Annotated in this window: 42 protein-coding genes and 1 pseudogene (1 of these 43 running past the window's edge); 10 read left to right on the top strand and 33 right to left on the bottom strand. The window is 68.7% G+C overall.

Annotated elements, in window-relative coordinates; all coding sequences use genetic code 11:
• Window positions 1-218 carry the 3' portion of a D-2-hydroxyacid dehydrogenase family protein gene (locus ARC20_RS16920; RefSeq protein WP_057649243.1) on the top strand. 763 nt of this gene lie to the left of the window's left edge, so only the last 218 of its 981 coding nucleotides appear in the window; its start codon lies beyond the left edge, outside the window; the stop codon is at window positions 216-218.
• 9 nt (window positions 219-227) lie between these two features.
• On the opposite strand, the gene ARC20_RS16915 is transcribed toward ARC20_RS16920, so the two are convergent.
• Both ARC20_RS16915 and ARC20_RS16910 read right to left on the bottom strand, forming a co-directional pair.
• Window positions 228-1,697, bottom strand: coding sequence for a S41 family peptidase (locus ARC20_RS16915; protein WP_057649241.1), 1,470 nt, complete (start codon window positions 1,695-1,697; stop codon window positions 228-230).
• Between the two features lie 105 nt (window positions 1,698-1,802).
• Complete coding sequence (locus ARC20_RS16910) at window positions 1,803-3,008, bottom strand: murein hydrolase activator EnvC family protein (protein WP_057649239.1); 1,206 nt, start codon at window positions 3,006-3,008, stop codon at window positions 1,803-1,805.
• A gap of 164 nt (window positions 3,009-3,172) precedes the next feature.
• On the opposite strand from ARC20_RS16910, the gene ARC20_RS16905 reads away from it, so the two are divergent.
• Both ARC20_RS16905 and ARC20_RS16900 read left to right on the top strand, forming a co-directional pair.
• Window positions 3,173-3,844, top strand: a complete 672-nt coding sequence (locus ARC20_RS16905) for a DUF4097 family beta strand repeat-containing protein (RefSeq protein WP_057649238.1) — start codon at window positions 3,173-3,175, stop codon at window positions 3,842-3,844.
• A gap of 81 nt (window positions 3,845-3,925) precedes the next feature.
• Window positions 3,926-5,686, top strand: coding sequence for a M28 family metallopeptidase (locus ARC20_RS16900; protein ID WP_057649236.1), 1,761 nt, complete (start codon window positions 3,926-3,928; stop codon window positions 5,684-5,686).
• An 81-nt stretch (window positions 5,687-5,767) separates the two neighbouring features.
• Here the strand turns inward: ARC20_RS16900 and ARC20_RS16895 are convergent, their stop codons facing one another.
• From ARC20_RS16895 to ARC20_RS16875, 5 genes are all read right to left on the bottom strand, one after another.
• On the bottom strand, window positions 5,768-6,226 hold the full coding sequence (locus ARC20_RS16895) for a PepSY domain-containing protein (protein WP_057649232.1): 459 nt from the start codon (window positions 6,224-6,226) through the stop codon (window positions 5,768-5,770).
• A gap of 118 nt (window positions 6,227-6,344) precedes the next feature.
• Window positions 6,345-6,767: a hypothetical protein gene (locus tag ARC20_RS16890; protein ID WP_146165786.1), complete on the bottom strand. Its 423-nt coding sequence runs from the start codon at window positions 6,765-6,767 to the stop codon at window positions 6,345-6,347.
• 63 nt (window positions 6,768-6,830) lie between these two features.
• The gene (locus tag ARC20_RS16885; RefSeq protein WP_237642621.1) at window positions 6,831-8,069 is read right to left on the bottom strand and encodes a substrate-binding domain-containing protein; all 1,239 of its coding nucleotides are present in this window, start codon (window positions 8,067-8,069) and stop codon (window positions 6,831-6,833) included.
• Window positions 8,070-8,234: 165 nt separating this feature from the next.
• Window positions 8,235-9,116, bottom strand: coding sequence for a methylglyoxal synthase (locus ARC20_RS16880; protein ID WP_057649227.1), 882 nt, complete (start codon window positions 9,114-9,116; stop codon window positions 8,235-8,237).
• A 72-nt stretch (window positions 9,117-9,188) separates the two neighbouring features.
• The gene (locus ARC20_RS16875) at window positions 9,189-10,226 is read right to left on the bottom strand and encodes a glycoside hydrolase family 5 protein (RefSeq protein ID WP_057649225.1); all 1,038 of its coding nucleotides are present in this window, start codon (window positions 10,224-10,226) and stop codon (window positions 9,189-9,191) included.
• Between the two features lie 290 nt (window positions 10,227-10,516).
• Here ARC20_RS16875 and arsC point away from each other — a divergent pair, with 290 nt between their 5' ends.
• Complete coding sequence (gene arsC, locus ARC20_RS16870; RefSeq protein ID WP_057649223.1) at window positions 10,517-10,948, top strand: arsenate reductase (glutaredoxin); 432 nt, start codon at window positions 10,517-10,519, stop codon at window positions 10,946-10,948.
• A gap of 16 nt (window positions 10,949-10,964) precedes the next feature.
• On the opposite strand, the gene ARC20_RS16865 is transcribed toward arsC, so the two are convergent.
• The 3 genes from ARC20_RS16865 to ARC20_RS16855 all read right to left on the bottom strand — a co-directional run bounded on the left by ARC20_RS16865 (window position 10,965) and on the right by ARC20_RS16855 (window position 17,543).
• Window positions 10,965-12,437 carry an FAD-dependent oxidoreductase gene (locus ARC20_RS16865; protein ID WP_057649221.1) on the bottom strand — a complete coding sequence of 491 codons (1,473 nt, stop codon included), beginning with the start codon at window positions 12,435-12,437 and terminating at the stop codon, window positions 10,965-10,967.
• Window positions 12,438-12,489: 52 nt separating this feature from the next.
• Window positions 12,490-16,959: a glutamate synthase large subunit gene (gene gltB, locus ARC20_RS16860; RefSeq protein WP_057649219.1), complete on the bottom strand. Its 4,470-nt coding sequence runs from the start codon at window positions 16,957-16,959 to the stop codon at window positions 12,490-12,492.
• A gap of 203 nt (window positions 16,960-17,162) precedes the next feature.
• Window positions 17,163-17,543: an I78 family peptidase inhibitor gene (locus ARC20_RS16855; RefSeq protein ID WP_057649218.1), complete on the bottom strand. Its 381-nt coding sequence runs from the start codon at window positions 17,541-17,543 to the stop codon at window positions 17,163-17,165.
• Between the two features lie 119 nt (window positions 17,544-17,662).
• On the opposite strand from ARC20_RS16855, the gene ARC20_RS16850 reads away from it, so the two are divergent.
• A complete protein-coding gene (locus tag ARC20_RS16850) occupies window positions 17,663-18,727 on the top strand; it encodes a DNA topoisomerase IB (RefSeq protein WP_057649215.1) in 1,065 nt (354 codons plus the stop codon).
• Window positions 18,728-18,761: 34 nt separating this feature from the next.
• Here ARC20_RS16850 and ARC20_RS16845 read toward each other — a convergent pair whose 3' ends face one another.
• The gene (locus ARC20_RS16845; protein WP_057649268.1) at window positions 18,762-19,103 is read right to left on the bottom strand and encodes a hypothetical protein; all 342 of its coding nucleotides are present in this window, start codon (window positions 19,101-19,103) and stop codon (window positions 18,762-18,764) included.
• Window positions 19,104-19,252: 149 nt separating this feature from the next.
• On the opposite strand from ARC20_RS16845, the gene ARC20_RS16840 reads away from it, so the two are divergent.
• Together ARC20_RS16840 and ARC20_RS16835 are read left to right on the top strand one after the other, a co-directional pair.
• Entirely contained in the window at window positions 19,253-19,486 is a 234-nt protein-coding gene (locus ARC20_RS16840; RefSeq protein WP_057649213.1) for a hypothetical protein, read from the top strand.
• 21 nt (window positions 19,487-19,507) lie between these two features.
• Window positions 19,508-20,563 (top strand): SDR family oxidoreductase, encoded by a 1,056-nt coding sequence (locus tag ARC20_RS16835; protein ID WP_057649212.1) that lies wholly within the window; start codon window positions 19,508-19,510, stop codon window positions 20,561-20,563.
• Between the two features lie 319 nt (window positions 20,564-20,882).
• Here ARC20_RS16835 and ARC20_RS18085 read toward each other — a convergent pair whose 3' ends face one another.
• From ARC20_RS18085 to ARC20_RS16800, 9 genes and pseudogenes are all read right to left on the bottom strand, one after another.
• Entirely contained in the window at window positions 20,883-21,740 is an 858-nt protein-coding gene (locus tag ARC20_RS18085; RefSeq protein ID WP_237642620.1) for a hypothetical protein, read from the bottom strand.
• 177 nt (window positions 21,741-21,917) lie between these two features.
• A complete protein-coding gene (locus ARC20_RS16825) occupies window positions 21,918-22,301 on the bottom strand; it encodes a DUF637 domain-containing protein (protein ID WP_237642619.1) in 384 nt (127 codons plus the stop codon).
• A 153-nt stretch (window positions 22,302-22,454) separates the two neighbouring features.
• Entirely contained in the window at window positions 22,455-22,661 is a 207-nt protein-coding gene (locus ARC20_RS18430; protein WP_146165787.1) for a hypothetical protein, read from the bottom strand.
• A gap of 8 nt (window positions 22,662-22,669) precedes the next feature.
• A complete protein-coding gene (locus ARC20_RS16820) occupies window positions 22,670-25,522 on the bottom strand; it encodes a hemagglutinin repeat-containing protein (RefSeq protein WP_057649205.1) in 2,853 nt (950 codons plus the stop codon).
• A 112-nt stretch (window positions 25,523-25,634) separates the two neighbouring features.
• Window positions 25,635-26,117, bottom strand: coding sequence for a contact-dependent growth inhibition system immunity protein (locus tag ARC20_RS18080; protein ID WP_081418251.1), 483 nt, complete (start codon window positions 26,115-26,117; stop codon window positions 25,635-25,637).
• Window positions 26,118-26,143: 26 nt separating this feature from the next.
• Entirely contained in the window at window positions 26,144-35,461 is a 9,318-nt protein-coding gene (locus tag ARC20_RS16815) for an endonuclease toxin domain-containing protein (protein ID WP_057649203.1), read from the bottom strand.
• Between the two features lie 27 nt (window positions 35,462-35,488).
• Complete coding sequence (locus ARC20_RS16810; RefSeq protein ID WP_237642618.1) at window positions 35,489-37,240, bottom strand: ShlB/FhaC/HecB family hemolysin secretion/activation protein; 1,752 nt, start codon at window positions 37,238-37,240, stop codon at window positions 35,489-35,491.
• Between the two features lie 124 nt (window positions 37,241-37,364).
• A pseudogene (locus ARC20_RS16805) lies at window positions 37,365-38,396 on the bottom strand (ribonuclease H-like domain-containing protein); the annotation flags it as partial.
• The gene (locus ARC20_RS16800; protein WP_057649198.1) at window positions 38,372-40,870 is read right to left on the bottom strand and encodes a DEAD/DEAH box helicase; all 2,499 of its coding nucleotides are present in this window, start codon (window positions 40,868-40,870) and stop codon (window positions 38,372-38,374) included. The gene ARC20_RS16800 and the pseudogene ARC20_RS16805, both read right to left, overlap by 25 nt.
• 156 nt (window positions 40,871-41,026) lie before the next feature.
• Here ARC20_RS16800 and ARC20_RS16795 point away from each other — a divergent pair, with 156 nt between their 5' ends.
• Window positions 41,027-41,419, top strand: coding sequence for a host attachment family protein (locus ARC20_RS16795; protein WP_057649197.1), 393 nt, complete (start codon window positions 41,027-41,029; stop codon window positions 41,417-41,419).
• A gap of 13 nt (window positions 41,420-41,432) precedes the next feature.
• The gene (locus ARC20_RS16790) at window positions 41,433-41,792 is read left to right on the top strand and encodes a thioredoxin family protein (protein WP_057649196.1); all 360 of its coding nucleotides are present in this window, start codon (window positions 41,433-41,435) and stop codon (window positions 41,790-41,792) included.
• On the opposite strand, the gene ARC20_RS16785 is transcribed toward ARC20_RS16790, so the two are convergent.
• Both ARC20_RS16785 and ARC20_RS16780 read right to left on the bottom strand, forming a co-directional pair.
• The gene (locus ARC20_RS16785) at window positions 41,768-42,208 is read right to left on the bottom strand and encodes an SRPBCC family protein (protein ID WP_057649194.1); all 441 of its coding nucleotides are present in this window, start codon (window positions 42,206-42,208) and stop codon (window positions 41,768-41,770) included. The genes ARC20_RS16790 and ARC20_RS16785 overlap by 25 nt on opposite strands.
• Before the next feature lie 129 nt (window positions 42,209-42,337).
• Entirely contained in the window at window positions 42,338-42,805 is a 468-nt protein-coding gene (locus ARC20_RS16780) for an MgtC/SapB family protein (RefSeq protein ID WP_057649266.1), read from the bottom strand.
• An 83-nt stretch (window positions 42,806-42,888) separates the two neighbouring features.
• Here ARC20_RS16780 and ARC20_RS16775 point away from each other — a divergent pair, with 83 nt between their 5' ends.
• The gene (locus tag ARC20_RS16775) at window positions 42,889-43,515 is read left to right on the top strand and encodes a DUF938 domain-containing protein (RefSeq protein WP_057649192.1); all 627 of its coding nucleotides are present in this window, start codon (window positions 42,889-42,891) and stop codon (window positions 43,513-43,515) included.
• Here the strand turns inward: ARC20_RS16775 and ARC20_RS16770 are convergent.
• The 11 genes from ARC20_RS16770 to ARC20_RS16720 form a co-directional block, all read right to left on the bottom strand.
• A complete protein-coding gene (locus tag ARC20_RS16770) occupies window positions 43,512-45,209 on the bottom strand; it encodes a hypothetical protein (protein ID WP_057649190.1) in 1,698 nt (565 codons plus the stop codon). The two genes, ARC20_RS16775 and ARC20_RS16770, sit on opposite strands and share 4 nt — an antisense overlap.
• The gene (locus ARC20_RS16765) at window positions 45,206-47,416 is read right to left on the bottom strand and encodes a hypothetical protein (RefSeq protein ID WP_057649188.1); all 2,211 of its coding nucleotides are present in this window, start codon (window positions 47,414-47,416) and stop codon (window positions 45,206-45,208) included. Before ARC20_RS16765 ends, ARC20_RS16770 begins: the two co-directional genes overlap by 4 nt.
• A complete protein-coding gene (locus ARC20_RS16760; protein WP_057649186.1) occupies window positions 47,413-48,567 on the bottom strand; it encodes a BatA domain-containing protein in 1,155 nt (384 codons plus the stop codon). Before ARC20_RS16760 ends, ARC20_RS16765 begins: the two co-directional genes overlap by 4 nt.
• Entirely contained in the window at window positions 48,558-49,457 is a 900-nt protein-coding gene (locus ARC20_RS16755) for a DUF58 domain-containing protein (RefSeq protein WP_057649184.1), read from the bottom strand. Before ARC20_RS16755 ends, ARC20_RS16760 begins: the two co-directional genes overlap by 10 nt.
• A gap of 8 nt (window positions 49,458-49,465) precedes the next feature.
• Complete coding sequence (locus tag ARC20_RS16750; RefSeq protein ID WP_057649183.1) at window positions 49,466-50,458, bottom strand: AAA family ATPase; 993 nt, start codon at window positions 50,456-50,458, stop codon at window positions 49,466-49,468.
• Between the two features lie 25 nt (window positions 50,459-50,483).
• Complete coding sequence (locus tag ARC20_RS16745; protein ID WP_057649181.1) at window positions 50,484-51,155, bottom strand: DUF4159 domain-containing protein; 672 nt, start codon at window positions 51,153-51,155, stop codon at window positions 50,484-50,486.
• A gap of 186 nt (window positions 51,156-51,341) precedes the next feature.
• Window positions 51,342-52,676 (bottom strand): TldD/PmbA family protein, encoded by a 1,335-nt coding sequence (locus tag ARC20_RS16740; protein WP_057649179.1) that lies wholly within the window; start codon window positions 52,674-52,676, stop codon window positions 51,342-51,344.
• Window positions 52,677-52,692: 16 nt separating this feature from the next.
• Window positions 52,693-54,327: a TldD/PmbA family protein gene (locus ARC20_RS16735; RefSeq protein WP_057649178.1), complete on the bottom strand. Its 1,635-nt coding sequence runs from the start codon at window positions 54,325-54,327 to the stop codon at window positions 52,693-52,695.
• A gap of 165 nt (window positions 54,328-54,492) precedes the next feature.
• Window positions 54,493-56,121, bottom strand: coding sequence for a TldD/PmbA family protein (locus ARC20_RS16730; RefSeq protein ID WP_057649175.1), 1,629 nt, complete (start codon window positions 56,119-56,121; stop codon window positions 54,493-54,495).
• A 145-nt stretch (window positions 56,122-56,266) separates the two neighbouring features.
• A complete protein-coding gene (locus tag ARC20_RS16725; RefSeq protein ID WP_057649173.1) occupies window positions 56,267-57,415 on the bottom strand; it encodes a threonine aldolase family protein in 1,149 nt (382 codons plus the stop codon).
• Window positions 57,416-57,486: 71 nt separating this feature from the next.
• The coding region (locus ARC20_RS16720) for a helix-turn-helix domain-containing protein (protein WP_152983966.1) at window positions 57,487-57,671 on the bottom strand (185 nt) is incomplete at its 5' end.

Below are 57,671 nucleotides of genomic sequence, written 5' to 3'. Positions count from 1 at the left end.
GGCCGGGCATGGCGGCGGTGGATGTGTTCGAGCACGAGCCGCTGCTGGATGCGTTCGATCCGCTGCTCACGCATCCGCGCGTGCTGGCCACGCCGCACCTCGGTTACGTCGAACGCGACAGCTACGAGCAGTACTTCAGCATCGCCTTCGACAACGTGCTCGCGTTCGCCGCGGGTGCGCCAAAGAACATCGCCAATCCGCAGGTGCTCGGGCGCTGAAGGCGGGCGTTACGGCTTGTCCGTCTTGTCCGTCGCCGGCACGTCCGCCGGCAGCACCGGCTTCGCATCCACCGGCTTCACCGGCGCTTCCGGCTTGGCCGGCGCCACGGTGGCCGCCTTCGCCGCCGGCTTCACCGCTGCCTTCGGCTTGGCCTTGGCCTGCTGCGCCTTCGCCACCGAACCCGGGTTCTTGAGCTCGGCCAACGCCGAAGCGATCGGGCCATCGCCCGGCAACACGTCGCCGGCGCTGTAGCCCTCGGCGCCTTCGTCATCGCCATGCAGGTGGCCCGGCAGCGTCGCCTCGCTGTAATCGGCCAGGCTCGCCGGCACATCCGCATCCGGGTCGTGCTCCGGCCGCAGCACCACGTCCGGCACGATGCCGCTGGCCTGGATCGAACGCCCGCTCGGCGTGTAGTAACGCGCGGTGGTGAGCTTCACCGAATCGCCATTGTCCAGCGGCAGCACGGTTTGCACCGAACCCTTGCCGAACGTGCGGCTGCCGATCACCCGCACGCGGTTGTTGTCGCGCAGTGCGCCGGCCAGCACTTCCGAAGCACTCGCCGAACCGGCATCCACCAACACCACCACCGGCGTGCCGCCCAGCACGTCACCCGGCGTGGCCTCGAACTTCGCGTCGCTGATGGCGATGCGCCCGCGCGTGCTGACGATGACGCCCTTGTCGAGCAGGTCGTCGGCCACCTGCACCGCCGCGGTCAGCAGGCCGCCGGGGTTGCTGCGCAGGTCCAGCACCAGGCCGCGCAGCTTGCCGCCGGCCTTGGCCTTCAGCGCTTCGACCTGCTTGTGGAAATCGTTGCCGGTATCGGCCTGGAACGTGGCGATGCGCACGTAGCCGTAACCCGGCTCGAGCATGCGCGAACGCACGCTGGCCACGCGGATGGTCTCGCGGGTGACGGTGACATCGAACGGTTTGTCGCGGCCCTCGCGCACGAGGGTGAGCGTCACCTTCGTGCCCGGCTTGCCGCGCAGCGGTTCCATCGCCTCGATGGTGGCGATCGGCTTGCCGTCGATGGCGATGATGGTGTCGCCGGCGCGGATGCCCGCGCGCGCGGCGGGGGTTTCGTCGATCGGCGAGATGACCTTGAGCGTGTTGTCCTTCTGCTGCAGCAGCTCCACGCCGATGCCGTCATAGGCGCCGGTGGCCTGTTCGTCGAAGGCCTCGGCGTCTTCCTTGTCGAAGTAGGTGCTGTGCGGATCCAGGTCCAGCAGCAGGCCGCGGATGGCCGACTGCATCAATTGCTTGTCGTCCACCGGGTCGACGTAGGCCTGCTTGACCGCGTTGTACACCGCCACGTAGCGGCGGATCTCCTCCAGCGGCACCTTGGAACTGGCCGACTCGTCCGCGTCGGGGTTGTCCGCTTCGGCGGCGGGCGCATCGGCGGGCGGGGTGGCGGCCTGCTGGGACCAGGCGGTGGCCGGCGCGAGCGCCAGGAGCAGGGCGGCGGACAGGACTACGCGCATGAAGCACTCCGGAACGGGGACGGACCGCCGGTGACGACGGCTGCACCGATTATGCGCGAAGCGTTGTGGAATTCCCGTACCCGCCACCGGCGCACACGCGGGGGTTCAGCGCCTTTGCAGCCACGACCCCGGATCGACCGGCTGTCCATTGCGGCGCAGTTCGAAATACAACGCCGGCACGCCCTGTCCACCGGAGTTGCCGACCTTGGCCACCGCCTCGCCACGCTTCACCGATGCACCGGCGTCGCGCAGCAGGGTGTCGTTGTGGGCGTACAGGCTCATGTAGCCGTTGCCGTGGTCGATGATCAGGATCATCCCGTAGCCGGTCATCCAGTCGGAGAACACCACGGTGCCATCCGCCACCGCGGTGATCGTGCTGCCGGCGGGTGCGCCGATCAGCACGCCGTTACTGGTGCGCCCGTCGGGCAGCCGGCCGCCGTAGCGGGCGAGCAGGTTGCCCGACACCGGCCAGCCCAAGCCGCCAACCTTCGGCGCCGGTGCGTTGGCGACCACCTTCGGCGGCGTCTTGGTGCCCCGGCTGCCGCCGGCCTTGGCCTGCGCGGCGGCTTCGGCGGCGGCGCGACGGGCGGCCTCCTTGCGCTCGGCCTCGGCTTTGGCGGCGGCGGCGCGCAGGTTCCTGAGCAGGTCTTCCAGCGCCTTGGTGTCCTGGCCCAACGCCTTCTCGCGCTCGGCGCGATCCTGGTACTGGTCGTCGAGGTCGGCGACCATCGCCGCGCGCTTGCGGCGCTCATCGCCCAGGCTGCGCGACTGCACCTGCTGCTGCTGGCGCGCCTGGTCCAGCGCGAGGCGGCGTTCCTCGATCTGCTTTTCCACTTCGTCCAGGCTGGCCAGGTCGCGGCTCAGGCCCTGGATCTGCTGCGCGCGCTCGCGCTGCACGTAACGGTGGTAGGCCAACAGGCGGTTGGCGTCGGCGACGCTGTCCTGCGAAAGCATCAACTTGAGCGGCGCGTTGTCGCCGATCCGGTAGGCCGCCTGCAACAGCACCGCCAGCGTGGCGCGCTGCCGCGCCAGGTTCTGCTGCAGCGCGGCGCGGCGCGCCTGCAGTTCGGCCAGCGCCTGCTGCTGTTCGCGCAGCGCCGTTTCGGTCTGGCTCAGGTTGCGGGCACTGCGGGCGACCTTCTCGTCGGCCTCACGCAGCTGCCGCGAGGCTTCGCCGCGTTGGCCTTCCAGCTTGCGGCGTTCCTGGCCGATGCTGCGCAGCTCCTGGCGCATCTGCTGCAGTTTCCGCTCGGTTTCGCGCTGGCTCTGCGCCAGCACCGGCCACGCGGCGCAGGCCACGCACAGGCCCATGGCCAGCAGCCATCCCCAGCGTGGCAGGGGATGCGGACGGGGCGACGGGTGCGACGGCACGTTGGCCAAGCAGGAAGGTCCAGTGACTTCAGACAGATGCGCGATTGTAGCCAAGCGTGGTCCTATCGCGACGAACCTGGCGCGCCCAGACACCGGAGGTACGCATGAAGCTCCATCCATTGCCCGCCCTGCTCACCCTGTCCCTGGTCCTGGCCAGTGGTGCGGCCTGGGCCCAGGAAGACATCAGCAAGGTCAACGGCCGCATCACCGCCGAGGCCGGGCGCCAGTACGGCAGCCTGGAAACCGTCAACGGCGGCATTTCCATCGAGGACAACGCCACCACCGGTGACGCGGAGACCGTCAACGGCGGCATCACCGTCGGCAACGGCGCGCGCACGGGCGGCCTGTCCACGGTCAACGGGCAGGTCAGCCTGGGCCAGAAGGTCGTGGTCAGCGGCGGCATCGAAACCGTCAATGGCAGCGTGTTCGTCGATCGCGGCGGCCAGGTCAGCGGCGGCGTGGAGACGGTCAACGGCAGCATCGGCCTGGTCGGCGCCAGCCTCGGCAAGGGCATCGAGACGGTCAACGGCGACATCACCGTGGGCGTGGGCTCGCACGTGGTCGGCGGCATCGAGGTCAAGAAGCCGAACTTCAACCTCTCGCTCAAGCCCTCGCGCAAGCCGCGGGTGATCATCGGCCCGAATGCCGTGGTCGAGGGCGCGCTGGACTTCGAGCGCGAGGTGAACCTGTACGTGCACCGCAGCGCCAAGATCGGCACCGTGACCGGCGCCACCGCGCAGATCTTCGACACCGACGTCGCCCCCGCCGACCGCTGAGGCATTCGTGCCCGGCCGCCGACCCCGGCGGCCGGCTTTGCGCACTAGAATCGGGCTCCTGCTTCCACCGAGGGTGCCTTGATGTCCCGCAAGATCCTGTTGTGCCTGGCCGCGGCCGCCGCGCTGGCGGCCTGCAAACGCGCGCCGGAACCGGCCGCGCCCGCCGAGGCGCCCGCCGCCGAAACCCCTGCCGCCGCCGCGCCTTCGACACCGGCCAGCGACCACGTCTTCGCCACCGGCATCAATGCCCCGGACTTCGGCGAGCTCGTCAAGCAGCTTTCCTCCGACGCCTTCGAAGGCCGTGGCCCCGGCACCGCCGGCGAGCAGAAGACGGTCGAATACATCCGCGACCAGATGCAGCGCATCGGCCTGCAGCCGGGCAACGGCGACAGCTGGTTCCAGGACGTGCCGATGGTGGAAACCACCGCCGACGAAAGCACCGTGCCGCGCCTGATGGCCGGCGGCCAGAGCCGCGACCTGAAGTTCGGCACCGACATCGTCGTCGGCACCCGCACCGGCCAGCCGGAAGTGAAGATCGACGGCAGCGAGCTGGTGTTCGTCGGCTATGGCGTGGATGCGCCCGAGCAGAAGTGGAACGACTACGCCGGCCAGGACTGGAAGGGCAAGACGGTCGTGATGTTCGTCAACGACCCGGGCTTCCATACGAACGACGGCAAGCTGTTCGAAGGCAAGCGCATGACGTACTACGGGCGCTGGACCTACAAGTTCGAGGAAGCCGCGCGCAAGGGCGCCGCCGCCGCGCTGATCGTGCATGACGACGCCGGCGCCAGCTACGGCTGGGACGTGGTGCGCAACTCCTGGGCCGGCCCGCAGTACGACCTGCCGGCCAAGGACGATCCGGATCCGCGCCTGCCGGTGCAGGGCTGGATCTCGGCGGCCACCGCCAAGCAGCTGTTCGCCGATGCCGGACTCGACCTGGCGCAGGCCTACAAGGACGCCAGCAAGCGCGGCTTCAAGCCGGTGCCGTTGAAGGCGACCTGGTCGGTGGACCTGAAGAGCAAGATCGAGGAGAAGCAGTCGCGCAACGTCGTCGGCGTGCTGCCGGGCAGCACCCGGCCGGACGAGGCGGTGCTGTACATGGCGCACTGGGACCACCTCGGCAAGCACGAGGGCGAGCAGGGCGACAACATCTACAACGGCGCGGTGGACAACGCGACCGGCGTGGCCGGCATCCTGGAGATCGCCGACGCCTTCACCCACCAGAACCCCGCGCCGGCGCGCTCGGTGGTGTTCGTGGCGGTGACGCTGGAGGAATCGGGCCTGCTGGGTTCCAAGTACTACGTCGCCCATCCGACCTTCCCGCTGGACAAGATCGCCGGCGTGATCAACATCGATGCCATGTCGGTGGCCGGCCGCGCCAAGGACATGACCGTGGTCGGCTACGGCAGCTCGGAGCTGGAGGACATCCTCAAGCCGATCGCCGCGATGCAGGGCCGCGTGCTGCATGCCGAAGCCACCCCGCAGAACGGCTCGTACTTCCGTTCGGATCACTTCAACTTCGCCAAGGCCGGCGTGCCGGCGCTCTACACCGATGGCGGCGAAGACCTGCGCGAAGGCGGCCTGGAAGCCGGGCGCAAGGCGGCCGAGGACTACGGCAAGAACCGCTACCACGGCCCGAAGGACGAGTACGACCCGGCGACGTGGAAGCTGGACGGCACGGTGGAAGACCTCGAAGCGGTGTACGGCGTCGGCAAGGAACTGGCGGCCGGCGACAAGTGGCCGAACTGGTACGAAGGCAATGCCTTCAAGGCCGCGCGTGACCGCATGATGCAGGGTGCGGCCAAGCCCGAGCCAGCCAAGCCCGAGGCAGCCAAGCCGTGAGGTAACGGCTGCGTCGCGTTGGAAAAAGGAAAGGCCTCCCGCATGGGAGGCCTTTCTTGTTCCAGCACGTACGCGCGGCGGTCAGTCGTTCTCGGCCGCCACGACCTTGCCATCCCGCGGGTCGACCTGGACCTTGGTGTCCTTGCCGGCATTGTTCTCGGCATGCGCCTGCCACAGGCCGTCCTTGAACTCGACGTCGCGCACCTTCGAGTAACCCGACGCCGACAGCGCCGCGCGCAATTCGTCCTCGCTCATCGGCGAGGACATCTCGTCCGGATACACGCGGCCCGTCGCCGGGTCGATCTTCAGGTCCACATGCTTGCCGTCGCCGCTCTTGGCGTCGGCCTGCCACACGCCGTCCTTGAACTCGACGTCATGCACGTCGCGATACCCCTGCGCGGTCAGCATCGCGTTGATCTCGGTGGAGGTCAGCGCCTGCTGCGGCGCCCCCTTGGCCGGCGGCTGCTTGGCGCCCGCGCCGGCGGCGGCCAACGCCAGGGCCACGGCCATCGCGGTGCGGGTGATCGGCGTAACGCTCATGGCTTTCTCCCTTGATGAGGAGGGGCCATCCTCGCCAGCGCGGGATCGCCGCGAGGTGAAATGCTGCGGCGCGTCGTCGCGATGGTTCAGGCTGTGCTCGGCCCTGATTCAGCCGGTCTCACGGGCGTCCCACGACCAGCGGCGGCAGCACCACGGTGACGAACACGATCGCGGCGAACATCAGCAATCCTGCCAGCACGAAATGCCACAGCGGCCGACGCGGCACCAGCGGGCGCTTCGGCGCGAGGTAGACGCGCAGTGCATCTCGCCGTCGCGCGAGGCGTTGCTGCTCGGCGGGTGCGAGCGTGGCATCGCGCAGTTGCGTATCGAGGTGGGCCAGTTCGTGGCGCAGGTCGCGCCGCGGCGTGCGCTGGCGGATCTGCTGTTCCAGCGCCACCAGTTGCGAGGTCAGCGGCGTCAGTTCGGCGATGACCACGCCCCCAGACGATCCGCTGGCCGCCATCTCCGCCACGCGCGCATCGATGCGCGCACGCAGCGCGACCTGCCGTGCTTTCAGCTCCGCCAACGATGGACCGAACATGCTGCTGCCCCCTGCCTGGCGCGGTGCCAGGTGCACCGCGCTCGCCTGCTCCCCTCGGGAAGCCTAAAGCATCCAGATCTCGACACGCTCGTTGCGCTCGCGCGCCTTCGCATCACCCTCGCCCACCAGCGGGCGGATGGCGCCCAGCCCGCGCGCGCGCTGCACCACGATCCCGTGCTGGGCGAGGTAGCCGGCGATGATGTCGGCGCGGTCGTTGCTGGCGATGGTCGGATAGAGCTTGTTGGCCGGGTCGGCATTGGCGAAGCCGACCACCGCCAGCGTGCGGCCGCGGTTCTGCGGCTGCTGCATGAAGGTGATCAGGCGGTCGAGATCCTGCGCCGAGCCGCCTTCGAACATGCCGCTCAGCGAACGCAGGTTGAAGCGCACGCTCAGCGGCAGGCGCTTGGCGCCGGCGACGGCTTCGCGATACGGCGGCGGGCCGGCGCTGGGCGCTTCCTCGGTGGGCGCCTTGGGCAGCGTCATCGCCACCAGGCCTTCGCCCGCGACCACGCGCTGGGCGGCAGGGGAAATCAGGTACATCGCCAGGCCACGGCCCAGCGCGGACATCATCTGCCCGCCATACACGCTGTAGCGCTGCACCAGCGGGTAGTCCTCGCTGCGCAGGTTGGTCGGCGTCGGCGCCACGGCGATGCCGCCGTCGGCGATCGCCAGCGCGCGGCCGGCCGGCGTCACCGGCGTGACCAGTTCCACCACGGCCAGCGCCTGCGGATTGTTCGCCGCCGCGCGCGAGGCCTCGGCCAGCGTCGGGAAGCGACGCGTGCAGCCCTTGATCGCCGAACCCTGCATGACGCGGCTGGCGAGGAAATCGTTGAGGCCGCCCGCTGCGGGGCCGCACATCACCTGCACTTCGCCACCGCGGCCGCCCAGCTGCGTCCAGTCGCGCACGTCGCCGGACAGCACCGCGCGCAGCTGGCCGAAGGTCAGCGTCTTCACCGGGTTGGCCTGCGCCACCACGACTTGCGCGCCGTTGAGCGCCAGCACGAACTGCTGGTCGGGCGAGGTCAGCTCGCCGAGCTGCCAGCCGGCCGACTGCTCGGCCGCCGTCGGCGTGCGCGCCAGCATCGCCAGCTCCGCGTCGCCGCGGATCAGCGCCTGCATGCCGGCCGCCGAGCCGCGCTTGCCGATCTCCACGATCAGCGGTTCGCCATCGCGCACCGCCTGCACTTCGGTGACGGCGCCGCTGACTTCCGTGCGGCGGATCTGGCCGTAGCCCATGGACTTCAGCCAGGACTCCACCAGCGCCGGCATCAATCGGTCGCCGAGGGTATTGGAACCGTGCACGCGAAGCCGTTCGGCCTCCTGCGCATGCAAAGAGGACGAAAAGCACAGGCACGCAGCCAGTGCGAAGCAAGAAAGCGCACGCAACATGGATCCCCCGGGGTACGTCAGAGCGCCGGGAGTGTTGCGGTTGCCGATGACAGGCCGGTGACGGCGGCCCGGCCCGCTTCAGCGTGCAGCCACCTGCGCGCGTCGCGCCGCCGCCTCGGCCCAGCGACGCGCAACCCCGGGCGCGGTGGTGCACACGGCGAGGTCGCTGACGGTGGTTACCGCGCGTTCGAGCAGCTGGATGTCGGCCTCGTGCTGGCGGGCGACGTGCGGATCCTCGAAGAAGATCGCGCGCTGGCAGCGACCCTCCAGCACGCGATCGGCGATCTGCGCATCGCCGCCCATCGGGCCGCTTTCATAGCGATGCACCCAGGGCTGGTCGGAAGGCCAACCCTGGCTCCAGGCCAGCTCGTTGAGCCGCTGGCCGGTGGTGCCTGTACCGACGCGGTGGGCGAAGCGCGACAGCAGCGCGAAGTGCTCGGACGCGAAGGCCAGCATCTGCGGCTTCATCGCATCGTGCGCGATCAGCGCCAGGGTGTGCTGCTCGAAGTCGTGCAGGTCGTCGGCGCCCGGGTCTGGCGCCAGCCCGGCGTGGATGCGCTCCAGCTCGACCCAGTCACGCGCCGACGCCACCGTGGACAGGAACGGCTTGCCGTGGATCACGCACTGGCGCTTGAGCGCGATGGCCTCGGGAAAGATCGAGGACGGATCCACCGGGTCGATCAGGTAGATCGCCCCATCGAGCGTGCGCGCCCCGCCTTCCATGCCGACCACTTCGGCGACGAGCTTCATCAGCCCGCCTTCGCGGCCATACGGATAACGCTTCAGGCCGGCGTGGCCGGCGAGCAGGCCGGCGCGTTCGATCGCATCGAACGTGCGGCCTACCGCATGCAGGCCCAGGTCGAGTTCGCGGATGCCGCGTTCGCTCGTCCGCAGCCAGCGGAACAGCGCCGCATCGTCACCCTCGTGGTGCAGCCGGTTGGCCGCCAGTCCCAGCCGCATGCCTGTGTCCTTGCAGGAAAGTCCCCGGGCGCAGTCTAAGCCGCCCGGGAGGCGATGGCACGAGGCGGCGCTCTACTTCACCGCCGCCGCGGCGTGCTTCACCAGCACCGGCATCTGCGGCTTCTCGCTGCCGTCCTTGCCGGGCTGCACGTTGAAGGGATAGGTCGGCTGCCACCAGCTGCCCGCGGCCCAATAGGTCCAGCCCAGCCATACATCGGCGTTCTCTTCCATGTAGGCGAGCATGCCGTCCAACGCCTGCAGGCAGGTATCGCTGGTGCCGCCGGCAAACTCGCCGAGGAAGCCGCGCTTGCCCTGTTGCCGCAGCCACGCGGTGAAACCGCGCAGCTTGTCGGCGCCGACCGTGGCGCTGACGCAATCGCCGCTGGTGCCGCTGAAGTCCTTGTCCAGGTACTGGTGCACTTCGACCGCCAGGTTGTTGGCCGGATCGTTGATCGACACCAGCGCCGTCGCGTTCGGCGTGCCGTAGCTCGTGCTGGCCCAGCTGTGCGCGCCGGTATAGGCGGTGCCGGGCACGAGGATGAGGTTGCGCGCACCGGTTGCGCGGATGGCATCGATGGACGACTGCGCAATCGAAGTCCACGCGGCCGCATCGATGGCATTGGGCTCGTTCATCAGCCCGAAGATCACCGCGTCATCGTCCTTGAACGCGGTGGCGAGCCGCTTCCAGAGATCGGCCAGCAGTGCACCGGGCGTCCCTTCGGTGCCGAGGCGCACGCCCTGGTACTTGGCATAGTTGTGCACATCGAGGATGACGTGCAGGTTCTGCGCCTTGGCTTGTGCGACGGCCTTCTGGATCAACTGCAGCTGCGCCGCGTCCAGCTCGCCATTGGCCTGCGGCTGCAGCCGCTCCCACAGGAACGGCAGGCGCACGATGTTCATGCCCTTGCCGGCGAAGTAGGCGTAATCGCTGGCCGCCGGATACGTGTAGTCCTTGAACAGCGTGCCGGGCCGCTTGGAAGAATTGAACTCCGCACCGGCGAGATTGACGCCGGCATAGCGCAACACGCGCTGCTGCGCGGCACCGGGCAGCGAGGATGACAACAGGGCAATGCCGAGCAGCCACGGCAGGCAACGGGAGAACGGGGACATGGCAGGGGCTCCGGGGTGGGGGGACGCCGGGGCGCGGTGTCCATTCCGCGCTACGAAGGCCAACTTAAAGCCCCAGGTGTTAGCACTGCATGGACGTCGAAGAACAAACCCGCGGAGTTGTGCACAGGGTCGCACTTCGTCCCGACGCAATGGCCTTTGAGCCGTTCGCAGGAAACCGTCGGGACTTCGGGGCGGGCAGGTAATCCATGCGAGCCGACAACGCACAGCCAACCACCGCAGCCCTGTACTACGCTACGCAACAATCAAGGAAAGCGCCCAGACACAGAACCATGACCCACCCTCAAGGCTCCGCACCAAAGCCCGCGCAACCGGCCGTCATCTGGCACAACCCGCGCTGCGGCACCTCCCGCAACGTACTCGCGCTGCTGCGCCACGCGGGCATCGAGCCGCAGGTCGTGGAATACCTGCGTGACCCGCCGGATCGCGCGTTGCTGCGCGAAACCATCGCCGCCGCCGGCCTGACCGTGCGCGACGCGATGCGGACGAAGGAAGCCGCCTACCGCGAACGCGGCCTGGAGGATCCCGCACTGGACGACGAAGCGCTGCTGGACGCGATGCTGGCCGAGCCGGTGCTGATCAACCGGCCGTTCGTGCGCACGCCGCTGGGCACGCGCCTGTGCCGTCCCTCGGAAGTCACGCTGGAGATCCTGCCGCCGCTGGCGACACCGTTCTTCAAGGAGGATGGCGAGCGGATCGGCTAGGCCGACCCGCGACGCCTCACGCCGCCGCGATCTGCCGCGGCGCCGCTTCCACGCCGAGCCACTGCACGATGCTGGCCGCCGCGTCGCGGCCTTCGGCTACCGCGGTCACCACCAGGTCCGCGCCACGCACCGCATCGCCACCGGCGAACACCTTCGTGTTCGCGGTCTGGTACGGCAGGCGTGCGCCGCCGACGAGGATGCGCCCGTTGTCGCTGGACTGCACGCCCTGGCTCGACAGCCACTCCGGCAGCTCCGGCGAGAAGCCGAACGCGATGATCACCACGTCGGCCTCGAGCAGCGACTCGCTGCCTTCCACCGGTACCGCGTTGCGACGGCCCCGCGCATCCGGCTCGCCGAGCATGGTCTCCACCACGGTCACGCCGATCACCTCGTCATCGGCGCCCGCTTCGATCGACAGCGGCTGGCGGTTGAACAGGAAGCGCACGCCTTCCTCGCGCGCGTTGGCCACTTCGCGCGCCGAGCCGGGCATGTTGGCCTCGTCGCGGCGATACGCGCACGTCACCTTGGCCGCGCCCAGGCGCACCGCGCTGCGCACGCAGTCCATGCCGGTGTCGCCACCACCGAGCACCACCACGCGCTTGCCGGACAGATCGGGCAGCGCCAGCGTGTCTTCCCAGCCCGCGATCGGCCGGCCCCACGGATCGTTGCCGCCGACGATGCGGCTGTTCTGCACCAGGAACGGCAGCGCCGGCAGCACGCCCTTCAGGTCCTGGCCCGGCAGGCCGCCGTCGGTATAGCGGTACGCACCGGTACCGAGGAACACCGCATCGAACTCGCCAAGCAGCTGCGCGGCCTCGACGTCGCGGCCGATCTCCACGCCCAGGCGGAATTCCACGCCCATGCCTTCGAGCACCTCGCGGCGCTTGGCGATCACCGCCTTGTCCAGCTTGAAGCTGGGGATGCCGAACTGCAGCAGCCCGCCGATCTGCTCGTAACGGTCGAACACCACCGCGTGCACGCCGGCGCGCGCCAGGCGGTCGGCACACGCCAGGCCGGCCGGGCCGGCGCCGACGATGGCCACGCGCTTGCCGGTGGGCTGCACGTCATGCAGGTCCGGGCGCCAGCCGGCGGCCAGTGCGGTATCGACGATGTACTTCTCCACCGCGCCGATGGTGACCGCGCCGAATTCCTCCAGCGTGCAGCTGCCCTCGCACAGGCGGTCCTGCGGGCACACGCGGCCGCAGACTTCCGGCAGCGGGTTGGTCGAATGGCACAGCGCGGCGGCTTCCTCGATGCGGTTTTCCTGCACCAGCTGCAGCCACTGCGGGATGGCGTTGTGCACCGGGCACTTCCAGCTGCAGTACGGGTTGCCGCAATCCAGGCAACGGCCGGCCTGGTACTGCGCATCGGCCTTGTCGAATTTGCCGTACAGCTCGCCCCAGTCGCCGGACGTGCGCAGTTCCACCGGAATGCGCTGCGGCATGGTGCGGGGCAGGTCGAGGAACTGGAAGACTTGCTTGCGGCTCATGTGGATATCCGTGGCTTGCTTCGGTCCTACGCCCGTGGGCGCAGGTGGGTCATCAGGCTGCGCGGCGCAGCGATTCGGTGAGCGATTCGATGCTGGCGGCCTTGGGTTTGACCAGCCAGAACTTGCCCACGTAATCGCGGAACTCGTCGAGGATCTGCTGCGCCCAGATGCTGCCGGTCAGCTCGCGGTGGCGGCTGATCAGCTTGTGCAGGTGCTGGCGATGGTTCTCGAAGCCTTCGGCCGAGATGCGGTGGATGTCGATCAGCTCGTGGTTGTAGCGGTCCACGAAGTCGCGCTCGATATCCAGCACGTAGGCCAGCCCGCCGGTGAAGCCGGCGCCGAAGTTCAGGCCGACCTTGCCCAGCACCAGCACCACGCCGTCGGTCATGTATTCGCAGCAGTGGTCACCGGCGCCCTCGATGACCGCCAGCGCGCCAGAGTTGCGCACGCCGAAGCGCTCGCCGGCGCGGCCCGCGGCAAACAGCTCGCCGCCGGTGGCGCCATACAGGCAGGTGTTGCCGAGGATCGGCGTGCTGCGGGCCTCGAAGCGCGCGCCACGCGGCGGGCGGATCACCACGCGGCCGCCGGCCATGCCCTTGCCCACGTAGTCGTTGGCCTCGCCTTCCAGCTCCAGGTTCAGGCCACCGGCGTTGAATGCGCCGAAGCTCTGGCCAGCGGTGCCGCGGAAGCGCAGGTTCAACGGCGCGTCTTCCATGCCGTGGTTGCCATGCACGCGGGCGATGGCGCCGGACAGGCGCGCGCCGATCGAGCGGTCGGTGTTGTGGATCAGGAAGCGGTGGTCGCCGCCGGTCTTCTCGGCGATGGCCTTGGCCAGCAGGCCGTCCATCTGCGTGGCCAGTGAATCGGGCGATTCGTACAGGCGCTGCGCCGCGCAGTGGCTGCCCTCGAAGTGGGCCGGCTTGAGCAGGCGCGAGAGATCCACGCGCACGCCTTCGCGCGGCGAAACCTCCAGCTGCTGCAGCAGGTCGGTGCGGCCCACGATCTCGTCCAGCGAACGCACGCCCAGGTAGGACAACCACTGCCGCACTTCCTCGGCGAGCAGGCGGAAGAAATTCTCGACGCGCTCCGGCAGGCCGGTGAAGTAGTTCGCGCGCAGGCGTTCGTCCTGCGTGGCCACGCCGGTGGCGCAGTTGTTGAGGTGGCAGATGCGCAGGTACTTGCAGCCCAGCACGATCATCGGCGCGGTGCCGAAGCCGAAGCTGTCCGCGCCCAGCAGCGCGGCCTTCACCACGTCCAGGCCGGTCTTCAGGCCGCCGTCGGTCTGCAGCAGGGTGCGCGCGCGCAGGTCGTTGCCGACCAGCGCCTGGTGCGATTCGGCCACGCCCAGTTCCCACGGCACGCCGGCGTAGCGGATCGAGCTCACCGGCGAAGCGCCGGTGCCGCCATCGTGGCCGGACACGGTGATGAGGTCGGCGCCGGCCTTCACCACGCCGGCGGCAATCGTGCCCACGCCCGCGTGCGAGACCAGCTTCACCGACACCAGCGCTTCCGGATTGACCTGCTTGAGGTCGTAGATCAGCTGGGCCAGGTCTTCGATCGAATAGATGTCGTGGTGCGGCGGCGGCGAGATCAGGCCGATGCCCGGCTTGGCGTAGCGCAGCCGCGCGATCAGCTCGTTGACCTTGTGGCCGGGCAGCTGGCCGCCTTCGCCGGGCTTGGCGCCCTGCGCGACCTTGATCTGCAGCACCTCGGCATTGACCAGGTATTCCGGCGTCACGCCGAAGCGGCCGGAAGCGACCTGCTTGATCTTCGAGCGCTTCTCGGTGCCGTAGCGCGCCGGGTCTTCGCCGCCTTCGCCGGAGTTGCTGCGCCCGCCGAGGCGGTTCATCGCGATGGCCAGCGCTTCATGCGCTTCGGGCGACAACGCGCCCAGGCTGATCGCGGCGGTATCGAAGCGGCGCAGCACGTCTTCGGCCGGGGCGACTTCGTCCAGCGGAGTCGGCGCGTCGGCGCGCTTGAGCTGCAACAGGTCGCGCAGCGCGGACGGCGGGCGCGAATGCACCGCGTCCATGTAGCGCTGCCAGTCGGCGGCGTCGCCGGTACGGGTGGCGCGCTGGAGGGTCAGCACCACGTCCGGGTTGTACATGTGGTACTCGCCGCCGTGCACATACTTCAGCAGCCCGCCGACTTCCGGCTTGAGCAGGTCGTTCCAGGCGCGCGCGGTGAGGTCGCGCGCCTCGTGGTCGAGCCGGGCCAGGTCGACGCCGCCGATGCGCGAAGCGGTTTCGGGGAAGCACAGTTCCACCACTTCCGGATCCAGGCCGACGATCTCGAACAGCTGCGCGCCGCGGTAGCTGGCGATGGTGCAGATGCCCATCTTGGAGATGATCTTCGACAGGCCCTTGTAGACGCCCTTGCGGTAGCTGCGGCCGATCTGCGACTGCTCGCCACCCTTCTTCAGTTCCAGGATGCCGCGGCGGCCCAGGTCGAACAGCGTCTGGTAGGCCAGGTACGGATACACCGCGGTGGCGCCGAAGCCGAGCAGGCAGGCCATGTGGTGCGGGTCGCGCGCGGTGCCGGTCTCGATGATGAGGTTGACGTCGCAACGCAGGCCCAGCGCGGAGAGATGGTGATGCACCGCGCCGGTGGCCATCAGCGCGTGCACCATCGGCCGGTCGGCGACCGGGTAGCGGTCGCTGAGCAGCAGCATGACCACGCCTTCGCGGGCGGCCTGCTCGGTTTCGCGGCAGATGCGCTCGATGCCGGCCTTCAACCCTTCCTCGACCGAGTACGAGAGGTCGATCAGCCGGTTGCGCTCCACGTACTGCGGCATCTTCAGCAGCTGGCGCAGCTTGCGCTGGCTCAACACCGGTGAATTGAGGATGACGTGGTTCACCGTCTCCGGCCCGGCATGGAAGACGTTGGTCTCCTTGCCGAGCTGGGTGGTCAGCGACATCACGCAGCTTTCGCGCAGCGGGTCGATCGGCGGGTTGGTGACCTGCGCGAACGCCTGGCGGAAATAGTCGTACAGCGGCCGGGTGTGCTGGCTGAGCACGGCCATGGGGGTGTCGTCGCCCATCGAGCCGGTGGCTTCCTGCTCGGTCTCGGCGAGCGGGCGCAGCACCTGCTCCACCTCCTCGGTGCTGAGCTGGAACAGCTTGTGGTAGCTGCGCAGGGTCTGCTCGGAGAACGGCTCCTCGACCAGCGAGGGGTCGATCAGCTCGGTCTGCAGGTAGGTCACGCCCTGGTGCAGCCACTGCTTGTACGGGGCGCGGGCGCGGTTGATGCGGTCGATGGCGTCCGAATCGAGCAGGTCGCCGCGCTTGAGGTCGATGGCCATCATCTCGCCTGGACCGAGCTTGCCCTTGCGGGTGATGCGCTCGGCCGGCAGTTCCCACACGCCGGCTTCGGAGGCGACGAGGAAGTGGCGGTCGGACGTGAGCATCCAGCGGGCGGGGCGCAGGCCGTTGCGGTCGAGCATGGCGGCGGCATAGCGGCCGTCGCAGGCCACGATGCCGGCCGGGCCGTCCCACGGTTCGGTGTTCAGGCCATGGAATTCGTAGAAGGCGGCCAGGTCGGCGTCCTTGAACTCCAGCGATTGCGTGGCCGGCGGCACCAGGATGCGCAGCGCCTGCAACAGGTCCATGCCGCCGGCGATCAGCAGCTCCAGCATGTTGTCCAGGCTCTGCGAGTCAGAGCCCTTCATCGAGATCACCGGGTTGAACTCGGCGATATCGAAGCGCGGGGTCTTCCACACCTTGCTGCGCGCCTGCGCCCAGCGGCGGTTGCCCTCGATGGTGTTGATCTCGCCGTTGTGGGCGAGCATGCGGAACGGGTGCGCCAGCGGCCAGCGCGGCAACGTGTTGGTGGAGAAACGCTGGTGGAAGACGATCGCCGAGGACGACAGGTCGCTGCGCTGCAGGTCCGGGTAGAACGTGGACAGCTTGTCCGGCAGCACCATGCCCTTGTAGCTGATCGCGTTCGGGGTGAGCGTGGTGACGTAGAAGTCGGCCACCTCGCGCAGCGACTGCTCGGCGCGGCGACGCGCCAGGAACAGCGCCAACGCGAAGGCGTCATCGTCCTGGCCGGCGGCGGCGTCGACGAACACCTGTTCGATGCGCGGCAGGGTATCGCGGGCCAGCTGGCCGCAGACGCTGTCGTCGGTGGGCACCAGGCGCCAGCCGCGCGGCAGGGTGCCGGCGCGCTGGAGTTCGGCTTCCAGCGCCTGGCGACAGCGCGCCGCCTCGGCGTCGTCGTGCGGCAGGAACACCACGCCGGCGGCATAGCGCGCGCCGATGGCGATGCCGGCATCGCGCGCCAATGCGCGCAGGAACGGATCGGGTTTGCGGATCAGCAGGCCGCAGCCATCGCCGGTGAGGCCGTCGGCGGCGACGCCGCCGCGGTGGGTCATGCGCGAAAGCGCGGCAATGGCGGTATCGACCAGCGCGCGCGAGGGCTGGTCATCCAGCTGCGCGATCATGCCGAAGCCACACGCGTCGCGTTCGTCGCGCGCGTCGTACAGACCAGGTTGTTCGAGCCCTTGGCGAGTGCGGGGGGCCATGTGTGCCTCGTTGCGATCCGGGAAAGCGGCGACGACCGTCCCCGCTCTGTCCCAGCAGCGCATTCGAGGTCACCGGACGATCGAATAGATCACACTTGTTGCGGTGCCGCAACTCACCGTTACAGATGCAACGAGGAGTCGCGAAAACCCTTGTTTTCCAAGGGTGGCGGCGACGCGCGCAGGCGCCGCCGCAAGCGCTTCGATCAGCCGCAGCGCACGCCGGTGATGACCTGCTTCTCGTCCACTTCCAGGTTGAGCCGGTCGCCGTTGAATTCCATGGTGACCATCTCGCCGGGCTTGAGCACGCGCACCTCTCCGGCCTTGGCGTCTTCCTTTGCCTGGGCGGACAGCGCATCGGTCAAGGGTTGTCCGACCAGCGACTGCAGCTGGCTGGCGTCGCAGGTGCCGATCGGCGGCGCCTCGGGCGCGGTGTCCTGGGCGGGCGTGGCGGCGTTGGCGGCATCGCGCTGGGCCTGTGCGCCTGCCGATTCCTGTTCGTCGGGCTGCGGCGACTGGCAGGCGGCCAGCGACAGCGCGAGCACGGATGCGGCGACGATCATCCGCAGCGAAGCGAGGTGATGCATCGGGAAACCTCCGGGTCTGAATGGGCATCCAAGGATAAGCACAAGGCGGCGTGGCGTGCACGGGTCATCACGGCGCCGCGATCCGGCGTTGACGTGTTCTCGCCCGTGAGGCCACCACCATGACCGGCATGTCCGTTCCCTCTCCCGCGCTTCGCGCCATCGCCCGCCAGGCCGGGCTCGTCCATGTCAGTGATGCGTCCCCCGGCATCCAGCGCCGCCGGGCCGGCCAGGGCTTCGCTTACCGCGACAGCGAGGGTCGCGCGATACGGGACAAGGAGACGCTGCAGCGCATCCGGTCCCTGGCGATCCCCCCGGCCTACACGGAGGTGTGGATCTGCCCGTTGCCCCATGGCCACCTGCAGGCCACCGGCCGCGACGCCCGGCGCCGCAAGCAGTACCGCTACCACCCGGACTGGGCGCAGGTGCGCGGCAATGGCAAGTACGAACACCTGATCGCGTTCGGGCGCGCGCTGCCCGGGTTGCGCCGCCGCCTGCGCGCCGACCTGCGCAGGCCGGGCTTCCCGCGCGAGAAGGTGCTGGCGATCGTGGTGGCGCTGATGGCCGACACGCTGGTGCGGGTCGGCAACGAGGAATACGCGCGGACCAACCGCTCCTACGGCCTGACCACCCTGCGCAACCAGCACGTGGCGTTTGTCAGCGGGGGCCGGGCGCGGCTGAAGTTCCGCGGCAAGAGTGGGCTGGAGCATGACATCGCCATCGACGACCGGCGGCTGGCCAAGCTGGTGCGGGCGATCCGCCAGCTGCCCGGGCAGGCCCTGTTCCAGTACCGCGACGACGACGGGCAGCTGCAGCCGGTGGGCTCGGGCGAGGTCAACGATTACCTTCGCGCGGCGATGGGCGGGGAGTTCACCGCCAAGGATTTCCGCACCTGGGGCGGCACGCTGGCGGCCCTGCAACAGCTGGCGCGGGTGCCGCTACCCGAGCGGCGCAGCGAGCGCGCGCTGGCGCAGTTGCAGAATGAGGTGCTGAAGGCGGTGGCGCGGACGCTGGGCAATACGCCGGCGGTGTGCCGCAAGGCCTATATCGACCCGAGCGTGTTCGCCGCCTGGCGCGAGGACCGGCTGCGGGTGCCGGAGAACGTGCGCGGGCCGCGGCAGTGGGAGCAGTTCGCGCTGCGGTTCCTGCGCCGGGCGCATGGGGGTGCTGGCAAGCGGGGCGCATGAGCCCCCGCTGCCCCCTCCCGCTGCGGGAGAAGCCTCAGCCGCAGTAGATCGCGGTGATGTTGTTGGTCGGCCCGTGTTCGATGGTCAGCTGGTCGCCGCCGCTCTGGCCCGCGCCCTGCGCCGGGTCGGCCTGGCCGCTGCTGGTGGCGCCGCTCTGGACGCGATCACCGCGCACCACGCGCACCTTCAGGCTGTCGCTGTCCACGCGCGCGCGCTCCACCGTCTGGCCCGATGCCGCCAGGCCCACCGCGCCGCGGACCATGTCGGTGTGGCACTGGCCCGAGATCACCCCATCGATGGGCTGCACCGCCATCACCTGGTTGGGCGCACAGGCGGACAGCGCGAGCGCGGCGACGGGCACGAGGGCCAGGATCAGACGGTTCATTGCGGAGCTCCTTGAAGGTCGATGGGCGCAGCGTGAGCGCTGCGGCGTATGCGCCACATGAAGGGGCCGCGTCGATTCGTCACCTTGCCTGAGCCCGCGCGCCTGCATGGTCGGGCATCCACGTTTCCGGGAGCTTTGCCATGCCGACCTGCGACGTTTGCGGCAATACGTACGACAAGACCTTCACCCTGGAGCAGGCGGGTCGCCGGGGCACGTTCGATTCCTTCGAGTGCGCCATCCAGGCTTTCGCGCCGACGTGCGCGCACTGCCAGTGCCGGATCATCGGGCACGGCATCGAAGGGGAAGGAAAAATCTACTGCTGTGCGCACTGCGCTCGCCACGCCGGGCTGAAGGGCGTGGCCGACCGCGCCTGATCCCTTGCCACGAGGAACCCCATGGCCACACGCAAGAAAGCCGAAACCCGCAAGACCCCCGCCGCCCGGAAGCCGTCACCGCGCGCGGCGTCCAAGGCGGCCCGCCCCGAAGCGGCCGCGGCCACCGCGAAACGGCAGCGTGCGCTGCAGGCCGAGGTGGATCGCCAGGAGAAGGCCAAGCCGGCCAGGAAGCCCGCCAAGCAGCCGGTGCAGGCCGGCACCCGCCGCCAGCCGGAGAACCCGCTACCGCCGCAACACCTGCGCAAGCCCGGCAAGGAACATGCCTTGGCCGAAGCGCCTCGCTATATGGCACCGGACTACCTGGGCAGCGAAAAGCTCAAGGGCATGAGCGCGATCATCACGGGTGGCGATTCGGGCATCGGCCGCGCGGTGGCCGTGCTGTTCGCCCGCGAAGGGGCCGATGTCGCGGTGCTCTATCTCGACGAACACGAAGATGCGCAAGCCACCTGCGACGCCGTGGAAGCAGAGGGGCGTCGCTGCCTGCTGATCAGTGGCGACGTGCGTGACAGCGCCTTCTGTGACGCGGCCGTGGCCGAAGTGGTGGCCGCGTTCGGCGGATTGGACATCCTCGTCAACAACGCCGCCTTCCAGTTGCACACCGAGGCGATCGAGGACCTGACCGACGAGCACCTCGACGAGACCCTGCGCACCAACATCGGCGGCTATTTCCACATGGCCCGTGCCGCCGTGCCGCACCTGGGGCGTGGTGCGTGCATCATCAATACCGGTTCGGAGACCGGCCTGTTCGGCAGCAAGGCGCTGCTGGACTATTCGGCGACCAAGGGCGCGATCCATGCCTTCACGATGGCGCTGGCCAGCCAGCTGCAACCGCGCGGCATCCGGGTCAACGCCGTGGCGCCGGGGCCGGTGTGGACGCCGCTCAATCCGGCCGACAAACAGGCCAAGGACGTTGCCGATTTCGGCAAGGACAGCGCGATGGGACGGCCGGCGCAGCCTGAAGAGCTGTCGCCCGCGTATGTGTTCCTGGCTTCGCCGGTCACCGCCAGCTACATCACGGGGGCGATCCTGCCGGTGATGGGGGGGGCGCACGGGTGAGCGCTTGACGAGATCACCGCCCACCTGGCCGATCAGCCGCTCGTCGATGATCTGCACGCCCTTGCCGATGGTGTCGCCACTGCTGAAGAAGGTGGTGGTGCCGCGCTTTCCTCCGATGATCGTTTCGTCGTCGCTGAGGCGCCCGAGCTCTTGCCCCTGGCGGTCGCGGCACTGGCATAGATGCCGAAGCCGGCTTTCGAATCGATCGTGATGACGATCTCGCCGCTGCTGGCCTGACGCTGATGTGCAGGCCGCTGCTGGAGGTCTTCCGCGTATCGCGGAAGGCCATGCTGTCTTCCGCCTCCTCGATGGCGGCTGCTCATCCTCTGTAAGGTTCACTCCAAGACGAGAAGTCGAACTCTCCGGGTAAATTCCTCAACGTGTGGGCACTGTAGCGGTCGATGGCGTCGACGGGATCATGCAGGACGCGCAGATTGGCGAAATCGCCCTCATGGACGTGGTACACAACCTGATCGCGCCTGGTGGAAATGACGAAGAACTGATCGCCGGTGGGTGCGAAGACATTGGCAGGGCGAGTGTCCAAGAAGCAGCGGAACATGTAGTGATTCTTGTCGTACTCTGACTTCGCTGGGACTAAGCAATCCGGGAACATCTCTACGAGCTTCGGCAGGAATTTCCTTCTCCATCCCTTACCAAGCGAATCCAAGAATCTGTCGGCATGCAGCCATCCAAAGCTAGGATGAGTCACCAGCCTTCGGTTGACGAATAGTCCACCATAAGGTTCGCCCGGGATCCGCCATCCCTCCGTGCGCCAAAGCCACGACTTGGCCAGACCATCAGGAAGAGCCAGGAGAGTTCCGAAGCAATCATTGCCACGCTCGTAACTATCCCCGCGAAAACATGGCCGCACTTCCACCATGCGACCATTAGAATCGAATGCCAGCGTTTCAAGCCCAGCTGGTTGGTCGTCCGGAAAGTGCTGAGGGACATAACTCATGCCGAGCAACAATGGACTCTCGCAGTCAAGCAGGGCTTCGTAAGAGTGAGGTTGCAGTAGGGCTAGAGGCTCCATCGCCCAATCGCGCCCCCGGTCCAGAAGACCGAGAGTGTCTTCCTTGTTGTCGAGTAGAATCTCGAGAAGACTCTTAGGAATGTCAGAGGATCGTTCATATACGCCTGCGTCGAAGTAGGAGAAGAACTCCGTCAAAGAGACCATGGCACCGTTTCCAGTCATTCCCCTGTGCTCCTATAGCGATCAATCCTATCTGTGACGATTTTACGGAACGCGCTCTGTTGTATTTCCAAACGCTTCTTGTAGTTCGGATGCACCAGGCGTCCATTCCACATGACCCATCCGCCAGTCGGTCCTTCGATTTTGCAACCCTTCGAGCAGTTAGCTGACTTCACCATGGGTTGATAGTTTCGCGGATCCTCCATAAGTTCCTTTTGGATGTTCTTCGGGAGGTTCGCGAAACCATGGCACCGGTACCAGTGACTGGTTCAGGCCAGCACCGGCCGCGCCGCCCAGCACATTGCCACCGCCCAGCGTCGCTACCGCAGCGCCGACTGCCGCATGCAGCGCCATCTTCTCCTTGCTGCCCTCGGCCCAGCCGTACTTCTCGGCCAGCGTCCCCGCCGCCTGGAAGCCCAGCTCACCGGCCACCTGCTGGAGCTGCAGCTGCTCGCTGACCTTGCGCGCATCGAAGATCTCCTTCAGCCCGTCCTTCTGCAGCTCGGTCACGCCACGCTGGATTCCCGTTCCGCTGCCGTCGTCCACGATCAGCGTGCCGTCGGCGATACCGGCGTGGGGGTGCTGGTCCCCGAGTCGCGCTTCTGCCGGAAGCTTCCGCTCACACCTCCGCCGCTGGAGCCGCCGCTGGCGCTGAAACTCGCACTCTTCAACTCACGTGGGCGGTGGTGCGGCGCGCTCTCAAGGATCGATGCCTGCTTCGGCGATCAAGGCCATCAGTTCTTGCGCCATCGCGGAGACGACAGCGGACGATGCACCAAGTCTCGTGTCGAATGACGCTGTGTCCAAGGTGGCAAAGGTTTCGCGCATACAGGAAAACATTACTAGAATCTGCTCCTCAGATAGATGCAGAGAAAATTCATCATTGCCTTCCTTAAACAATTTCATTTTTCACCTCAATCAAATGGATGATTTCTTGAAGGCAGCTTGGAGATATAGTCATCCCAATCCTTTGGTCTGAAGGCAGTTCCCTCAGCACCATTTGGATTTCGAACTACGACAGACCCAGTGCTATCTTGAAGGTAGACAGTTCTCCCATCCTTGTAATAGCGCACCGAAGACGGGTTGGAAATAACTTTTTCGATGTGGGAAGCGAACTGCTCACGGGTTCGAACTCCAAACTCCAAAAATTCCCCCTGATCAAGAACGTGCTTCTGAAAGGCATGGCCACTGGCAATCTCTTGAGCTGTCAGCTGTCTACTGAGCTTTATCCCGTTAATGGCGTTGGCAGCATCCGCCACCTCATCCGCACTTCGAAGCACCCCAGCGCCCTTCACTGGAGTCACCCCCACTGCTGCCATCGCGATGGCAGCGGGATCATTATCCCGGATGCCGACGATGGCTTGGCCCAGCGGTCCTCCGACCAGGCCGCTACGTGCCAATGGATACAAAGTCACCAGGCTGGCATAAGTCTGGATGTCGCCATTCGTCCATTCGGTGCCCGGCTTGCGCAGCAAGGCTTCGATCGTTCCTTGGTCCCTCAGTTCGTCCGCTGCGTATCGGTATCCGGCCATGTCAACGCGGGAACCGTGCACGGCCATGTCGTCGTCCTCGCCACCGACCAGGGAATTGAGCACGCCTCCGAATCTGTCAGCCAGGGTTTCCGACTTGGCGTGGTACGCCTTGTCGTAGTAGTTGCCGTAGAGCGTCGGGTTGGCACGTTGGTCCGGTGTCGCGCTGAAGTAGCCATTGCTCGAAGCCCAGGCCGGTGTGTTGCTGGCCAACCATTGCTTCGCCCTGCCGTCTTCCGGCCCGAGCTTCTGCGCCCATTGGTCATCGACCTGGCGCAACACCTGCTTCAGCAGGAGGTTCTCGGCATCACGCTCGCTGATGCCTGCTTCCTTTGCGTACTTGGGAGCGAGGTCACCCAGGATCAGCTTCATCTCTTCCGGATGTAGCTGTCGGTTGTACACATCGCCGGCCAGCGCCGTGCTGACGCCCGAGGCACCCCCGAGCGCACCGCCCAGTGCCGCACTGCCCAACGCCATCAGGGCTTCGTAGGCTGCGCTGCCCCGCGCCACGTCATTGGCGATCAGGTGCTCGGTCATTGCCCCCTTTGCCTGCTCGCCACCGGCCGCGCCCAGTGCGCCGCCGGCCACATTGCCACCGCCCAGGGCGGCCGCCGTAGCCCCGGCCATGCCGTGCAGAAGCACCTTGTTGCGACCGCCATCGCTCCAGCCGTCCAAGCGCGATAGCGCGTCAGCCTCACCGACCGCATCGCCCCGCTCTCGGGCGGCTACCAGATCGTTCGCAGCCTTCTTCTGCTGGGATTCGGCGAAGTCACCCACTGCGGTGAATGCCAGCTCCCCCGCCACCTGCTGGAGCTGCAGCTGCTCGCTGACCTTGCGCGCATCGAAGATCTCCTTCAGCCCGTCCTGCTGCAGCTGTGTGACACCGCGCTGGATGCCCTCACCGCTGCCGTCGTCCACGATCAGCGTGCCGTTGGCGATACCGGCCTTCGTGGTGCTCGTGGCCGAGTCGCTCTTCTGCTGGAAGCTGCCAGTCCCGCCACCCCCGCCGGTGCCACCCCCGCCACTCACGCTGGCACTTTGCGCCTTGAACTTCGCCTCATTGACGATGTCCTTCCATTCCAGGCTGCCGGTGCGGAAGTAGTTGCTGCTTGGACCAGCCATGCTGGCAATCGCCGCGCCATCAAGCGTGGTCTTGCCGGCCACGTTGATCTGATAGCCACCTTCCCCACCCTGGATGCCGGTCTGCTCGATCACGCTCTTGTAGGTGCTGTCGACCTTGGAGGCGCTGACATAGCCGCTGGCTGAGCCGCCGCCGGTGCCGATGGCCGCGTCGAATCCCGCCGCCACGTCCTTGCGGTGGTACTCGTTTGTATCCTGCTCGCTTTGCAGGAACAGGTCGCCGCCGACCTGGCCGATCACCTGGTTGCCGATGATCTGCGCGCCGATGCCGATCGTGTCGCCACCGCTGATGAAGGTGGTGGTGCCGCGGTCGCTGCCGACGATCGTCTCGTCGTGGCTGGCGCCGTTACCCTTGCTCTTACCCTTGGCAGCGGCAGCGCTGACGTAGATGCCGAAGCCGGCCTCCGAGCCGATCGTGACGCCGATCTCGCCGCTGCTGGCCTTGTTCTGCTCGCGCAGCTCGCGCGCTTCCGTGCCGCTGAGCAGGATTAGCTGGTTGCCTGCGGCGAGCGTGGTGTTGACGCCGTCGACCTGGCTGCCGGCCACGAGCAGGTTGCCCTCGCGCGCCACCAAGGAGACATCGCCGTTGGCGCTGTAGACATTGCTGGCCTGGGAAGTGGTGGTGCTGCCATTGGCCTCGCTGCTGCTTGAGCTGCCGCCGATGCCGATGCGCAGGCTCATGCCGTTGCCGTTGGCCATTCTGTCGCCATTGATCACGTCCCTGGCATTGCCGAGCTGATTGCCGATGGCTCCGGGTGTGACCTTCGACAGCTCGTTGGCCGACTTGAGCGCGTATAGCGCCTTGAGCCGGCCATCCTGGGCCTGGCCGGCGGCCCGGGCACCCTGGTACGCAGTCGCCGTCTGGTCGGCGGCGCCGCCCTTGATGCTGATGTGCAGGCCGCCGCTGGAGGTCTTCCGCGTCTCGCGGAAGGCCATGCTGTCTTCCGCCTCCTCGATCGCCACGGTCACGCCACTGATCGTCAAGCCATCGCCACCGAGCACGTCCGAGCCGGTCTGCTGGTAATGGCCACCCGCATGGATCGCGGTCTTGCCAGCCACGCTGCCCAGCACCGAGCCGGTGTGGGTGGTGTCGAGCATCCGGCCGGTGGTGGCCAGCTTCTGCGAGTCAATGCTGAAGCGGACTTCGCCGTTGCTGAAGCCACCGTCATGGATTTCGCAGAATCGTGACTATCGACGGCCGGGCTTAATCTCACATGCACCGCGAGAAGGCCACGCGAAGTGCCGCACCAACTTCGGCCGGAGAACTATCCGCTGGCACAACCACATCTTCGATGCCGTCGCCCTCTGTTCGTATCCACGAATCCAAGCGATTGTGATGCGAAGGCGAGAGAGTCAAGAGAGTATGCTCTGGATTCAGCTCCACCGAGACATTCCTCATGTCCTTGAAAAGCGCACGTTTGGTCTTGTAGTCATATCGAAGCATCAGATCCGAAACCCATTCTTCATATTCTCTCTTCGATCTTTCGAAATCGAAAAATTCTGGTATCTCTTCCACCGATATTTGTCGGCTGCGCGAGAGAGCCTCGAAGACCGAAGCGCCGATATCGGAGTCAGGCGCACTGGTTGGAAGAAAAATTGAAGGACAAGCGGGATCTGCTTTCGTTCCTCTGTAACCCGACTGGGTTTCAATGATCATGAAATCGCAGTTGCAATACGCTGATGCTCTTGGCATGTGTGGCGGGTGCTCCAAACTTCACCTCACTTCGTCTTGGTCACCAAAACATTGACTCCACGCTCACGTCCGTAATTGATCGCAGACTGAATCTGCTTCCACTGCTCAGAATTCGTCTCCCTGGGAACTGCGACCCTTAGCTCACGTGATTTGATATCGCCAGTTCGAACTACTTCGCGTCCGAGACTGGCGCCTCGAAACTCCTTCACAGCATCAATATTACCTCTGAGGGAAGAGAGAACCTGCTTTGGATTGGCAATCTTGGAAGGCGTCGTCGTGTCCAAGGTCTTCGCACTCACGGCAAGTCCTGATTGGCGATCGAAGAAGTCAAACGTCTGGAAGTTTGGCGGCAAGCGCGAACCGGCCGGCAACTGCTTAGCAAGATAATCTTCCCAAGGCATGCCCTGCCCTTGAACTCCCTTACCCCATCGGATGCCGGGATCGACAACGCTGTCGCCAGGAATCCACTTTCCGCTTACCCACTTCCCGGTCAAGCCCGTGGCCAAGCCGATGGCGGTGCTACCCGCTTGCTGCCCTACCTGTTCGCCTGCGGGCTTCAGGTTGCCCTGCTGGGCTGCGTCGGCCATCGGGCGCACGCTCTCCTGCATGGCCTGCCCCGTACCGACCGGATCGGTGAACAGCACTGAGACGCTATCCCAGACCTTTCCTGCCGTATCCAGCGGATGCGCGATTGCGCTGATCGTGTCGGACACTGCACCTGCAATGCCACCGGCTACGCCTTCAAAGTAGCCTGCCGCTGCGCCCAAACCCAGCTTCCGTGGAGGCATGGAAGTCTGTGGATGAGTGCTGAAGATCGTGGAATCCTGACGTTGGTACCCGGCCGAGGTGCCGAACAGCGGAACACTGCTGCCCCATTGGTCATTGCCGATGGAGTAGTTGCCAACGCGATTGGCATATCCCTTCAGGTAGTTGGCCGCTTCTTGATCCCATCCGCCCTTGGCAGCGGCATTCGCATCCACCATCCGCAGAAGCTGCGCTTCGAGTGTTTGCTGGGCCTGATCCACCGTGACGCCATGGGCTTGGGCATAGGCTTCTGCCAGATCCTCGCGGATGACCTTTTTCTCGGTGAGATGCAGCTGCCGGTTGTTGACGTCAGCAGCCAGCGCAGTACTGGCACCACTGGTGCCACCCACAGAGCCCACCGCCAGGCTTGCGGCCTGCATCAATGCGTTGAAAGTAGTCGGGTTATCGCTTTCCTTGACCCCGGCGTCTTCGATCGCCTCCCGAAGTACCGGCACCAGTGACTGGTTCAGGCCAGCACCGGCCGCGCTGCCGAGCACATTGCCACCGCCCAGCGTCGCTACCGCAGCACCGACCGCAGCATGCAGCGCCACCTTCTCCTTGCTGCCCTCGGCCCAACCGTACTTCTCGGCTACCGTGCCCGCCGCCTGGAAGCCCAGCTCACCGGCCACCTGCTGGATCTGCAGCTGCTCAGCGACCTTGCGGGCATCAAAGATCTCCTTGAACCCATCCTTTTGCAGCTCGGTCACGCCACGCTGGATTCCCGTACCGCTGCCGTCGTCCACGATCAACGTGCCATCGGCGATACCGGCCTTCGTGGTGCTCGTGGCCGAGTCGCTCTTCTGCTGGAAGCTCGCGCTGCCGCCCCCGCCACTGGACCCACCTCCGCCACTCACACTCGCCTGCGTTGCCTTGAACTTCGCCTCATTGACTATGTCATTCCATGCCAGACTGCCGGTGCGGAAGTAGTTGCTGCTTGGATCAGCCATGCTGGCAATCGCCGCGCCATCCAGCGAGGTCTTGCCCTTGACGTTGATCTGATAGCCACCTTCCCCAGCCTGGATGCCGGTCTGCTCGATCACGCTCTTGTAGGTGCTGTCGACCTTGGAGGCGCTGACATAGCCGCTGGCCGAGCCGCCGCCGGTGCCAATGGCCGCGTCGAATCCCGCCGCCACGTCCTTGCGGTGGTACTCGTTTGTATCCTGCTCGCTTTGCAGGAACAGGTCGCCGCCGACCTGGCCGATCACCTGGTTGCCGATGGTCTGCGCGCCGATGCCAACGGTGTCGCCACCGCTGATGAAGGTGGTAGTGCCGCGGTCGCTGCCGATGATCGTCTCGTCGTGGCTGGCGCCGTTACCCTTGCTCTTACCCTTGGCAGCGGCAGCGCTGACGTAGATGCCGAAGCCGGCTTCCGATCCCATCGTGAAGCCAACCTCGCCGCTCTGGGATTTGTTCTTCTGGCGGAGCTCCCGCACTTCCTCGCCGCTGAGCAGGATCAGCTTGTCGGCCGCAGCGAGGGTGGTGTTGATGCCGTCGACCTTGCTACCGGCCACGAGCAGGCTGCCCTCGCGTGCCACCGCGCTCACGTCGCCGTTGGCGCTGTAGACATTGCTGGCCTGGGAAGTGGTGGTGCGACCCTGTTCGGTGCTGCTGCTGGAGCTGCCGCCAATGCCGATACGCAGGCTCATGCCGCCGTTGTTGGCCTTGCGGTCGCCTTTGACCACGTCTTTGGCATTGCCGACCTGATCGGCGATGGCGCCGCCGTTGACGTTCGAAGCCGCGCCGGCGGCCTTCACCGCGTACAAGGCCTTGAGCCGGTTGTCGTCGACTTCGCCGACAGCCTGGGCACTCTGGTACGCCGCCGCCGCCTGGTCGGCGGCGCCGCCCTTGATGCTGATGTGCAGGCCGCCGCTGGAGGTCTTCCGCGTCTCGCGGAAGGCCATGCTGTCTTCCACGTTCTCGATCGCCACCGTCGCGCCACTGATCGTCACGCCATCGCCACCGAGCACGTCCGAGCCGGTCTGCTGGTAATGGCCACCCGCATGGATCGCGGTCTTGCCAGCCACGCTGCCCAGCACCGAGCCGGTGTGGGTGGTGTCGAGCATCCGGCCGGTGGTAGCCAGCTTCTGCGAGCCGATACTGAAGCCGACGCCGCCATCGCTGAACACGCCACTCTTCTTCACCTGTCTGCGGCTTTCGGCTCCGAGCGTGTTTTCGCTGGCCAGGATCGAGACCATGTCCTTGGCCACCAGCACCGTTCCCGCATCGGAGACCACCGTGCTGCCCTGCACGGTGATGTTCTCGCCCTGCACCACCACCTTGTCGCCACCCCAGCTGCTGCCCTGCGCGGTGGTCTGGGTGACGCGGCTGTAGCTCTCGGTCGTCTTGCTGCCGAGCGCGCGCTTCTTTTTCGTGCTGGTGGCGCGCTCGTACTCGTCCGTGGCCGTGCCGTGGGTGATGGTGACGTCGCCTTTCGCCTCCGCATAAAGCGTGCCGTTGGCGCTGTTCAGCATGGAGGCAGTGGAGGTGATGTCACTGCCTGCTTTCAACACGACATCGCCCTGCCCCTCGACCAGCGAGCCGACGTCGGTGCCGTGCACCTCGCGGCTGAAGTCCTTGCCTGTGCGCGCTTCCTCGCGGCTGCCCACGCGTACCTTGCCGAGCTTGATGCTGCCGCCGGCGAGGATCGCGGTCTGGCCGCCTTCGCCTTCGTTGCGCACCTCGCCGGCTTGGGCGTTGTAGTCGCCGCCGGTCTTGACCAGCAGGGTGGCGTTGGAGCCGCTCACGGCCATCGTGGCCAGGCGGTCGAGCGTGGTGGCGCTGTAGCCGTTGCCGCTCTCGTGCCGGCCTTCGGTACGGGTAGTGCTGACCTGATTGATGTCGTTGGCCGCGACGGCGACCAGGCCGTGCTCGGCGCGGATGGCTCCGCCGAGGTTGTTGATGTCGCGCGCGGCATCGAGCTGCACGAAGCCACCGCTGATGCCGCCGCCCACGTTGTTGAGGTCGCGGGCCTTGAGGTCGACCAGCTGGCGGCCGTGGATCTTGCCGTTGTTGAGCAGGTCACCGACCAGGTTGGCCTTGACCACGTCGGCACCGAGCACCGCGCCGCTGGGCTTGAGGTCGCCTTGCCGCAGGCGCACGTACACGCGCGGCGCCAGCGCGGTGGCGGTGCTGCCGTCGGGCAAGGTGATGGTCTGCTCGACCAGCCAGACAATGTCGCTGGTGAGCGCGGCCATCTGCGCGTCGGTCAGCGCCAAGCCGGGGCGCAGGCCGAACTGGCGCGCGAAGGTGGCGCCGTGCTCGAGCAGGGCGCGGAACTGTTCCTCGTCGCTGGCGTAGCCGTCGAGGAAGCGGCGGCCGCTGAGCTGGGCGACCTGGTCGCGGACCAGGCCCTGCTCGTAGTAGCCATCGCCCAGGCGCTTGTGCAGGTCGGCCGGGTTGTAGCCCAGCGCCAGCAGCTGGTGCTCGCTGGAGAGCCAGTCGCGCGGGCCGCTGAAGCGTGGATCGGTCTGCACCAGCCAGGGACTGCCGGCGCCTGCGGAGCGGAACAGGCTGGCGGTGGGCAGGCGGCCATCGATGCTGCCGGTGCCGACCTGGTCGGCCGAGCCGTCGGCGGCGGCGACGAAGCGCGGCGCGTCGAGTGCGCCCGGGACAACGTCGCGTGGCCCGCCGGCCACAAGCAGGGCGCTGCCCTGCGCGGGGCGCAACAGGTTGCTGGTGCCCAGGTCACCGCGCAGGTTGGGGGCCTCGCGACCGTTGTCGAGGTTGCGCAGGCCGGCGCCGTCGATGTCCAACCGCTGGCCACCGCCCATCATCGCGCCGACCGCGCCAATCTCTTCGGACACGGGATTGGATTGGCCCGGTGCGGTGCTGCCGTCGTAGCGGTGGTGGGTGACGTCGAAGCGCCAGGTGCGATATAGCGTGGTGGCCTGGTTGTCGATCTGCGGCGGGCGGCCGTCGAGCCCGTCGATCTTCTGCTCACCACCGGCAAGCACGCGGCCATGCAGGTTGGTCAGCGTGCCGACCGCCAGGTGCATGTCGCCACCGCTCTGCAGCACGGCGTCCGGCCCGGCTTCGGTGACCACGTCTTCGAGCACCTGGCGTGTCGTGGTGCGGTACTTCTCGTTGCCGGAGAGCTTGTTGTTGCCCGCGCCCTTGGGATTGATCAGGTCGCGGTCCGGGTCGTAGAGATACTGCGCGCTGAGCTGCACGCAGCCGCTGCGGCAGGTGCCATAGGCGTCGGACCAGGCCGGCGCTTCATCGAGGTAGCGGAACGTCGGCGACTGCTCGCTGGGCCTGGTGCCGAACGAGGTGAGGTGGGCGAAGGGATCGCGCGGGCCCGGATCGACCTGGTCGGGATTGTCCTGGCCGTCCTGGCGGACGAGGTAGTAGATCGTGACGGTGCCCTCGGCCGAGGGAAGGCGGTCGCGCGCGCCCAGCGCCGCGTTCAGGCCGCCACGCTCGAAGAAGAAGGCACTCGTGCGCGGGGTGAGCCGGACCACGGCGCGGCCGATGCGCTGGCCATCCGGGGTGTAGTACGGCGCGTCTTCGAGGATGTCGGCCGGGTCGAGGTAGTACACCTCCCAGGCCTGGTAATTGCTGGTGGCGCGGATGTCACGGGTGCCGTTCTTGCCGTTGTGCCGCCAGGTCGGCTGGTCGAGCCGCAGCTGCGCATCCTGGCTGACCTGCGACGCGACGCGCACGTCGGGCCGCTCGTTGTGCAGCTCGCGGGCCTGCAGGTCGAGGTCGCCGGTGATGTCGATGGTCGCGCCGATGTTCTCGATCCGCGTGGCGGTGCCGGTGGCTTTGCGGTCGTCGTCGAGCGTGCCGCCGATGCCGGCGCTGCCGCCGCCATGGACCAGGGCCTGGCCGCTGTTGTGCAGCGTTGCCACGCCCAGGTCGAGCCGCTGGCGCGCGGCAAGGGTGCCCGATTGCAACCTGCCGCCGAGCGTCTCGTCGCGGTTGCGCAGCGTGGTGGCGTTGATCGCAACGTGGTCGCCATACAGGCGGCCACTGCCGAGGTTGTCGACTTCCGCCGCGTCCAGGTGGGTTGTTGCGCCATTCACCAGGCCGCGGTTGCCGATCCAGTCGCTGGCCTTGAGCCCGGTCAGTCCCTGGCTGCTGATCTCGCCGCTGGCGGTGTTGTCGATGCGCTGGGCCTGGACTGCCACCGCGCCGCCATTGAGCAGGCCGCGCTGGGTGAGCTGGCCGTCGGCGACCAGGGTGAGCTGGCCGTTGGTCGTCATTGTGCCGGCGTGGTCGAGGTCGCCGCGCACGTGAACCTTCGCATCGCCACGCGATTGGAGCCGGCCGGCGCCGGTGAGGGTGCGCACGGCCAGGTCCTGTGTGCTGCCGGCATGCAGCAGGCCTTCGCTGTTGTGCAGTGCGTCGGCGTCGAGTTCGAGCCGGTCGCCGGCCGAGACCACGCCGCCGGTGTTGTCCAGCGCGTCGGCCAGGGCGAAGCGGGCATCGGCGCTGGCGGCCGCGTCCGCTCCGGTGCCGGGGGATGCCGGGTCGTCACCTGCTACGGCCGGCACCGCACGCGCGGCGACGATCAGGCCATTGCCGTTGTCCAGCTTGTCGCCGCGCACCTGCAGCGAGCCGGCCTGCAGGCCCAGTGGCGTTTCGCCCTGGCGGGTGTCGCGGTTGTCGAGGCGTTGGGCGGCGATGTCCAGAAGGCCGCCGCGGTTGTCGAAGGCCTCGCTGTCGATCTGCAGCGCGCTGTGGGTGCTGTTGATCAGACCTTTGCGGTTGTCCACGCCACCACTGCGCAGCGCCAGCGTGCCGCCGACGACGCGGCCGCGCTGGTTGTCCACACCATCGCTGGCATCGACCCGCAGCCCCTGCAGCGATTCGATCGTTCCGTCGTGGTTGTCGAGGCGGCTGGCCTGCAGGTCCAGTGCACCGGTGGAGGACAGCGTGCCGCCGGCATTCAGCACTTCGCTGCCGATGCTGACGGCCAGCGCGGTGTCGCGTGCAGTACCGGCTTCCTGGCCGGGATCGAAGGCGGCGACCAGCCCGCCGCGGTTGTCCAGCGTACCGGCCACCACGGCCAGCGCGCCGGCGCCGAGCAGCCGGCCATCGGCATTGTCGAAGCCCGCGTCGACCTGCAGCTGGTGGCCGTCGCGCGCGAGGAACCGGATCGTGCCGCCCTGGTTGTCGAGCTGGCCGGCCTGCAGCCACAGCGTGCCGTTGCCACCCAGGGTGCCGCCGTTGTTGCGCAGCCGCTCGCGCACGCGCAGGCGGGCCTGGCCCTCGCCCAGACTGCTCAGCTGGCCGCCGCTGTGATCGAGCGTATCGGCGTCCAGGATGATCCGCTGGGCGAAGGTCTGCGCCGAGCGCAGGGCGAGCGCGCCGCCCTGCAGCTGCAACGTGCCGAGGCTGCCAAGCCTGCCATTGTCGCCGGCGAAACGGTCGGCGTTGATTGCCAGGGTGCCCTTGCCTGCGTGTTCGACCAGGCCGCCGGCGTTGTCGAAAGTCGACGCTTGCAGCGACAGGTCGCCATTGCCGCCGATCAGCCCGCCCTCGCGGTTGTCCAGGCGCTCACCCACCCGCAGCGTGCTGGTTTGGGCGCCGCTGGCCTGCAGCTTGCCGCCGCGGTTGTCGAACGCGGTGGCCTGGACGCTGAAGCGCTGGGCACCGAGCCGGGCGCCGCGGTGGTCGAGGGTGTCGGCGCGAAGGTCCACCGCGCCGTTGCCGGCGATGCGACCGTCCTGGCCGAGCAGGGCCTGCATGGCCAGTGACAGCGTGCCGTTGCCCGCATGAACGATGTCGCCGTCGCGGTTCACCAGCTGCGCAGCCAAGAGCGACAGGTTCGCCGCGTTGCTGGCCAGCCAGCCGCGGTCGTTGTCGAGCAGGCCATCGACCTGCAGCTGCGTATCGCCCTGGCCGGCATGGCCGAAGCGCCCGCCACGGTTGAGGAATTCGCCGGCGCGTAGCGTCAGCGTGGCAGCGAACATCAGCTCGCCACCGTGGTTGTCGACGCGGGATACGTCCAGGCGCGTATCGCCGGCCACGCGCAGCGTGCCGCCGGCGTTGCGCAGCTCGCCGCCGGTCAGCCGCAGCGTGTCGAGCGCCAGATGACCGCCACTGTTGTCCAGGCGGTCGCCCGCCAGGTCCAGGCCGAGGCGCGCGGCTTCGATCGTGCCGCCGTCGTTGTCGAGCAGGCCGGCTACCTCCAGCCTGCCCGCGGGCAGCGGCATCGCGGACGCGCCCGGCGCCGTTGCCGCCGGCATTGCCGGTGATGGCGGCGCTACGCTGGCACCGGCCGTGGGTGGGGCGGGCGCGGCGGGCGCATCGGCCGGTGGCATCGCGCCTTCGGGTGAGCGGGAGGGGGCCGTTCCGATCCGACCGCCGTCGCGGTTGGAGAGCTGGCCGGCGCCCAGCACGAGGATGCGTGGGCTGGTCTGGGCGATGCGCCCACCGCGGTTGCGCAGGCCGCTGGTTTCAAGATCGAGCCGGGGCGCCTCGATGCGGCCGTCGCGGTTGTCCAGCGTGCCGGGGGTGCGCAGCGTTACCGCATCGCCTGCGGCGATCATGCCGGCATTGCGCAGCGTGCCGGCGGACACCTGCACCGCGCCGCTGGCCCGCACGACGCCGGTGTTCTCGATGCGGCCGTCGAGCGTCACCGTCACTTCGCCGGCCTGTGCGCCGATGACGCCGGCATTGCGCATGCCGACGCCGTGTTCGTTGCCGACCAGGTGGATCTTGTTCGCGTACATGCCGCCCAATGCACCGACATCGAGGGCGAATTCCGGTGCCGGGCCGTCGCCTGCGATGGCCTGCGCCGATTCCCCATCGGCCGTCACGACCCCGCGGCCCAGTGACACCGCGGCGTGGTCGGCCTGCAGGGCGGCATTGAGCGCGACCGCGCGGGCAATCAGTTGCGTGTAGCCGCTGCCGAGTGCATGGAAGCCCCGTCCGGCGACCTCGACCGTGCCGCCGCTCACCCGATAGGCAGACAGGCTGCCGTCGCCACCGAACTGCGGCCGGCCGGTGGTCAGCACGACGCCGTTGGCGTTGATGAAGCCTGCGCCATCGGCCTGGATGCCGGCCGGATTGGCGATTACCACCTGCGCGCGGTCGCCGGCGACTTCGACCAGGCCACCAAGCCGGCTCGGCTCGCTGGTGTTGACCTCGTTGAGGATCACCCGCGCGGTGCCTCCGGCCAACCACGGATTGCCGGGCAGCCAGCCTCCAAGGTCGCTCTGCACGCGGATGCGCGAGTTGTGGAGGATCGCCCCGCCCCCATCGACGTCAAAGCGCGAGTACGCGTTGCGAGATACGCCGGCGGCGCTGGGCGTGGTGATGTTGATCGCCGGGGCGCCGGCAGGCGCGGCCAGCACGGTGGGGCGATGTTCGCGCGGCGCGGCGCGATCGGCTGCGATGCCGGGCGGCATCGCCACGGCAGGCAACGCGCACAGCCCCAACGCGAGGGCTGCAGCCAGCGGGCACACACTTGCGGCGCGACGGCCTGCGGCAACGCGGCTGCAGCCACCGCGCAAGACACGAGTGACCTCGGCCACCACCTGCAGCACGCCGAGCGCGCGGTTGAAGACGAGGCGATACAAGCGCTTGTTCACGGCGAGATCCTTCTCCGGAGGCGAAAATCAAAAGACGGCGCTGACGCTGACGCCGGTAGTGAGCGGTGGCGTGGGGAATCGGTCAGGCTTGCTCACCGGTGTGGCGAAGAAGCCGTCCCAGGCCAGCGCGCGCCAACGGCCACGCAGGCCGATCGCCGCACCTGCGAGGTGGTCGCCGGGTTGCCACCGCACGGCGGCCCCACCGGCGACGTGGCCGTAGTCCAGGCCGAGGTAGAACGCCTGCCCGCCGCCAAGCGCGAGTTCGGCTTCATTGCGCAGCCACCAGCCGCGGTCGCCGGTCAGCGAGATTTCGCCGTCGAAGCCGCGCACGCTGTAGCGGCCGCCGATGGCGAAGCGGTCTTGCGGCACCAGCGCCGTGTGGTTCCACTGCGCACGCCAGCTGCCGAGGTAGCGCAACGACTGCTTCCCGAGCCGGAAGGGCATGCTCAGGCGAGCGTCGGCGCTGAGCAGGCGCATGCGCGAACTGCCTTCGCCGAACGCCTCTTCAGGCGCGTGCAGGGCATGGAAGGCGCCGGTGCCGCGCCGATAGCCCATGCCCGCTTCGAGGCTGCCCTCGCCGATGAACTGCCGCCACTCCAGGCCCACGGCCCAGCCGGCGGTGGCGCGGCGTTGGACCCGCACCTCGGTGTCGTCGATGTAGTGGCGGCCAGCGCGGCGCCAGCCGTAGCCGTAAAGATTCAGGCGGCTGCGCGCATTGCGATGCAGTAGCAGGCTGGCGCGCAGCTCGGTGTTGTCGCTGCGGCCCCGATACACATAGTCCTCGAACGCACCGGCGACGGTCTGCCGGTAGTCGTAGCCACCGGCGGTGGCGCCGAACAGCCAGCGCCGCAGCGGCACGTCGTAGTGCGCGGTCCAGTTGCCGCTGCCCTTGCCGCTGCCGTTGAACACGTCGTGGCCGGCGTTGAGGTAGAACAGGTCATGCCAGCCCAGCGGGTTATCGCGCGCGAGCGTGGCGTTGGCCTGCAGCTTGCCGGTGGCCTGGCTGCCGGCGTCATCGATCGACACGCTGCCGCGCCATGGGCGCCGCTGCGACCACGCGACGACCAGGGTGCTATCACCGGGGCCGGCGGTATCGCCCTGCGCCGGTTCGATGCGGATATCGGCGGTGGCGCTGGGCACGCGCTGCAGGTTCTCCAGGCCCTGCTCGACGTCGCGCAGGTTGAGCAGCGCGCCAGCCCCGGCCGGCACGGCATTGCGCAGGCTGGCGTGGCGGGGGGCGGGCCCGGCGAAACGAACGGCACGCACGTGGCCGGGCACCACGGTGAGAACCAGGGTGCCGGTGGTCAGGTCCTGCGGCCCGGCGAGCACGCGGGTGGTGATGTAGCCGCGCGCCACCACCGCGTCCTGCACGCGCGCGATCACGACGTTGATGCCCGTCGTGCCGAGGCAGCGGCCAAGGGCCCGGTCGGCACGCGGACTGGCCGCCTTCAGTGCCCAGTTGAAGCGCGTGCTGCCCTCGCCGGCCAGGACGATGCGGGCGATGTGGAAGCACGGCGATTCCGGCATCGCCGGCAAGCGTTTGAAGCGGCGCGCGGTCCACCCATCGTCACGACGAACATCAGCGGGCACTTCGAGTTGTTCGCGAAGCTGACGTTCGCGCTCTTCCTGCTGGCGCTGCAGCTGTGCGGCCGGTTCGGCCGGCTGTGCCTGCAGCGGTGACGCGCCGCCGAAGGCAACGAGGGATAACGCAGCGGAAAGTGCACCGCCAATGCGTCGATTCCGCCGCATCAGGCGCGGAGGGCGGGTCGCTGGGTCCATGCTTCAACTGCTCCCGGGAACGCGATCCGGATGGATCGCGGCGCACAGGCTAGGGAGCAGCTTTACGCGCGAATATTGGAGAAATCACCGGAAATCACGATTGCCCCGCGCGGCAGGGAAGCGCCTATTGGCAGGATGCTTCTTGTGCCTCGGCCGCCACCAACCGCAGCATCAACTGCGCCAGCGTCAACACGTCCTGGTGGTTGTGCGCGAGCACGCGGCGCAGGTCGATGGCATCGCCGCCGCGCAGGTAGTGCAGCCATGCGGCCGGCGCTTGCGAGCCCGGCAGGTCGTCCTCGCGCACGATCTGCAGCAGCTGGCGCTCGATCGTCGCCAGGCGGCAGTTTTCCCAGGTGCCACGGTAGCGGCGGCGCGTGGGGAACAGCAGGTCCACGTGGTCCAGCGCGGAAAGCGGATCGCCGCGGCGCGAGAGCCGGTAGCGGGTTTTCAACAGCGGCGCGTCGTAGCAGCGGCCGTTGTAGCTGGACAGCACGGTGCCCGGCGCCAGCCAGCCGCGGAAGGTATCCAGCATCGCGGCTTCGGCGGCCATCGTGGCCATCAGCAGCTGGCGAATGCGCAGGCCCGGGCCGCGCTCGGCATCTTGGTGCCAGTCGGCCGCGCCAATCATGAAGGCGCGCGTGCCGGTGCCACCGGCCAGGCCGGTGGTCTCGGTATCGAAGAACAGCAGGTCGGCCGGCGCAACGGCATCCTCGCGGCGCGCGAAGGCCAGCGACAGCGGCTGGGCGGGAATGGCTTGCGGCAGGAACGCTTCGACCAGGTGCAGGCCCGGGGCAATCTCCTCGCCGGGCAAGTGGCGGTCACGCGCGCTGGCGCGTCGCACCGGCGCGGCGGCGGCGGGGATGGCGCGTTCGCGCAGGCCGATCAACCGGCGCAGCGCGTCCATGTCGGTGCCGCGCCGGCGAGGTTCGATTGCCGGCACGGGGAGCGCAGAGGGCGTGCCCTGCGCCGGCTTGTGGCGCACCTCGCGCTCGATCCAGGCGAAGACCGGCTCGTTCGCCGAAGGCGGCGCGGCCGTAACCGGTACGGGCGTCGAAGCCACCGGCGGGGCGGCCTTCGGCTCGGGCACCGCAGTGCCCGCCTGCCGACGCAACAGCCGCAGCTTGTCGGCGCTTACGCCCACGTCGCCGCCTCCAACGCAGCGGCCGAAGTTTCCTCGTCCACCGCATCGCGCGCGTTGCCTTCGAGCTGCGCCAGCAACGCAAGTACCTTGAGCGCCAGCGTCTTCGGCGTCGCACCCTCACCCTGTTCCTGCGCGGCCAGCACCGGGCCCACGCAGGCCGGGCAGCCCGCCTTGCAGTCGCAGCGCTGCACCAGTTCACCCGCGCGCATCACCAGCTCGGCCTGGCGTTGCCACAGCGGCTCGCTCAAGCCCACGCCACCGGGGAAGTTGTCGTAGAGGTACACCGTCGGCACGAATGCCTGCTGCAGTTCGACATGGCCCTCGGCGCCATCGGCCCCGCGCAGCTGGCCGCGTCCGCCCTGGTCGGCCACCGCGAACCAGGCGCCGTCGCCATTGCCCACGGCCTTCTGCAGGTCGCGCGCGTCGGCCATCACCGCCACCGTGGCGACCACGTGCAGCGCGTACGCCGCGCCGAGGAAGCCGTCGAGCGCGTCCTGGCGCGAGGCGAACGCCTTGCCCAGCGTCGCCTGCGGCAGCTGCCACCACACCGCGGTGGTGTGCAGTTCCTGGTCGGGCAGGTTCACCGGCCCGTAGCCGATGTTCTCGTGCGTGTAATAGCGAATCTTCTTGTAGCCGGCGACGCGCCTTACCACATGCACTTCGCCATGGTGGCTGTCGCCGCGGCCGGCGGTGCTGCCGTCGAAGCGGTCGAGCACCTTGAGCTTGGTGTAGTCGATGCTGTCGGTGTAGTAGTCCACGTGCGTGCGGGTGACGTAGGCCTTGCGGCCTTCCCAGTCCAGCCGCTCCACCTGGTAGGGCGTGCTCTGCACCATGTGGATGGCGCCTTCGTACAGGGTGAGCGCGGCGGCGGAGTAATCGACCTCGGCGATGATCTGCTGCTTGCCGTCGCTGCGGTCCACCACCACGAAGTTGCCATCGGCCACCGAGCGCAGGCTGACCGCGTTGGCGGGGTAGCTGTCGGCGATCCACTCCCAGCGCTCGCCTTCCTGGTGGATCACGCCGCTTTCGGCCAGCGCTTCCAGGAACACCACCGGGTCCACCGGGCCGAACGGCTCGCCGGCATTGAACGGCAACTCGAACGCCGCGCAGCGGATGTGGTCGAACAGGATCAGCGCCTGGTCCGGCGCGATGCGCGCATGTTCGGGCGAGGCGTCGGCGAAGAAATCCGGATGCCGCACCACGTACTGGTCCAGCGGCTGCGAGCTGGCCACCAGCACGCCCAGCGCCGGCTGCTGGCGGCGGCCGGCGCGGCCGAAACGCTGCCAGGTCGCCGCCACGCTGCCGGGGTAGCCATTGAGCACCACCACGTCGAGCGCGCCGATATCCACGCCCAGTTCCAGCGCCGAGGTGCTGACGATGCCGTCGATCTCGCCGGCGCGCATCGCCTTCTCCACCTCGCGGCGCTCGGTCGGCAGGTAGCCGCCGCGATAGGCGCGGATGCGCGGCGGCTTGCGCGGGTCGTGGTCGAAGATGTCCTTCAGGTATTTGGTGAGCACCTCCACCATCAACCGGCTCTGCGCGAACACCAGCGTCTTGAGCCCGGACTTGATCGCGATGCGCGCGATGCGGTTGCTCTGCGAGCGCGCCGAAGCGCGCAGGCCCAGGTCCGGGTTCACCACCGGCGGGTTCCACAGCAGCACGTGCTTGTCGCCGGCCGGCGCGCCGGATTCGGTGATCGCGCGCACGCGGTCCTCGATCAGCGCCTCGGCATGCGCCTGCGGGTTGCCGATGGTCGCCGAGCACAGGATGAACTGCGGGCTCACGCCATAGAACGCGCAGATGCGCTTGAGCCGGCGCAGCACGTTGGTGACGTGGCTGCCGAACACGCCGCGGTAGGTGTGCACCTCGTCGATCACCACGTACTGCAGGTTCTCGAAGAACTGCGCCCACTTGGTGTGGTGCGGCAGGATGCCCTGGTGGAGCATGTCCGGGTTGGAGACGACGATGTCGCCATGCAGGCGGATTGCCTGGCGTGCATCGCCGGGCGTGTCGCCATCGAAGGTGAAGGCCTTCACCCCGAGGTCGCCGGCGCGGTTGAGTTCCAGCAGCTCGGCCACCTGGTCCTGCGCGAGCGCCTTGGTCGGGAACAGGTACAGCGCCTTGGCGCGGCGGGTCATCGCCGCGGCCACCACCGGCAGCGTGTAGCACAGCGATTTTCCGCTGGCGGTCGGCGTCACCACCGCCACGTGCTCACCGCTGCGCGTGGCGTCCCAGGCTTCGGCCTGGTGGCTGTAGAGCTGCTCGATGCCGCGCGAACGCAGCGCGGCGGCCAGCGCCGGCGGCAGGTCGTCCGGCAACGGCGCGTAGCGGCCCTCGCGGCCGGGAATGGTGAAGCTGCCGGTAATGCGGTCGTGGTAGCGGCGCGACAGCCGGTCGGTCAGCAGCGCGCCGTCGCGCGCCGGGATGCCATCCACGGTGGACAGCGCGCGCTCGGCGTCCTCGGTGCGGCGGGCGAGGGCGTGGGCCATGCAGGTTCCCCAAAAATCGTATCGAACCCGCTCATTGTCTCAATCCGTGAGATTGTCCGGAGGCGCGCGTGGTTCATGATCCTGACGCCTGCACGGGGACACGATGCTCACGCGTCGAATTGCAGGCTGTCGCTTCCCCCCAACAGGAGAACCGAGATGGCCCAACGCATCCCAGAAGGCACCGTGGTGGTGGTGGCCGATGGCGGGTCCGCCCGGGTGTTCGCCAACGTCGCCGAGAGTGGTGGCCTGCAGTTGCACCAGCTCATGGACCTGCAGAGCGCCGAAGGCCAGGGGCCGTCCGGCGCGGTGCCGGCGGACATGAGCCTGGCGCAGGTCGACGAGGCGACGTTCGCCAAGCAGCTGGCTTCCCAGCTCAACGAGGGCGCGCTCAACAACCGCTACGCGCACCTGCTGCTGGTGGCCGACCCGACCACGCTCGGCCGCCTGCGCCCGCTGCTGCACAAGGAAACCCAGGCCCGCCTGCTCGGCGACCTGGCCAAGGACCTCACCAACGCCCCGCTGGCCGATATCCAGCGCGCGCTGGGCTGAGCAGGCCGCGGCGATGGCCTTCGTCGGCGACTACGCGGCGAGTGAACCCACCGCCGAGGCGGTGGCGGCCCTGCCCGGGCGCGTCGCGCTGGAATTCGGGGCGCCCTGGTGCGGGCACTGCCAGGCCGCGCAGCCAGCCCTGGCGCAGGCGCTGCAGGCGCGCGGCGATGCCACCCACCTGAAGGTGGAGGATGGCAAGGGGCGGCCGCTCGGCCGCGCCTACCGCGTCAAGCTGTGGCCGACGCTGGTGCTGCTGCGCGATGGGCAGGAAGTGGCCCGCGTGGTGCGCCCGCGCGAGGCGGCGGACCTGGCGGATGCGCTCGCGCGGTGGGATGCCGCGCCGCCGGCTCAGGTGGAGAACGTATCCGGGTAAGGCATGCCTTCCCCGGTTTCCAGGTACTGCTTGAGGCTGCGCCCGAGGAAGAAGGCCCAGCCGCCCTCGCAGGTGTCCTTGCAGGGCGCGTCCGGGTAATCGAGGTGGCTGAAATCCACCCGCGTGCCGCTGGCCGTGGGATGCAGTTCGAAGCACATCGACGAGCCGACCCACGCGGGGCTGTCGAGCATGTTGGATTGCGTGCAATGCCACACCACGCGGCGGCGGTCGACGTCGTGCAGCACGTCCAGCTCCACGCGCCAGCCGTGCGCGCTCCAGTCCAGCCGCACGTGGCGGCCCTCGCCCTCCGCCTCGCGCGTCCACCACTGCGCCATGTGCACGGGCTGGGTCAACGCGGTCGCGACCACCTCCGGCGCGGCGGCGATGTGGATCTGCTGGCGGAGGGCGTGGGTCATCGGGGTCCCCGGTCGGCAAGCGAAGGGATGATCGCGCACTCCGGCACGGCCGTGGTGTTGCAGCGCGGAAACCCGCTGGCGGATTTCGAGCCGCGTCACCCGCCACTTCGCGGTGCGCATGCTTGCGCTTCAGGAACCCGGCGTGCCGGCCCGTTTCTCCAGGCCCCGGAATGCACCCAGCACCAGCAGGCAAAGGATGCACACGCCCGCGGCGATGAGGTAGCGCCCGATGCCGGATGCAATGCCGATCGCGGCGGCCATCACCAGCGAACTGGCCGTGGTGAGGCCGTTCACCCGGTCGCTGCGCGCGCTGCGCAGGATGGTGCCCGCGGCCACGAAGCCCACGCTGGCCACGACCGCCTCGATCAGGCGCACCGGGTCCACCTGCAGGAGGTCGCGGTAGCGCTCCTGCTGGAAATGCTCGGCGATGCTGTCGCCCAGCCCGACGATCAGCGCCGCGGCGCCGGCGATCATCATGTGGGTACGCAGGCCGGCGGAATGGCGACCCATCTCGCGCTCGATGCCCAGCACGCCACCCAGCACCATGGCGGCCGCCACGCGCAGCACGACGATCAGGTCCTGCGAGAGATGTTCCATGCGGGCGTCCTCCGGTGAGGCCGCCAACATCGCAAGCGCGCGGCGCACGCCGGGTGAAGGCGGCCCGGGGCTATCCTGTGCGGATGAAGCCGCATTCCCCCGCCGCCGAGCGCAACCGCGACCCGATCCTCGGCGTGCTGCGCAGCTACTTCGGCGACCGCCGCCACGTGCTGGAGATCGGCAGCGGCACCGGCCAGCATGCCGTGCACTTCGCCGCGGCGATGCCGTGGCTGCAATGGCAACCCACTGACCATCCCGACGCATTGCCCGGCATCGAGGCGTGGCGGGCCGAGGCGGCACTGCCGAACCTGCGCCCCGCCATCGCGCTGCAATCCGAGTTGGAGGGCGGCCTCCAGCCCACGCCCGCATTGCCGCCGGGCGGCTTCGATGCGGTGTTCACCGCCAACACGCTGCACATCATGGGCTGGCCGCGGGTGCAGGCGCTGTTCGCGAGCCTGCCGGCCCTGATGGCGCCCGATGCGCTGCTGGCGGTCTACGGCCCGTTCAACATCGGCGGCCAGCCGACCAGCGAGAGCAACCGCACCTTCGATGCGTGGTTGAAGAACGAATATGCCGAAGGCGGCATCCGCGACCTCGAAGCCGTGCAGGCGCTGGCGGCCGCCGCGGGCCTGCGTGAGATCGGCCGCTTCGCGATGCCGGCCAACAACTTCTGCCTGCTGTGGCGTCGGGGCGGCGCCCGCGTCGGCTAGACGCGGCGCGCGCGCTCCAGCCACCCGCACGCCGCGGCGAGCAGGACGAATGCCCACCACGCCGGCCAGCGCGACCCGGGATGTTCCGCCCTGCTCGCGCCGCCGATGACCGCATCGGGCGGCGTGACCAGGCGCGCCGTCTGCAGGGCCTGCTCGCGCGCGAAGGCGGCCTTCGCCTGCGCCGGGTCGCGCACGTAGAACGCGGTGGCGTCCCCTCCCGTGCCCAACGTGTGCCAGCCGGCCTGCGCCGGCCAATAGGCGGCGCAGTCACCGCTTGCGGGATCGCGGATGAGCGCGTGCACCCTGCCCGCGGGATCGCGCACCTGCGGGTTCGTCGCGAGCCCGCAAATCACCCCGCGTTCGCCGGCCCACACCGGCGCCGGGATATCGAACGACGCGCCGTGCATGCGGGCGCGCGCCAGCGTGGCCAGCATCGCGCTCCACAGGCGGCCGTGCGCGGCGCTTTCGCCAGCCAGCGGCAGCTGCCAGCTGTCGGTGAGCGTGGTCACGCCGATACGTCCCTGGCCGATGCCGCGCCACCACGCGTAGGGCGTTCCACCCGCATCACGGGCGAGCACCGACAGCGCGGTGTCGGGTGCGAAATCGCGCCGGCCCAGCACGACGGGCGTTTCGCCTTCGGCTACCGGCCATGACACGGGCGTGGTGGCGTTGCCGCCCTGCAGCGGCAGCCCGAACGACGCCAGCGCCTGGCGCGCACCGTTGTCGAGCGGCCCGGCCAGCCGCACCAGCACGCCCAGGCCGCCTCGCGTGGCCTCGCGTACCGCCGCGCGCTGCGAGGCAGACAGGCCGCTCCAGGCGCGCTCGTCGAGCCAGAGCAGGTCGAAGCCGGCCAGGGTGGCGGCGTCGAGCGGCTTGGGCGCGTCGCCCAGCTGCAGGCCACCGCCCACGGCGATCTGCGTGTGCAACGTCACGCCGGCATCGGCGGCCCAGCGGCGCAGGTACTTCCATTCCGGTTGCGGTGCGCCGGCCAGGATCCACACGCGCAACGGCGTCGGCTCCACCACCTGCAGCGGCAGCGGCTGGCGGTCACGCTCGCGGCCCTCGGCATCGAGCACGCGCACGGAGAACAGCACCTGCCCGGCCAGGCGTGCCTGGCCCTGCAGGCGGAATCGTCCCTGCGCGTCGAACGGCGCGGCATCCACGCGGTTGCCGGCGGGATCGAGCAGCTCGACGCGGCCACGCGGCCAGCCCACCACCTGCCCTTCCACCGCGAACGCATTGCCCGGGGCGACGGGCGGCGGCGTAGACAGCCCCGCCAGCCCGGGTGTCGGCGCGGGCGCCTGGAACTGCAGTGGCAACGCGGCGACGGCGTCGCGGTCGCGCGCTGGCAGGCCTTCGCCGAGCACTTGCAGCCGCGCGACGCCGGGACGCTGGCGCAGCGCGGTGGCGAGATCGGGAACCGGCACGGCGCCTTGCGGCGCGCCGGCTTCGGGCAATGCGATGACATCGCCACTGCCTACCGGCGCTGCACCGCGCGTCAGTATCACCAGCGTGCCGCCTTCGCTGGCGCGTGGCAGCGGATACAGGGTGAAGTAAAGCGCCAGCGCGCACAGCGGTTGCAGCGCCAGCAAGCCCGCCCGGCGCGCGCTGCGTGGCTGGCGCCATACGCGCCAGAGGCCGACCAGCGTGGCCAGCGCGATCACGCCGGCGGTGGCGATCTGCCAGGGGTTCATGGGGAATCTCCGGCGGACAGCGCATCGAGATAGCGACGGCCGGTCGCGTCCGGCGCCTGTCGCGGCAGCGGCCGGGCCGGCGGCGCGGCCAGCGTGGTCCACAGCAAGGCGCGCAGGCGTTCGCGGCATTCCGCACAGGACGGCTCGGCGCGGTACTGCTCCAGCGCGGCGGCCAAGTCCAGGGGCGACGCCAGCGCGTTCTCGTGCGTGCCCAGCCAACGGGCGAACGCGTCCAGCCGCGCCGCGGGCACCTCGCCCGCCGCGGGGGCCAGCGCGGTCCACAACGCCAGCGCATCCTTCGTGTCTTCGTCGCGCCACGGCGCCAGCGCGTCGTCGCGACGCGCCAGACCGGCGCGGTCACCGCCCAGGCGGCGCGTCATGTCGATCGGCGGAAGCTCGGGACCCAGCCGCGCGAGATAGATGCGCTCGGCCTGCTGCACTTCCTTGATGAAGCCCAGCGCCTTGTAGGCATAGGGCAACGCCGCGTCGGGGCGGCCCTGCCGCAGCTCGCCCTCGGCCTGCCACATCTGGTCCAGCGCGGCCTTGAGCGTGGCGCGGGTCTTGGGATCGAGCAGCGTCGCCGCCTCGGCATGGTCATGCGTGTGGCCGAACTCGGCCAGCACGTTGCCCTCGTTGCCGAAGCCCGGGGCGTCGCCAGTGGGCGCGTGATCGTGGTCGTGGTCGTCGAGCGCGGCGGCGCCCTGTGCGGCGTCCGCGTGCTTTTCCGGTGCCGGCGCGTCGGCGGTGGGGATGTCGCTGGTAGGCGCGTCGCTGGTGGGTACGTCGGAGGTGGGCACGGCATCGTCGTCGTGCGTGGGCAGCTTCGGCGCGCCCTCGCTTTCCTCGCCGAGGAACTGGCCGTAGCGCAGGCGCAGGATGCGCTGGTCCACGCCGATGGCGTCGGAACGCTTGAGGAAGGTCTCCGCATCGAGCTTGCGCTTGTCCTTCAACAGCGCCTCGGCGTCGATGATGATCTGGCGCTGGCTGCGGAAGTACGCCGGAAGCGTCTTGCGCACGCTTGCTTCCAATTCGACGCCGGCCTGCTGCTGCGGCGAAGGCCAGCGCAGGATCACGCTGCCGCTGCGCGCGGTCTGCGGCGTGGGCGGGTGGTTGTCGCGCACTTCCAGCTGGGCCACGAGGTCATCGCCCGGCTGCATGCCGAGCGCGGTGGGGTCCAGCGTGTATTCGAAGCGGCGCAGCCGCGCGCTGCCGCTGCCATTCAAGGTGACGCCGTGTTCGCTGAAGCGGATGTTCTCGCCGCTGCCCTGGGCCAGCGTGAGCCGCAGCGGCGCGCTGGCGGCGACGGCGTAGTCGTCGCTGGCTTCGAAGCGCAGCGTCCAGCGCTTGCGCGCCGGCTGCCATTCGACCAGCGAGGCTTCCGGTTCGAGCACGCGTACCTGCGGGGCGCGGTCGGGCACCGGCTCCAGGCGGTGCAGGGCCAGCGGCTGGCCATCGAGCACGATGCGATAGAGCAGCGGGCGCTCCAGCACCAGCGTGCCGGTGGCGCGATCACCCTGCAGCGCAAGCGGAATCGTGCGGCCATCGGTGAGGCGCAGCTGCACTTCGCGCGGCGGATGGTCGAACTGCAACGTCCACGCCAGCCGCGTGCCCTGCGGCACCTTGGCATCGAGCGTGGGCAGCGCGCCGGCCGGCTGGTCGGTATACGCAGGCGGAGTGGCCTGCAGCGTGGCGTGGCGAAGGCGCGCCTGCTCGCGGGCACGGGCAGCGTCGTCGTGCATGGCGGAAGGTGGCGGGGAAGCCGGGGCGCGCGCAGGCCAGCCGATGACGGCCGCCAAGGCCAGCACGCCCACCAGCAAGACCGGCACGCCGCGCTTCCAGGGCCAGGGTTCGCGCAGGTCGCGCGCGTTCGATGCCAGGCGCGCCTCCACGCGGTCGCGCTGCAGCTGCTGCAACGGGCCCAGCGTGGCGGCATCGGCGAACAGCAGGTCGGCGCTGTCTTCCAGCGCGGGTTCCGCGTCGAGGCGACGACGCAGCCAGGTGAGATCCAGCCGGCGCGACCACAGCACCGCGCACGCGGCCAGCACCAGGCCGCCGACCAGCAGCGCCGGCCACACGATGGGGCCGGCCTGCCACCGCCACGCCATCACCACGGGCAAAAGCGCCCACGGCCAGCCGAAGGCAAAGACGGTCAGCCGACGGCGACGACGCGCAGCCGCCCAGCGCGAACGCAGCAGCGCGACGCTCATGCCACGACCCCGCGACGGGGTGAAGTGGCCATCCAGCGTTCCAGTGCGAAGACCAGCGCGATCAGCAGCGCGAGGCCGGGAAGCAATGCGGGGGGCGGGCGCGGCCAGTCACGCGCCTGATGCAGTGGCGCGAACCCTCCTGCAGCCGCCCGCGCGGGAGGCGCCACAGGTTGCAGGTGGCGTGCGAGTTCGATCGGGAACCTTGCGTCGAGCAGGCGCGCGTTGGTGGCCGCGTTCCATCCTTGCGGCAAACGCCAGATCCGGCCGTGTCCAAAAGGCGCGGAGGCGAGCAGTACCTCGCCATCGTCACCCTGCCATTCGGTCCGCGGCGAGGTGCCGTCCGGCCACGGGGTGCGGGCGCCCAGCAGCAGCTGGCCGCCGGTACGCACCCAGTCTTGCCACGGCTGGGGAATCGATGCGTCGGCGCCCCAGGCCACGAACGCGGCGTGCGGTGCCGGTGAGCTGCCGGCAGCGTCGGCGAGCGGAAGCGCGGTGGCTTTCGGTTGCCAGGCCGCGTTGAGCGCCCGCAACGTCCGCAGCGCCGGGTCTTTCTCATCGAAGCCGGCAGCCGCCAGCGTCGGCGCGGACACCGGCGGCGCGATCCGGTCGGGCGTGCGAGCCGGCAGCACCTGCCAGTCCACCTGCCGCGAAAGGATCGGACGCTGCGCATCCACGTCGCCCCAGACCGCGGGAACGATGACGGTCAGCGGCGCATCGGCCGGCAATGTGGCGTCGAACTCGCGCAACAGGCTGGCCTCCTGCTGCGGGGCCGCGGGGCGCGGCTGCTCCAGCGCGGGAAAACCCAACGCGAGCCAGTGCGCCTTTGCGTCCTCGGGCAGCTTCAGCGTGCGGCGTGCCGCGTCGTCGAGCGCCGGCGATACCAGCACGCGCGGGCGCCGGTCATCGGCCCCCTGCCACGCCAGCCCGGCCATCAACAGCGCGAGCAGCGCCAGCAACAACAGGCGCACCAGCAGCAGCGGCCATTCGTCGATGCGGATGCGCTGGCGCGGCTTGGGCTGTGCGCGCAGCCAGCGCAGTGCGGCGAAGGACGTCAGGCGCGATTCCTGCCGCCGCGCCAGATGGATCAGCAGGGGCAAGACCGCAGCGGCCAATGCCGCCAGCCCGAGCGGGAACAGCAGGCTCAGCCCCATGCCGCCCCCGTGCCGAACAGGCGTTGCAGGCCGGCGTCCAAGGGTTCGTCCAGGTATTGCGTGGCATGGCGGATGCCCGCTGCCTGCCAGCGCGCCTCGCGCTCGCGCAGCGCCTGGCCGAAGCGGCGCAGGTAGTCGGCGCGCAGCGCGTCGGCATCGCCGAGCAGTTCCTCGCCGGTTTCCGGGTCGCGGAAGCGATGGCCACCGCGGAAGGAAAAATCGCGTTCGTCGGCGCCCAGCACCTGCAGCTGCACTACCTCGCGCCCCGCCTTGGCCAGCCGTTCGCCGAGCACCACGCCGGCCTCGTCGAAGCCGTCGCCCAGCATCAGCACCAGGTCGTGCGCGGCGCTGCGTTCCCAGGCCACGCGCTGGGCCGTTTCCGAAGGCCAACCGCCCTCGGCCTGCAGGCCTTGCAGGGCGAGCCAGATCCGGTCGCGCTGTCGCGTGCCGACGCCGGCGGGGACCAGCTGCACGCGGTCACCGCCGAACACGATCAGGCCGAAGCGATCCCCTTGCCGCAATGCCAACTCACTCGCGCACGCGGCGATACCGCGCAACGTGTCCAGGCGGCTATGGCCCGGGCGCGCCTCGTCCGATTGCCCGGCCGACGCGCTGGCATCCAGCAGCAGCCACAACGTGAGCGGGCTTTCGCGCTCGGCTTCGCGCACGAAGAAGCGGTCCGAACGCGCATAGAGCTTCCAGTCGATCTGCCGCAGTTCATCGCCCGGCTCGTACGCGCGGTACTGCGCGAATTCCAGCCCGGCGCCGCGGCTGCGGCTGGCGTGCAGGCCCACGCTCTGCTGGCCCGCCGCACGGCGCGCGCGCAGCTGCACGCTGCGCAGGCGGCCGCGCACATCGGCGGGAATCAGGAAGGGCCCGGAAACGTCCACGGGGCGAATCAGGCGGGGAACGGCACGGCGGCGAGCAGCGCCTCGATCACGTCGTCCGGGCGCTTCTGCTCGGCTTCGGCGGCGAAGGAAAGCAGCACGCGATGGCGCATGACCGGCGCGGCGAGCGCGACCACGTCCTCGCGCGTGGCGGCGAAGCGGCCCTGCAGCAGCGCGCGCGCCTTGGCGGCCAACACCAGCGATTGCCCGGCGCGCGGGCCGGCGCCCCACTTCACCCACTGGCGCACGGCTTCGGGCGCTTCCGGGCCGGGACGGCTGGCGCGCACGATGCGGTTGATCCAGGTCAGTACGTCCTCGCCCACGTGCACCTCGCGCACATGCGCCTGCAGCGCCACGACCGTGTCGCCGTCCATCACCTTGGGCACCGTGCCGCTGTGCGTGCCGGTGGTGTGCAACAGGATGTCGCGCTCTTCCGCTTCGCTGGGGTAATCCACGCGCACGTGCAGCAGGAAGCGGTCCAGCTGGGCTTCGGGCAGCGGATAGGTGCCGGCCTGCTCGATGGGGTTCTGCGTGGCCAGCACGAAGAACGGCGCGGGCAGCGAATAGGTGGTGCCGGCGTAGCTGACGGTGCGTTCCTGCATTGCCTCCAGCAGCGCGGCCTGGGTCTTGGGCGGCGTGCGGTTGAGTTCGTCGGCCAGCAGCAGGTTGGTGAAGATCGGGCCGGGCTGGAAGCGGAAATGGCGGTGGCCGGTGCCGTGGTCTTCCTCCAGCAGTTCGGTGCCGAGGATGTCGCTGGGCATCAGGTCCGGGGTGAACTGCACGCGGCGGAACTGCAGTGCCAGCGCCTGGCCGAGCGAGCGCACCAGCAGCGTCTTGCCCAGGCCGGGCGCGCCTTCGAGCAGGCAATGGCCGCCGGCGAGCAGGCCGATGAGCAGCTGTTCGACCACGGTGGACTGGCCGACCACCGCCTGCGCGAGCGCCTGGCGGAGCTCGCCGAGGCGGGCGATGTGCTGCGGGAGTGCGGAGGCGTCTGGGGAGGTCATGGGGGTGTCTCGATGAAGGAGCAGGTCAGCTGTTCAATGCATACATCACGATGTTCACCGCGAACTTCGTGTTGTCTTCGGCCAGGAAGCGCTTGTTGCGCCAGTCGTAGTCCCACTCACAGCCATAGTCCTTGTTGCTGTAGAGCACGCCGAGGCGGCCGTCGATCTCGATGCCCTTCAGGTAGTCGTGGACGAGGTCGTCGCCCCAGCCGTTGAGCTCGAAGCCGGTGGCCGGCGGGCCTTCGGGGAACTTGAAGAAACTGCTGTAGATCGGGTGCTTGTTGGAGAGCTTCTTCAGCGCGTCCTTGCCGAAGATCGACGCCATCTGCGCCTCGAACGAGCGCGCGAACAGGCCGTCGATATCGTGGTTGCAGTCATCCACGAACGCGAAGCCGCCATTGCGCACGTAGCGTTCGAAGTTGCGCCGCTCGGCCGCGTTGAACTCGACCAGCTTGTGCCCGGCCAGGTACAGGAAGGGCGCCTGCAGCACGCGCGCATCGGCCAGTGGCAGCACGTGTTCGACCGGATCCACGCGCAGGTGGGTGTAGTCGACCAGCGAGGTGATGAGGTTGGACGGCATGCGCGCGTCCACGTCCCAGTCGCCGGAGTCGTACTTGAGGCGGGTGAACCAGAAGTCGTACTGCGGCGCGGCGGCGCGCACGGACGGCACGGCAAAGGCCGCCGCCGTACCCAGCATCAGCCGAAGAAACTCACCACGCGTGAAAGAACGACTGGCCAAGACTGCCTCGGATGGAGAGCCCCCCTTTGGTAAAGGGGGGCGCGCCGAAGGCGCGGGGGAATTGGAAGCATCGAAACAGGGGCCCAAGTTTGCGCACGCGCAAGCTTGGGGGCGAAGCCCGCTTCGCGGGCATCGCCTTACCCTTTACACCGCATCGGACAACGAAGTGAACGTGAAATCGCGCAAACGCATCGGCGGGATCATCATCACGAAGCTCGACTCATCGCCCGCCACGCGCACCGGCTTGCCCAGCTCGTCGATGTTGTTGAGCATGATCACCGGCGATTCGTTGAAGCGGAAATTCTTCACCGGGTACTTGATCTGCCCGTTCTCGATGTAGAACGTGCCGTCGCGGGTCAGGCCGGTCAGCAGCACCGTCTGCGGGTCCACCATGCGGATGTACCAGGTGCGGGTAACCAGGATGCCCTTCTCGGTGGTGCGCACCAGATCGGCGATGGACTTGTCGCCACCGGCCATCAGCAGGTTGCCCGGCTCGCCGACCGCGCGCTTGCCGTTCTTCTGCGCCCAGAAGCGCGAGTAGTTGAGGTTGGCGATCTTGCCGTTCTCGACGATGGCCATCTTCTCGCGCGGCAGGCCCTCGTCGTCCCACGGCAGCACCGGCGCGCCGGGGTGCCACGGGTCGGCGGTGATGTTCACGCGCGGGTCGTAGACCTGCTCGCCGAGCTTGTTGCCGCCGCCCTTCTTGGACAGGAAGCTGCGGCCTTCATCGGCCGAGCGCGCGCTGAAGAAGTTCATCATGAAGGAGATCAGGCCCGCGGCCGCGGCCGGTTCCAGGATCACCGTGTACTTGCCCGGCTCCAGCGCCTTGGCCTCGGAGGATTCGCTGGCCTTGCGCATCGCGATGCGGATGTCCTGCTCGGCCTTGAAGTCCGCCGCGTCCTTGAGGTTGCGGCCCACCCAGCCCGAGCCGCGGCCGTCTTCGGTGCGCACGGTGCAGGTGTAGTCGAAACGCGTGCCGCGCTGGTAGCCGAAGTTGCCGTTGGAGTTGGCGATGGCGGTGAAGCTCTGGCCATCTTCCAGGAAGCCGGCGGCGATCAGCCCGTGGCCCTTGCACGGGGCGATGGAATCGGCGGCGACCTTGGCGCGGAATTCCGGGTCGATGGCGGCGGTGGATTCGCTGAAGGTCGGGCTCGGCTGGTAGTCCTGCTTCTGCACCGCCGGGATGAACTCCGGGTTCTCCGGCGCCAGACGGGCGAGGTCTTCGGCGCGGCGCACCACGCGCTCCAGCGAGGCGTCGTCGAACTCGTTGATGGTGGCGATGCCCACGCGCTTGCCGAAGGCGACCTGCACGGCCAGCTCGGTGTTCTCCACGATGCCGCTGGTGGAGACGTTGTTGAGCGCGAAACGGATGTTGCCGTCGATGGAGCCGGACAGCTGGGCGGTGCACTCGTCCGCCTTGGACAGCTTGATGACCTTGTCCAGGATGGCCTTGGCCTGTGCTTCGGTGAGGATGCTCATGAGGTAAGGCTCCGGATCAGCCCAGCGAACGGGCGGTGTTGATGACGTTGACGCCGTTGAAGCGCGCGGTGGACGAGCCGTGCGACACGGCCGAGACCTGGCCCGGCTGGCCCTTGCCGTCGAAGAACGAACCGCCCAGGCGGTAGTCACGCTCGTCGGCCACGGCCACGCAGGCGTTCCAGAACTCCGGCGTGCGGATCTGGTAGGCCACGTCTTCCAGCATGCGGGTGATCTGGCCGTTCTTGATCTCGTAGAACAGCTGGCCGCCGAACTGCGCGTTGTAGCGCTGCTGGTCGATGGAGAACGAACCGTCGCCGATGATGTAGATGCCGTTCTCGACGTCCTTGATCATGTCGGCCACGCTCAGCGGGGTCTTGCCGGCGGCCATCGAGACATTGGCCATGCGCTGGAACTGCACGCTGGACCAGGAGTCGGCATAGCAGCAGCCGTCCGATTCGGTCTTGCCCAGGATGTGGGCCTGGTCGCGGATGGCCTGGTAGTCCACCAGCACGCCGTCCTTGATGAGGTCCCAGCGCTTGGTCTTGACGCCTTCGTCGTCGTAGCCGACGGCGCCCAGGCTGCCCGGCTGCACCTTGTCGGCGAAGATGTTGACCTTGTCGCTGCCGTACTGGAAATGCGACTTCTGCTTGTCCAGCGTGGCGAAGCTGGTGCCGGCGTAGTTGGCTTCGTAGCCGAGCACGCGGTCCAGCTCCAGCGGGTGGCCGATGGATTCGTGGATGGTCAGCCAGGTGTGCGAGGGGTCGAGCACCAGGTCGTACTTGCCCGGCTTGACCGAAGGCGCCTTCAGCTTCTCCTGCGCCTGCCTGGCCGCGGCGATGGCGTCTTCCTTCATGTCGTAGGACAGGCCGTAGTTCACCACGCCGTTCGGGGTGAGCACCTTGCCCGAGGCGGCGCCGTCCAGGTACTCGTAGCCCATGCCCATCGGCGCGGACAGGCCCTCGCGGGTGCGGAACTTGCCGCTGGCCTTGTCGATGGCGGTGATCGTCATCGGCGCCCAGATGCGGTGCACGTCCTGGTCGATGTACGAGCCGTCGGTGCTGGCGAAGTACTTCTGCTCGTTGACCACGAACAGCATGGAATTGACGAAGCTGGCGCCGGCGCCCATGGCCGCGGCGTTGACGCCGAGCAGCAGGTCGACCTTGTCCTTGATCGGCACTTCCATCGCGTTCTTCCTGATCGGCGTCTTCCACGACACCTCGCCGAAGCCCGGCGCCTTGGCCAGCTGCACCGGCGCGGTCTGGATCTTCGCGTTGGCCTTGGCGATCGCCGCGGCCTGCTGCGCGGCCCTGGCCACGCCCTGGTCGGTCAGCTCGTTGGTGGCGGCGAAGCCCCACGCGCCGTTGGCGATCACGCGGATGCCCACGCCGGTGGACTCGGTGTTCACCACGTTCTGCACCTTGTCCTCGCGGGTGATCACGAACTGGCGCAGGTAGCGGCCCACGCGCACGTCGCAGTAGCTCGCGCCGGCGGCGCGCGCGGCGGTCAGGGCGGTGTCGGCCAGGCGCTTCTTGTGCGCCGGGTCGAGGATGGTCAGCAACTGCTCGGCCGCGATGGCCTTGCCAAAGAAGGACGGCACCAAAAGGCCGCCGGCGGTCAGCCCGCTCAGGGCCAGGAAATCACGTCGTTGCACGGCGATACTCCCCGGAAAACCCGCGACGGGCGCGGAAGGTTGTTGGTTGGACGCGGCCCACTGCCCGCGTCCCCGATTCTTGCGGGACGCGGGGCGGTGCGTCGAGTGACTTTCGACAGGGATCAAGTGGACCGGCGGCACGGCTTGCGCCCACCGGCCTCGTCCTCACCCCAGCGAGCGCGCCGTGTTGATGACGTTGACCCCGTCGAAGCGCGTCGTGGCCGAGCCGTGCGACACCGCCGAGACCTGGCTGGGCTGGCCCTTGCCGTCGAAGAACGAACCGCCGAGGCGGAAGTCGCGTTCGTCGCAGATCGCCGAGACCGAGTTCCAGAATTCCGGCGTGCGGATCTGGTAGGCGCCGTCCTCGACGAGGCGGGTGACCTGGCCGTGTTCGATCTCGTAGATCAGCTGGCCGCCGAACTGCGCGTTGTAGCGCTGCTGGTCAATGGAGTACGAGCCGCGGCCATGGATGTACAGGCCCTTCTCCACGCCAGCCACCATCTTCGCCACGTCCAGCGGCTGCTTGCCGGCCGCCAGCGAGACGTTGGGCATGCGCTGGAACTGCACGCTGGACCAGGCATCGGCATAGCTGCAGCCGTCGGACTCGGTCTTGCCCAGGATGTGCGCCTGGTCACGGGTGCACTGGTAATCCACCAGGATGCCGTCGCGCACCAGGTCCCACTGCTTGGTCTTCACGCCTTCGTCGTCGTAACCCACCGCGCCCAGGCTGCCCGGGCGGGTCTTGTCGGCGACGAAGTTGACCAGCGGGCTGCCCCAGCGGAAGCCGGCGTCGCGCTTGTCGATCGTGGCGAAGCTGGTGCCGGCGTAGTTGGCTTCGTAGCCGAGCACGCGGTCCAGCTCCAGCGGGTGGCCGACCGACTCGTGGATGGTGAGGAACAGGTTGCTCGGGTCGATCACCAGGTCGTACTTGCCCGGCTTGACCGACGGCGCGGAAAGCTTGGCGCGCGCCTGCTTCGCCGCGGCCACCGCGTCCTCGCGCGGGTCGTAGGACAGGCCATAGGCGATGAGGCCGCCGGGCAGGTGGTGCTTCTGCGCGGCGTCGCCATCCAGATACTCATAGCCCATGCCGACCGGCGCGCCGAGGCCGTCGCGGGTGCGGAACTTGCCGCTGGCCTTGTCCACCGCGGTGACGGTGAACGGCAACCACAGGCGATGGACGTCCTGGTCGATCCACGAGCCGTCGCTGCTGGCGAAATACTTCTGCTCGTTGATCGCGAACAGGCGCGAGGCGGCGAAATCCGCGCCGGCGTTCATCGCCGCGGCGTTGACGTCCAGCAGCAGCGCCACCTTCTCGGCGACCGGCACTTCCATCGCATTGCGCTTGATCGGCGTGCGCCAGCTCACTTGCCCGGCCGGGCTGACCGGCGCCAGCTGCACCGGCCGTTCGGCCAGCCGCGCGTTGGCGCGGGCGATGGCGATGGCCTGGCGCGCGGCAGTGGCCACGCCGTCGCTGGTGAGCGTGTTGGTCGCGGCGAAGCCCCAGGCGCCGTTGGCGATGACGCGCACGCCCACGCCGATGGATTCGCCATTGACCACGTTCTCCACCTTCGCCTCGCGGGTCACCACGAACTGGCGCAGGTAGCGGCCCACGCGCACGTCGCAGTAGCTGGCGCCGCCGGCCTTGGCGGCGGCCAGCGCGGCATCGGCGAGGCGGCGGTTGCGCGCGGCGTCGGCGGGGACGAGCAGCTGTTCGGCGGCGATCAGGCGGGTGCTGGGCAGCAGCAGCCCGCCGGCGCCAAGCGCCGAGAGCTGCAGGAAGGTACGACGATCCACGCGGGGCTTCTCCTGGGACGGGCGCGTGCGGCATCCATCGCATTGCGCAAACCCCGAGCGTGGCCGGGGCGCGGAAAGGTGGTCAAGTGACTGCGGTCATGGACGACATGACGGTGGCCGCAATGCCACGCCTGCAGGAGCGGCTTCAGCCGTGACCCAGTGCCCCCAGCAGTACATCCGCCACGACCTTCGGCAACTTCCGCAGCAACGTGCCATTGACCTGCAGCATCGCATTGCCTCCCGGCGGCGGCGCGGCGACGTGCACGCCCTGCGCCTGCGACCGGCGTGCCCAGGCATCGCCATCGGTTCCTTCGGGCAGGAACAGCAGCACGCTGCTGGTGCCTTCCGGCAGCCGCTCGATGCGCAGGCGTCCATCGGCCTTCAGCAGCGCGAACAGCTGCTCGGCCGCCTGCCACGCGCGGGCGTACTGCGCTTCGTAGCCCTCCAGATAATTCAACGCCGGCGCGGCCAGCGGCCATGCATGCGGCAGCCCGCCGCCGAACATTCGCCGTTGCGGGCGCAGCGGCTCGATCAGCGCCGACTCGCCGGCCAGGATCGCCCCGGAGGCTGCATTGAAGTGTTTCCACAGCGAGACGTAGACCGTATCGAAGAGAGCGGCGTACGCGCGCACGTCGTGCCCGGTGTGCTGCGGCAGGTTGAACAGCCGCGCACCGTCCAGGTGCAGGCCGATGCCCTCGCCACGCGCGTACTCGCACAGCGCGCGTACGTCCTCCCACGGCACGTAACGATGGCCGAGGCGACGCACGGGGCTTTCCAGCGAGATCGCGCCGATCCGCATCGGCACCCGTCCGCCGGCCGCGCGCGCGACTTCGCTGCGTACCGATTCCAGCGGCAGCGCGGCGTTGTTCGAGTCCAGCGGCACGAGGTTGAGCGCGCTCAGCACCGAGGTGCAGTCGCCGCTGTCGTTGTAGAGGTGGCTCTCGGCCTGCACGAGCACGCGGCGGTGTTCGCCGGCCAGCGCGCGTACCGCCAGGTGGTTGGCCAGCGTGCCGGTCGGCAGGTAGATCGCGGCGGGTTTGCCGAGGCGCCGGGCGAAGGCGTGTTCGATGTCCTCGATCGTGCCGCCGAGGCTGTAGTAGTCGGCCTCGAAATCCCGCGTGGCGGTGAGCTTCGACAGCTCGGCCGCGTATTGCGAGGGGGTCAGGCCGAGGCCGTCTGTGAGGAAGTCCACGTTGCTGGCGGCAGTCTCCGCGGCGAAGGCCGGTGCGCTGGCGCCCAGCGCGGGCAACGCGGCCGCCAGGCCGCTGGTGGCGAGAAAGCTGCGACGATCCATGCACATCCTTGTGGCCCGTGCGCCGGCCCCAATGGCGGCGACATCGCCCCGAGCATAGCCGCCCGCGCGCGTCAGCCGAAGAACCGGCTCGGCGCCTGCCCGAAATGGCGGCGGAACATGCGGGTGAACGCACTGGCGTTGTCGTAGCCGAGCGCGGCGGCGACGTCGATCACCTTCTCGCCGCCGGCCAGCCGTTCCAGCGCGCGCAGCAGCCTGGCCTGCGAGCGCCACTGCGCCCCTCTCTTATTCACCTCTT

Origin of the sequence: Stenotrophomonas panacihumi, from assembly GCF_001431645.1 — a bacterium.
Classification (GTDB): Bacteria; Pseudomonadota; Gammaproteobacteria; order Xanthomonadales; family Xanthomonadaceae; genus Stenotrophomonas_A; species Stenotrophomonas_A panacihumi.
Note: the sequence above shows the minus strand (reverse complement) of the source record. Positions and strands in the feature narration are given on the sequence as shown.

Bases quoted from the DNA above. Each gene is read 5' to 3' on its own strand.
- ARC20_RS16875 (WP_057649225.1), bottom strand. From the start codon at position 10,226: ATGTCCCCGTTCTCCCGTTGCCTGCCGTGGCTGCTCGGCATTGCCCTG.
- arsC (WP_057649223.1), top strand. From the start codon at position 10,517: ATGACCCACCCTCAAGGCTCCGCACCAAAGCCCGCGCAACCGGCCGTC.
- gltB (WP_057649219.1), bottom strand. From the start codon at position 16,959: ATGGCCCCCCGCACTCGCCAAGGGCTCGAACAACCTGGTCTGTACGAC.
- ARC20_RS16895 (WP_057649232.1), bottom strand. From the start codon at position 6,226: ATGAGCGTTACGCCGATCACCCGCACCGCGATGGCCGTGGCCCTGGCG.
- ARC20_RS16840 (WP_057649213.1), top strand. From the start codon at position 19,253: ATGCCGACCTGCGACGTTTGCGGCAATACGTACGACAAGACCTTCACC.
- ARC20_RS18080 (WP_081418251.1), bottom strand. From the start codon at position 26,117: ATGCCAAGAGCATCAGCGTATTGCAACTGCGATTTCATGATCATTGAA.
- ARC20_RS18085 (WP_237642620.1), bottom strand. From the start codon at position 21,740: ATGGTCTCTTTGACGGAGTTCTTCTCCTACTTCGACGCAGGCGTATAT.
- ARC20_RS16765 (WP_057649188.1), bottom strand. From the start codon at position 47,416: ATGAGCGTCGCGCTGCTGCGTTCGCGCTGGGCGGCTGCGCGTCGTCGC.
- ARC20_RS16880 (WP_057649227.1), bottom strand. From the start codon at position 9,116: ATGCGGCTGGGACTGGCGGCCAACCGGCTGCACCACGAGGGTGACGAT.
- ARC20_RS16770 (WP_057649190.1), bottom strand. From the start codon at position 45,209: ATGAACCCCTGGCAGATCGCCACCGCCGGCGTGATCGCGCTGGCCACG.
- ARC20_RS16905 (WP_057649238.1), top strand. From the start codon at position 3,173: ATGAAGCTCCATCCATTGCCCGCCCTGCTCACCCTGTCCCTGGTCCTG.
- ARC20_RS16795 (WP_057649197.1), top strand. From the start codon at position 41,027: ATGGCCCAACGCATCCCAGAAGGCACCGTGGTGGTGGTGGCCGATGGC.
- ARC20_RS16910 (WP_057649239.1), bottom strand. From the start codon at position 3,008: ATGGGCCTGTGCGTGGCCTGCGCCGCGTGGCCGGTGCTGGCGCAGAGC.
- ARC20_RS16915 (WP_057649241.1), bottom strand. From the start codon at position 1,697: ATGCGCGTAGTCCTGTCCGCCGCCCTGCTCCTGGCGCTCGCGCCGGCC.
- ARC20_RS16810 (WP_237642618.1), bottom strand. From the start codon at position 37,240: ATGGACCCAGCGACCCGCCCTCCGCGCCTGATGCGGCGGAATCGACGC.
- ARC20_RS16850 (WP_057649215.1), top strand. From the start codon at position 17,663: ATGACCGGCATGTCCGTTCCCTCTCCCGCGCTTCGCGCCATCGCCCGC.
- ARC20_RS16785 (WP_057649194.1), bottom strand. From the start codon at position 42,208: ATGACCCACGCCCTCCGCCAGCAGATCCACATCGCCGCCGCGCCGGAG.
- ARC20_RS16890 (WP_146165786.1), bottom strand. From the start codon at position 6,767: ATGTTCGGTCCATCGTTGGCGGAGCTGAAAGCACGGCAGGTCGCGCTG.
- ARC20_RS16900 (WP_057649236.1), top strand. From the start codon at position 3,926: ATGTCCCGCAAGATCCTGTTGTGCCTGGCCGCGGCCGCCGCGCTGGCG.
- ARC20_RS16760 (WP_057649186.1), bottom strand. From the start codon at position 48,567: ATGGGGCTGAGCCTGCTGTTCCCGCTCGGGCTGGCGGCATTGGCCGCT.
- ARC20_RS16725 (WP_057649173.1), bottom strand. From the start codon at position 57,415: ATGGATCGTCGCAGCTTTCTCGCCACCAGCGGCCTGGCGGCCGCGTTG.
- ARC20_RS16855 (WP_057649218.1), bottom strand. From the start codon at position 17,543: ATGCATCACCTCGCTTCGCTGCGGATGATCGTCGCCGCATCCGTGCTC.
- ARC20_RS16740 (WP_057649179.1), bottom strand. From the start codon at position 52,676: ATGAGCATCCTCACCGAAGCACAGGCCAAGGCCATCCTGGACAAGGTC.
- ARC20_RS16835 (WP_057649212.1), top strand. From the start codon at position 19,508: ATGGCCACACGCAAGAAAGCCGAAACCCGCAAGACCCCCGCCGCCCGG.
- ARC20_RS16865 (WP_057649221.1), bottom strand. From the start codon at position 12,437: ATGAGCCGCAAGCAAGTCTTCCAGTTCCTCGACCTGCCCCGCACCATG.
- ARC20_RS16780 (WP_057649266.1), bottom strand. From the start codon at position 42,805: ATGGAACATCTCTCGCAGGACCTGATCGTCGTGCTGCGCGTGGCGGCC.
- ARC20_RS16775 (WP_057649192.1), top strand. From the start codon at position 42,889: ATGAAGCCGCATTCCCCCGCCGCCGAGCGCAACCGCGACCCGATCCTC.
- ARC20_RS16800 (WP_057649198.1), bottom strand. From the start codon at position 40,870: ATGGCCCACGCCCTCGCCCGCCGCACCGAGGACGCCGAGCGCGCGCTG.
- ARC20_RS16790 (WP_057649196.1), top strand. From the start codon at position 41,433: ATGGCCTTCGTCGGCGACTACGCGGCGAGTGAACCCACCGCCGAGGCG.
- ARC20_RS16750 (WP_057649183.1), bottom strand. From the start codon at position 50,458: ATGACCTCCCCAGACGCCTCCGCACTCCCGCAGCACATCGCCCGCCTC.
- ARC20_RS16745 (WP_057649181.1), bottom strand. From the start codon at position 51,155: ATGCTGGGTACGGCGGCGGCCTTTGCCGTGCCGTCCGTGCGCGCCGCC.
- ARC20_RS16820 (WP_057649205.1), bottom strand. From the start codon at position 25,522: ATGCTCGACACCACCCACACCGGCTCGGTGCTGGGCAGCGTGGCTGGC.
- ARC20_RS18430 (WP_146165787.1), bottom strand. From the start codon at position 22,661: ATGAAATTGTTTAAGGAAGGCAATGATGAATTTTCTCTGCATCTATCT.